The sequence below is a fragment of the Natronorubrum halalkaliphilum genome (assembly GCF_009834785.1).
Classification (GTDB): Archaea; Halobacteriota; Halobacteria; order Halobacteriales; family Natrialbaceae; genus Natronorubrum; species Natronorubrum halalkaliphilum.
In genome coordinates, this window is the sequence record NZ_WUYX01000071.1 from 168,876 (window position 1) to 215,979 (window position 47,104).

At 61.8% G+C, this 47,104-nt stretch carries 45 protein-coding genes and 1 pseudogene (1 of these 46 running past the window's edge); 17 read left to right on the forward strand and 29 right to left on the reverse strand.

Translation table 11 applies throughout. The features are described from left to right. On the reverse strand, window positions 1–760 hold the 5' portion of the coding sequence (locus GS429_RS21425) for a long-chain-fatty-acid--CoA ligase (protein ID WP_160068023.1). The gene continues 854 nt to the left of window position 1, outside the view; the window shows 760 of its 1,614 coding nt (coding positions 1–760); its start codon is at window positions 758–760; its stop codon lies beyond the left edge, outside the window. Between the two features lie 354 nt (window positions 761–1,114). Here GS429_RS21425 and GS429_RS21430 point away from each other — a divergent pair, with 354 nt between their 5' ends. Further along, window positions 1,115–2,266, forward strand: a complete 1,152-nt coding sequence (locus GS429_RS21430) for a hypothetical protein (protein ID WP_160068025.1) — start codon at window positions 1,115–1,117, stop codon at window positions 2,264–2,266. Between the two features lie 32 nt (window positions 2,267–2,298). Here GS429_RS21430 and GS429_RS21435 read toward each other — a convergent pair whose 3' ends face one another. The 9 genes from GS429_RS21435 to ahaH form a co-directional block, all read right to left on the reverse strand. Continuing rightward, the gene (locus GS429_RS21435) at window positions 2,299–2,532 is read right to left on the reverse strand and encodes a hypothetical protein (RefSeq protein WP_160068027.1); all 234 of its coding nucleotides are present in this window, start codon (window positions 2,530–2,532) and stop codon (window positions 2,299–2,301) included. Between the two features lie 477 nt (window positions 2,533–3,009). Then, complete coding sequence (locus GS429_RS21440) at window positions 3,010–4,419, reverse strand: ATP synthase subunit B (protein WP_160068029.1); 1,410 nt, start codon at window positions 4,417–4,419, stop codon at window positions 3,010–3,012. A gap of 2 nt (window positions 4,420–4,421) precedes the next feature. After that, entirely contained in the window at window positions 4,422–6,185 is a 1,764-nt protein-coding gene (locus GS429_RS21445) for an ATP synthase subunit A (RefSeq protein ID WP_160068031.1), read from the reverse strand. Between the two features lie 3 nt (window positions 6,186–6,188). Next, complete coding sequence (locus GS429_RS21450) at window positions 6,189–6,530, reverse strand: V-type ATP synthase subunit F (protein WP_160068033.1); 342 nt, start codon at window positions 6,528–6,530, stop codon at window positions 6,189–6,191. Continuing rightward, window positions 6,527–7,594 (reverse strand): V-type ATP synthase subunit C, encoded by a 1,068-nt coding sequence (locus GS429_RS21455; protein ID WP_160068035.1) that lies wholly within the window; start codon window positions 7,592–7,594, stop codon window positions 6,527–6,529. The genes GS429_RS21450 and GS429_RS21455 overlap by 4 nt, the downstream gene beginning before the upstream one ends. Further along, window positions 7,591–8,172, reverse strand: coding sequence for a V-type ATP synthase subunit E (locus GS429_RS21460; RefSeq protein WP_160068037.1), 582 nt, complete (start codon window positions 8,170–8,172; stop codon window positions 7,591–7,593). Before GS429_RS21460 ends, GS429_RS21455 begins: the two co-directional genes overlap by 4 nt. 22 nt (window positions 8,173–8,194) lie before the next feature. Next, a complete protein-coding gene (locus tag GS429_RS21465; protein WP_160068039.1) occupies window positions 8,195–8,458 on the reverse strand; it encodes a hypothetical protein in 264 nt (87 codons plus the stop codon). 6 nt (window positions 8,459–8,464) lie between these two features. Further along, complete coding sequence (locus GS429_RS21470; protein ID WP_160068041.1) at window positions 8,465–10,684, reverse strand: V-type ATP synthase subunit I; 2,220 nt, start codon at window positions 10,682–10,684, stop codon at window positions 8,465–8,467. After that, a complete protein-coding gene (ahaH, locus tag GS429_RS21475) occupies window positions 10,671–11,003 on the reverse strand; it encodes an ATP synthase archaeal subunit H (protein WP_160068043.1) in 333 nt (110 codons plus the stop codon). The genes GS429_RS21470 and ahaH overlap by 14 nt, the downstream gene beginning before the upstream one ends. Window positions 11,004–11,264: 261 nt before the next feature. Between ahaH and GS429_RS21480 the strand changes: the two genes are divergently transcribed. Further along, window positions 11,265–11,888: a methyltransferase domain-containing protein gene (locus tag GS429_RS21480; RefSeq protein WP_160068045.1), complete on the forward strand. Its 624-nt coding sequence runs from the start codon at window positions 11,265–11,267 to the stop codon at window positions 11,886–11,888. A 107-nt stretch (window positions 11,889–11,995) separates the two neighbouring features. Beyond that, on the forward strand, window positions 11,996–13,294 hold the full coding sequence (gene hisS, locus GS429_RS21485; RefSeq protein WP_160068047.1) for a histidine--tRNA ligase: 1,299 nt from the start codon (window positions 11,996–11,998) through the stop codon (window positions 13,292–13,294). A gap of 18 nt (window positions 13,295–13,312) precedes the next feature. Here hisS and GS429_RS21490 read toward each other — a convergent pair whose 3' ends face one another. Beyond that, complete coding sequence (locus GS429_RS21490; RefSeq protein WP_160068049.1) at window positions 13,313–13,510, reverse strand: hypothetical protein; 198 nt, start codon at window positions 13,508–13,510, stop codon at window positions 13,313–13,315. Between the two features lie 149 nt (window positions 13,511–13,659). Here GS429_RS21490 and GS429_RS21495 point away from each other — a divergent pair, with 149 nt between their 5' ends. Continuing rightward, window positions 13,660–15,156 carry a sulfatase family protein gene (locus GS429_RS21495; RefSeq protein WP_160068051.1) on the forward strand — a complete coding sequence of 499 codons (1,497 nt, stop codon included), beginning with the start codon at window positions 13,660–13,662 and terminating at the stop codon, window positions 15,154–15,156. Between the two features lie 42 nt (window positions 15,157–15,198). On the opposite strand, the gene GS429_RS21500 is transcribed toward GS429_RS21495, so the two are convergent. From GS429_RS21500 to GS429_RS21520, 5 genes are all read right to left on the reverse strand, one after another. After that, a complete protein-coding gene (locus tag GS429_RS21500) occupies window positions 15,199–15,639 on the reverse strand; it encodes a desampylase (protein ID WP_328821529.1) in 441 nt (146 codons plus the stop codon). Beyond that, complete coding sequence (locus GS429_RS21505) at window positions 15,636–16,601, reverse strand: ABC transporter substrate-binding protein (RefSeq protein WP_160068053.1); 966 nt, start codon at window positions 16,599–16,601, stop codon at window positions 15,636–15,638. The genes GS429_RS21500 and GS429_RS21505 overlap by 4 nt, the downstream gene beginning before the upstream one ends. 473 nt (window positions 16,602–17,074) lie before the next feature. Beyond that, window positions 17,075–17,743, reverse strand: a complete 669-nt coding sequence (npdG, locus tag GS429_RS21510) for an NADPH-dependent F420 reductase (RefSeq protein WP_160068055.1) — start codon at window positions 17,741–17,743, stop codon at window positions 17,075–17,077. A 109-nt stretch (window positions 17,744–17,852) separates the two neighbouring features. Continuing rightward, window positions 17,853–18,149, reverse strand: coding sequence for a hypothetical protein (locus tag GS429_RS21515; protein ID WP_160068057.1), 297 nt, complete (start codon window positions 18,147–18,149; stop codon window positions 17,853–17,855). Window positions 18,150–18,494: 345 nt separating this feature from the next. Then, on the reverse strand, window positions 18,495–18,752 hold the full coding sequence (locus tag GS429_RS21520; RefSeq protein WP_160068059.1) for a hypothetical protein: 258 nt from the start codon (window positions 18,750–18,752) through the stop codon (window positions 18,495–18,497). Window positions 18,753–18,930: 178 nt separating this feature from the next. On the opposite strand from GS429_RS21520, the gene GS429_RS21525 reads away from it, so the two are divergent. The 3 genes from GS429_RS21525 to GS429_RS21535 all read left to right on the forward strand — a co-directional run bounded on the left by GS429_RS21525 (window position 18,931) and on the right by GS429_RS21535 (window position 21,925). Next, window positions 18,931–19,971: an LLM class flavin-dependent oxidoreductase gene (locus GS429_RS21525; RefSeq protein WP_160068061.1), complete on the forward strand. Its 1,041-nt coding sequence runs from the start codon at window positions 18,931–18,933 to the stop codon at window positions 19,969–19,971. Between the two features lie 134 nt (window positions 19,972–20,105). Then, the gene (locus tag GS429_RS21530; RefSeq protein WP_160068063.1) at window positions 20,106–20,996 is read left to right on the forward strand and encodes a hypothetical protein; all 891 of its coding nucleotides are present in this window, start codon (window positions 20,106–20,108) and stop codon (window positions 20,994–20,996) included. 95 nt (window positions 20,997–21,091) lie between these two features. Continuing rightward, entirely contained in the window at window positions 21,092–21,925 is an 834-nt protein-coding gene (locus tag GS429_RS21535; RefSeq protein ID WP_160068065.1) for a glycerophosphodiester phosphodiesterase, read from the forward strand. A 76-nt stretch (window positions 21,926–22,001) separates the two neighbouring features. Here GS429_RS21535 and GS429_RS21540 read toward each other — a convergent pair whose 3' ends face one another. From GS429_RS21540 to GS429_RS21560, 5 genes are all read right to left on the reverse strand, one after another. After that, the gene (locus GS429_RS21540; protein ID WP_160068067.1) at window positions 22,002–23,615 is read right to left on the reverse strand and encodes an FAD-dependent oxidoreductase; all 1,614 of its coding nucleotides are present in this window, start codon (window positions 23,613–23,615) and stop codon (window positions 22,002–22,004) included. Window positions 23,616–23,725: 110 nt separating this feature from the next. Next, the gene (locus tag GS429_RS21545; protein ID WP_160068069.1) at window positions 23,726–24,622 is read right to left on the reverse strand and encodes a TIGR01548 family HAD-type hydrolase; all 897 of its coding nucleotides are present in this window, start codon (window positions 24,620–24,622) and stop codon (window positions 23,726–23,728) included. A gap of 126 nt (window positions 24,623–24,748) precedes the next feature. After that, window positions 24,749–25,918: a zinc-dependent alcohol dehydrogenase gene (locus GS429_RS21550; protein ID WP_160068071.1), complete on the reverse strand. Its 1,170-nt coding sequence runs from the start codon at window positions 25,916–25,918 to the stop codon at window positions 24,749–24,751. A 174-nt stretch (window positions 25,919–26,092) separates the two neighbouring features. Further along, window positions 26,093–26,755 carry a metalloprotease family protein gene (locus GS429_RS21555; protein ID WP_160068073.1) on the reverse strand — a complete coding sequence of 221 codons (663 nt, stop codon included), beginning with the start codon at window positions 26,753–26,755 and terminating at the stop codon, window positions 26,093–26,095. A gap of 164 nt (window positions 26,756–26,919) precedes the next feature. Continuing rightward, window positions 26,920–27,324: a UPF0146 family protein gene (locus tag GS429_RS21560; protein ID WP_328821530.1), complete on the reverse strand. Its 405-nt coding sequence runs from the start codon at window positions 27,322–27,324 to the stop codon at window positions 26,920–26,922. Window positions 27,325–27,363: 39 nt separating this feature from the next. Here GS429_RS21560 and GS429_RS21565 point away from each other — a divergent pair, with 39 nt between their 5' ends. Both GS429_RS21565 and GS429_RS21570 read left to right on the forward strand, forming a co-directional pair. Beyond that, window positions 27,364–27,885, forward strand: a complete 522-nt coding sequence (locus GS429_RS21565) for an archaemetzincin family Zn-dependent metalloprotease (RefSeq protein ID WP_160068075.1) — start codon at window positions 27,364–27,366, stop codon at window positions 27,883–27,885. Window positions 27,886–27,942: 57 nt separating this feature from the next. After that, a complete protein-coding gene (locus GS429_RS21570; RefSeq protein WP_328821531.1) occupies window positions 27,943–28,617 on the forward strand; it encodes a class I SAM-dependent DNA methyltransferase in 675 nt (224 codons plus the stop codon). Between the two features lie 354 nt (window positions 28,618–28,971). On the opposite strand, the gene GS429_RS21575 is transcribed toward GS429_RS21570, so the two are convergent. The 6 genes from GS429_RS21575 to GS429_RS21600 all read right to left on the reverse strand — a co-directional run bounded on the left by GS429_RS21575 (window position 28,972) and on the right by GS429_RS21600 (window position 34,638). Continuing rightward, on the reverse strand, window positions 28,972–29,463 hold the full coding sequence (locus GS429_RS21575; RefSeq protein ID WP_160068077.1) for a response regulator transcription factor: 492 nt from the start codon (window positions 29,461–29,463) through the stop codon (window positions 28,972–28,974). A gap of 350 nt (window positions 29,464–29,813) precedes the next feature. Beyond that, window positions 29,814–31,628, reverse strand: a complete 1,815-nt coding sequence (locus tag GS429_RS21580; RefSeq protein WP_160068079.1) for a ribosome biogenesis/translation initiation ATPase RLI — start codon at window positions 31,626–31,628, stop codon at window positions 29,814–29,816. A 2-nt stretch (window positions 31,629–31,630) separates the two neighbouring features. Continuing rightward, window positions 31,631–31,957 (reverse strand): EMC6-like membrane protein, encoded by a 327-nt coding sequence (locus tag GS429_RS21585; RefSeq protein ID WP_160068081.1) that lies wholly within the window; start codon window positions 31,955–31,957, stop codon window positions 31,631–31,633. Window positions 31,958–32,092: 135 nt separating this feature from the next. Beyond that, on the reverse strand, window positions 32,093–32,878 hold the full coding sequence (locus GS429_RS21590) for a hypothetical protein (protein WP_160068083.1): 786 nt from the start codon (window positions 32,876–32,878) through the stop codon (window positions 32,093–32,095). 245 nt (window positions 32,879–33,123) lie between these two features. Then, window positions 33,124–33,666 (reverse strand): DUF7344 domain-containing protein, encoded by a 543-nt coding sequence (locus GS429_RS21595; protein WP_160068085.1) that lies wholly within the window; start codon window positions 33,664–33,666, stop codon window positions 33,124–33,126. A gap of 129 nt (window positions 33,667–33,795) precedes the next feature. Next, window positions 33,796–34,638 carry a bactofilin family protein gene (locus GS429_RS21600; RefSeq protein WP_160068087.1) on the reverse strand — a complete coding sequence of 281 codons (843 nt, stop codon included), beginning with the start codon at window positions 34,636–34,638 and terminating at the stop codon, window positions 33,796–33,798. A 747-nt stretch (window positions 34,639–35,385) separates the two neighbouring features. Between GS429_RS21600 and GS429_RS21605 the strand changes: the two genes are divergently transcribed. The 6 genes from GS429_RS21605 (at window position 35,386) to GS429_RS21630 (ending at window position 40,839) form a co-directional block, all read left to right on the forward strand. Further along, window positions 35,386–35,928 carry a hypothetical protein gene (locus tag GS429_RS21605; protein WP_160068089.1) on the forward strand — a complete coding sequence of 181 codons (543 nt, stop codon included), beginning with the start codon at window positions 35,386–35,388 and terminating at the stop codon, window positions 35,926–35,928. Between the two features lie 97 nt (window positions 35,929–36,025). Next, entirely contained in the window at window positions 36,026–37,174 is a 1,149-nt protein-coding gene (locus tag GS429_RS21610) for a CARDB domain-containing protein (protein ID WP_160068091.1), read from the forward strand. 126 nt (window positions 37,175–37,300) lie between these two features. Then, a complete protein-coding gene (locus tag GS429_RS21615; RefSeq protein WP_160068093.1) occupies window positions 37,301–38,464 on the forward strand; it encodes a signal peptidase I in 1,164 nt (387 codons plus the stop codon). A gap of 162 nt (window positions 38,465–38,626) precedes the next feature. Further along, window positions 38,627–39,817: a DUF5305 domain-containing protein gene (locus GS429_RS21620; RefSeq protein WP_328821532.1), complete on the forward strand. Its 1,191-nt coding sequence runs from the start codon at window positions 38,627–38,629 to the stop codon at window positions 39,815–39,817. Window positions 39,818–40,083: 266 nt separating this feature from the next. Next, the gene (locus tag GS429_RS21625; RefSeq protein WP_160068095.1) at window positions 40,084–40,377 is read left to right on the forward strand and encodes a winged helix-turn-helix domain-containing protein; all 294 of its coding nucleotides are present in this window, start codon (window positions 40,084–40,086) and stop codon (window positions 40,375–40,377) included. A 48-nt stretch (window positions 40,378–40,425) separates the two neighbouring features. Then, on the forward strand, window positions 40,426–40,839 hold the full coding sequence (locus GS429_RS21630; protein ID WP_160068097.1) for a hypothetical protein: 414 nt from the start codon (window positions 40,426–40,428) through the stop codon (window positions 40,837–40,839). A gap of 148 nt (window positions 40,840–40,987) precedes the next feature. Here the strand turns inward: GS429_RS21630 and GS429_RS21635 are convergent, their stop codons facing one another. After that, window positions 40,988–41,875 carry an NAD+ synthase gene (locus GS429_RS21635; RefSeq protein ID WP_160068099.1) on the reverse strand — a complete coding sequence of 296 codons (888 nt, stop codon included), beginning with the start codon at window positions 41,873–41,875 and terminating at the stop codon, window positions 40,988–40,990. Between the two features lie 233 nt (window positions 41,876–42,108). Here GS429_RS21635 and GS429_RS21640 point away from each other — a divergent pair. Then, a pseudogene (locus GS429_RS21640) lies at window positions 42,109–43,162 on the forward strand (M48 family metalloprotease). Window positions 43,163–43,530: 368 nt separating this feature from the next. Beyond that, window positions 43,531–44,799: an MFS transporter gene (locus GS429_RS21645; RefSeq protein ID WP_328821535.1), complete on the forward strand. Its 1,269-nt coding sequence runs from the start codon at window positions 43,531–43,533 to the stop codon at window positions 44,797–44,799. Window positions 44,800–44,978: 179 nt separating this feature from the next. Here the strand turns inward: GS429_RS21645 and GS429_RS21650 are convergent, their stop codons facing one another. Further along, a complete protein-coding gene (locus tag GS429_RS21650) occupies window positions 44,979–46,871 on the reverse strand; it encodes a PINc/VapC family ATPase (protein ID WP_160068101.1) in 1,893 nt (630 codons plus the stop codon). Window positions 46,872–47,104 lie beyond the last annotated feature (233 nt).

The window sequence follows — 47,104 nt, forward strand, 5'->3', positions numbered from 1 at the left end:
ACGAAATGTCCTCCGTCTGTACGGCCTCGAAGATATCGCCCGCATCGACGCCGCGCGTACAGACGTGTTTTGCGCCGATCCCCGTCACGGCGTAGATGTGTCCCCAGCCGTTGACGTGGAACATTGGCAACGTCCAGAGGTAGATATCGTCGTCCGTAAGCTCTTGATGGGCCGTGATCAGATACGCGTGGATCGTCTCGGCGCGGTGGGTCCGACAGACTCCCTTCGGATCGCCGGTCGTCCCCGACGTGTAGTTGATCGTGATAATCTCGTCTTCGCTCATCTCCGGTCGACTGTAGTCGGTGCCGGCGTCCTCGAGGACCGCCTCGAACGCTTCCCACTCCCCCTCCACGGCGTCGGCGTTGTTCGTGATGAACGTCTCCGTCGGCACCTCGTCGCGGATCGGTTCGATTCGGTCGGCGTACTCGTAGTCCGCGTAGATGGCGTCGACCTCGGCGTCCTCGAGCATGTAGGAGAAATCCTCGGGCGTCAGCCGATAGTTCAGCGGCATGTGAACGGCCCCGGTCTGCATGGTCCCGTAGGCCGCCTCGAGGTGGTAGTGGGTGTTCGGATCGAGCACCGCGACACGGTCTCCCTTTTCGAGCCCCCGTTTCTGTAGGGCAGCCGAAAACCGGTCGGCACGCTCGCCCAGTTCGTCGTACGTAAATCGATCGCCCGTCGTCGCGACGACCGCCTCCGCGTCCCCGTAATGGTTCCGGGCCCGGTCCAGAAACTCCGTTACGAGCAGTGGCTTGTGCATACGTGACATTCTACACCATCAGTCATTAGATTTGCTTTGGCTGCTCGCGGCAGATGATTCCATTCCGTCCGTTCTCACATCGGTCAATTAGCAGCAGGCATCGGTGCACGTTGATAGCGAGGGTATCGATCGATGAGGGCCCCATCGGCGACCCGCTGGCTCTCGACCTATTGAGGAATCTCGACAGATAAACTCACAGCGTATCTCAGACTGTTCTAACTTCAGCGGAATTCCTACACGAATCCGGATGGGAACCCTTCAGAGACATCATTCAATCTGTACTTCTCTAATCCACTTGATGATTTATGAGAGCATTAGATTTAAGTATAAATACTAACTTTAGATTGATTAGAAATGGGAGAGATAAAACGGCGGTCGATACTAAAATCAAGTGGAGTTGCTTTGACCGGAGGGGCACTAGTATCATCTGTTTCAGCAAGGGGAAATGCCCAAAAAACCCGCAGCCAATCCTACGATATCGAGAGTGGCATTTTTGTTGCAGCAACCGATGTTGAAGAGCTTTCCTCTGATGACATTGAACAAGCGCGGCAAAGAGCAGTTGACGAGTACGTTTCTCGTGATGACCCAGGTGTAATGAGTACGGCGGGATCCGAGTATCTAGTACTTAGCACAGCAGAGCAGTCGTTAGCTTCTGACTCATCTATTGGGAGTCCACTTGTAGGATACGCCCTCCAATTTGAGGATGGTTATCCAAGAGAGCGAAAGTACAGAGTGCCAGCTGACGCATCGGCAGAAATCCGTCAAAATCGAATTCGAGAGGCGGTAAAAGAACTCGAACGGAATATTGTGACTGCTGACAGCAGCGATGTCGTTGATCCAGATCCTGGCTGGGGAGACCCACTTTTCTTCTCAGTAGATGAGGAAGAAGTTATGTCTGGTGACGAAGATGAAGGCATTGTGTTCCCCTTTGATTACTATGGGAAGTTTAATTCCGAAGTAGCTCTGTATGAAGGTCGAGAAACAGAAGAAAACCAAGAATACGGCTGTACGATCGGTTGTACCCAAGTGCCAGGGAACGATATGGACAATACCAACTACAACGGTGATAACTATGAAACACTATGTAGAATATCGCCTTACGGTCCATCTGACCTCCCTATTTTGACAGATTGGGGGCCTGACGAAGATAACACAGGTGGTATCCTAGGTAATGTCGACCTGGAATCGATCAGTTTCGGAGCGGATTCCAGTGGCCCTTATGGAGAAGTTACCATCTCTCCCAGTTCCACGGATGTATATGCACAGTACGACGAAACTAACTTTGCAGATGACGGCCCAGTCGAAACAGTCTACGAAATCGCTGGTGCCGACGACAAAGTAATGCAACAGTTTGGAAACTCTGCTGTATTTGTTACAGATACAGATAGTAACGCTATCTGTGACACCACTCTTGACTGTGCGTTTTCCGCACCCAACAGTGATAGCCACCCTAATTCCGAACACCTCTCAGAAAACATCCGTCGGTGGGACCTAGACGGAGAGTAGCTCGCCTCAATAACCTACCGACGTGTTATTTGCTAGTTGTCCTGGTCTATCTGTTCGTGTCCAGCAGCAACTGCCAACTCAATTCCTACGAATAGTCCATGGATAATAACAAAAATGCCAATCGAAGTCAACAGTATAACAACTAGTCGTCCTACCATATTTAATGTACCGCTGGTAAGTGAATATTCGGGAAATGCAATTGCAACTCCTAAGTACACAAGTGAAAATCCAGCAACTACCTTCACGGTGGATTTCAGATAGTGCATACTAAAACCTTCATTATATATCTAGATAAAATCTTTGGTACTAGTTATGTTCTTAGCACAATATATGAAGGGGTTGAGAGTGGAATGAAAATATCGGCATAGTGATATTAGAGATAATCTCGAAAAGGTCAACAGATATTGTAGGACGGCCTAGTGACAGAGATTGTTGATGAATCAGAGCGTAGTTTTGAGGATGATTTCAGTGGTTCTCTTCCCGATTTTCGATAGACGCGGCAGCGAAGTTGGAACGTTCTGAGACGACCGTCATGATTGGAATTATCGTTTGTCGAGTGGCGAAAATGCACTATCCGTACCGGCTATGACTTCTATAACAACTGACTGTTCACACACTGATTGCACAGCTATCGTACGATCTGGTGTGCACTGACGTCCAGTGGCATATAGTACTGCAAAGAACTGACCAACAACCCTTTACTTAAGAGCAAAAACGAAAAACGACTCCGCCAACGAGGCCGGTCAGTCGGCTTGGACGGCTTCGGCTTCGTCTTCGCGGTAGTGTTCTTCGATGAGCTCCTCGTCGATACGGTTGAGCGCCTCTTTGGGCAGTTCCGAAAGCAGGTCCCAGCCGAGTTCGATCGTGTCGTCGATCGAGCGGTTGGTGTCGTACCCCTGCTCGACGAACTCCGTTTCGAAGCGGTCCGCGAAGTCGAGATATTTGTTGTCCAGTTCGGACAGCGCCTCGCGACCGACGATGTTCACGAGGTCGCGCAGGTCCTCACCCTCCGCGTAGGCGGCGTACATCTGGTCGGAGACGTCGCCGTGATCTTCGCGGGTCAGTCCCTCGCCGATCCCGTCGTCCATCAGCCGCGACAGCGATGGCAGGACGTTGATCGGCGGCTCGATACCCTGGCTGTTGAGGTCCCGATCCATCACGATCTGTCCTTCCGTAATGTAACCGGTCAGGTCGGGGATCGGGTGCGTGTCGTCGTCGCCGGGCATCGTGAGGATCGGAATCTGCGTCACCGATCCGTCCTTGCCCTCGATTCGACCGGCACGCTCGTAGAGCTGTGCCAGGTCGGTGTACATGTATCCAGGGTAGCCACGTCGTCCCGGAACCTCCTCACGTGCGGCACCGATCTCACGAAGCGCTTCACAGTAGTTCGTGATGTCGGTAAGGATAACCAGCACGTGGTAGTCCTTCTCGAAGGCGAGATACTCGGCCGTCGTCAGGGCGAGTCGCGGCGTGACCGTCCGCTCGACTGCCGGGTCGTCCGCGAGGTTCATGAAGACGACGGAGCGCTCGAGTGCGCCCGTGCGCTCGAAGTCGTCCATGAACTCGTTTGCCTCTTCCTGGGTAATCCCCATCGCACCGAAGATAACTGCGAACTCGGAGCCTCCCTCGTCGCCTTCCTCCTCTTCAGGCACCGTTGCCTGTCGAGCGATCTGGAGTGCGAGGTCGTTGTGGGGCAGCCCGGAACCGGAGAAGATCGGCAGCTTCTGGCCCCGAACCAGGGTGTTCATCCCGTCGATACCGGAGACGCCGGTCTGGATGAACTCCTCCGGATACTCCCGAGAGTAGGGGTTGATCGCTTCGCCGACGATGTCTTCGCGGGACTCGGGAACGATTTCTGGCCCGCCGTCGATCGGTTCGCCGGAACCGTCGAGGACGCGACCGAGCAGATCCTCCGTGACGGGCATCTTCATCGTTTCGCCCAGGAATCGAACGGAGGCGTTGCGGTCGATACCGCCCGTTCCTTCGAACACCTGGATCGAGACGAGTCCGTCGCTCGATTCTAGTACCTGGCCGCGCAGCGTTCGTCCGTCGTCGGTTTCGATCTCGACGATTTCGTCGTAGCCGACGGGTTCGTCGACCTCGGCGAACACCAGTGGGCCGCTGATTTCGGTGATTGTCTGGTACTCTTTCATGATTAGTACAGGCTCCGAATCTGTTCTTCGAGATCCGATTCGAGTTCGTCGATGAACTCGTTCCACTCATCGGACGTGTTCATCCGGTTCAGGCGCGGGGTCGCATCGACGTCCGTGATCTCTTCGACCGGGACGCCCGCCTCGAGTGCGTCGAATGCCTCGTCGTTGAACGTCTTGATCGCGAGCAGCATTCGGTAGGTCTTTTTCGGTTCGCAGTAGGTGTCGACGTCGTGGAACGCGTTCTGCTGTAGCCACGCCTCGCGCAGATAGCGTGCGACTTCCAGCGTCAGCTGCTGGTCTTCTGGCAGCGCGTCCTTGCCGACGAGCTGGACGATCTCCTGGAGTTCGTCCTCTTCGTCTAGCACGTCGACGGCCCACTGGCGGATCTCCGGCCAGTCGTCCGCGACGTTGTCGCGGAACCACGGGTCGAGCTGCTGGCGGTACAGCGAGTACGACTCGTTCCAGTTAATCGATGGGAAGTGCCGACGCTCCGCGAGGTCGGCGTCCAGCGCCCAGAACGTCTTGACGATACGCAGGGTGTTCTGCGTGACGGGTTCGGAGAAGTCCCCGCCGGGCGGCGAGACGGCGCCGATCGCCGTCACCGATCCCTCGGTGTCGTTGATGTTCTGGAACTTGCCGGCGCGCTCGTAGAACTCCGAGAGCGACGCCGCCAGATACGCGGGATACCCCTCTTCGCCGGGCATCTCCTCGAGTCGGCTCGAAATCTCACGCATGGCTTCGGCCCACCGGGAGGTGGAGTCGGCCATCAGCGCGACGTCATAGCCCATGTCGCGGAAGTACTCCGCGATCGTAATCCCGGTGTAAATACAGGATTCACGGGCTGCGACAGGCATGTTGGACGTATTTGCAATGAGACACGTCCGAGACATGAGCGGCTTGCCGGTCTTCGGGTCTTCCAGTTCCGGGAAGTCCTCGATGACCTCGGTCATCTCGTTGCCGCGCTCACCACAGCCGACGTAGACGACGATGTCCGCGTCGGCCCACTTGGCGAGTTGGTGCTGAGTGACCGTTTTGCCCGATCCGAACGGACCGGGAATCGCCGCGGTCCCGCCCTTGGCGATCGGGAAGAGGCCGTCGAGAATCCGCTGGCCGCTGACCAGTGGAACCGTCGGCGTTTCCTTCGTGTCAGCAGGACGGGCCTGTCGAACGGGCCACTCCTGGTGCATCGTGATCTCCTCGCCGGAGGAGAGCTCCGCGATGACTTCGTCGACCGTGAACGCGCCGCTCTCGATCGATTCTATCTCGCCACCCTCGTAGTCCGGCGGGACCATCACCTTGTGGGTGATGCTCTCCGTTTCGGGGACTTCGCCGACGATATCGCCGGCTTCGACGGTGTCGCCGACGTCAACGGTCGGCGTGAACTCCCACTCCGTCTCGAAGTCGATCCCGGGGGCGTCGACGCCGCGGTCCAAAAACGCCGTCCCCATCTTCTCCTCGAGGACGTCGAGTGGACGCTGGACGCCGTCGTAGATGGCGTCCAGTACACCCGGTCCGAGGTCGACGCTCAGGGGTTCGCCCGTGTTCTCGACGGGTTCGCCCGGGCCGACGCCGGAGGTTTCTTCGTAAACCTGAATTGTGGTCAGGTTCCCTTCGATTTCGATGACCTCGCCCATCAGCCCTTCGTCGCCGACGTAGACGACGTCGTTCATCCGGGCGTCGAGGTCCGCAGCGGTCACGACTGGACCGCTCACGCTTTCGATTACACCGTCTTCGTCGACGGTCTCGATGTCTTCTGCCTGGCTCATAGTTTAGGTACTCTCGCTTTGTTCGTCTTCGTCCATCAGGTCGATACCGATCGCGCGTTTGATCTGGTCGCGCAGTCCACCGCCACCGGTACCACTGCCAATGGTGACGACGACCGGTTCGACGCTCGTCTCGACGGTTTGTCGAACCGACCGCGAGAGGTAGTCGAGGTCGTCGTCGTGCATCACGACGATACCGACGCCCTCGTCCTCGAGGGCAGTCGTGACTGCGTCGTCTAGTTGGGCGTCCTTTTCGTCATCCGGGACGTTTTCGAAGCGCCGCACTCCCGCGAGGCGGAAGCCGGTCGTAAACTCCGGACTGCCGACGACTGCGATTTCCTGGCTCATAGGATCACCAGCTCTTCTTCGATCTCGCTCTCTTCGAGGCCGACCTCGCGGCCGCGCGCGATCGCACGAATGTTTTCGACCTCGCGCTCTTTCGCGAGGATGTACGATAGCACGGCAGACACCGAAGCCGGATAGATGCTCGAGAGCGTGTCGGCGTACTCGAGCAACGCAGCGTCTAGTGCGTGCTCGAACTGGATAAGACTGTCAGCATCGCGAAGTCGTCCCATCGCTCCCGAAAGCCGGTCGCCGTAGCGTTTGTTGTCGGCGATGTGGTCGACCAGCGCGTCGTAATCGCCGACGAGGCGACTCAGCTCCGTCTGGTCGAACAGTAAGCCGCCCTCGATGTAGTAGCTGGCCGGATCGAGGTCGGCACCGCTGCGAGCGAGTCGCAGGGCGTTCCGTGCGTTCCGGAAGTCGATCTCGGCCTGCAGGAACTCGATGTACTTCGCCTCAGGGCCTTCCTGGGGCTCGTTTAGCGGTCCGCTGGAGACGTCTTCGAGCAGGTGCTCGTAGAACTCGCGGTCGAGTGCGTTCTCGAGGGCGACGAGTGCGCCGGTCTCCTCGAACTCCTCGTAGGCCTCCCTGAGGGGATCGTAGTAGATCGTGCGGTTGAGCATCTCGATCGCGTCCTCGATCTCCTCGACCTCGAGCAGTCGGTCGATCGTCGCCTCGTCGAGTTCGCCGGCCATGATCAGGTCGGTCCGGATCTCCTCGGAATCGGTTTCGGTATATATTCCGCGGATGATCGTCTTGACGTTCCAGACGTCGAACTTCCGGAGATACCGGGCGATAAGGTCGTAGAGTCGCCCCTCCGACCAGTCGAGCAGGTCCTGGAAGTGTTTGGCGAGGTTGCGGTTCAGCGCGTACTCGATCAGGTCGACACCCGAGAAGCGCGCGCCGAGTTCGTTGATCTCGCGTTCGTACTCCGACTCTTCCATGAACCGTGCGATCGCGCTCGGCCCCATCCGGATCAGCTTCCGATAGTCTTCGTCCGCGAACAGCGAGGCTCGGCGCGACCGAACGCGAGCGTTCACGTACTCCGGATTCGAGGCACCTACACTCATTGGTCGAAGAGTTGGTTGCTGATTTCCCGGAGGTTGTCTTCCCAGACGTCTTCGAACACTGAGTCGAACGTGTTGTTGACGCGGACTCGAGACTGGTCGCTCTCGACGACGACGCCGCCGAGGCAGTCGTACTCGCCGGCGAACTCGTAGCTCTCGTAGTCGTCAAGGATCGACTCGATCAGCTCTTGATCGCTTTCGCGACCGTAGACGCTGACGTCGTCACCCTCGTCGAACTCCCCGCTCGCTGCGTCGAGCAAGGTCCGGGTCAGTTCCTCGCGGGTGTCCCCCTCGAGGGCGGCGAGTTCGTCTTCGACCTGCTCGCGAACGTCGCCGAGCACGTCACGACGGGCCTCCAGGCGCTTCTGTTTCGCCTCCAGTTTTGCACTGGAGAGTCGCTGTTCGCGCAACTGCTCGACCTCGCGCTCTGCGGCCTGCTCTGCGTCGCTGACGATCTCGTCGGCGTCCTCCTCGGCGGCCGATTCGATCTCTTCGGCGCGCGCTTCGCCCTCAGCACGGATGTCCTCCGCACGCGCGTGGGCCTCTTCTCGAATGTCTTCTACGACTGTGTCCAAACTCATTGGTAAGAGAAGGCGGCGGTGTTTAGACGATGAAGACGACGACCAGTGCCAGGATCACGAGCGTCTCCGGAAGGACGGTCATGATCAGGCCTGGAACGAACATATCGTCGTCCTCGGCCATTGCGCCGACTGCAGCTGCGCCGATACCGCGCTCTGCATATCCGGCTGCGAGTGCCGCGAGACCGACTGCTAGTGCCGCTGCACCCTCGTTCTCGAGGGTTGGGCCGCTCGCTTCTTCTGCTTGCAGTGCAACATCCGCCAGTTCAGGTCCAAGTTCAAGTACCATTGTTAGTTAATCCTCACTGTGGTTTCGATCGTGTCCGAACGGTTCGTAGTTCTTTCCACCGCCTTCATAAAACATCCCAAAGAACTCGACGTACTCGAGCCTGATACCCTGTAATCCGGCACTTGTGATACCAAGTAACAAGACCAGAATGTGTCCGAGTACCAGCACGAGAATGCCGAGTGCGAAGGCGGCGATCGCGACTGCTCCGTCGCCGATGTAGAACAGGCCATCGAACATGACCTGTCCGTCCTCGGGTCCGTAGCCAGTCCACGGTGCCATGAAGGGACGTGCCCCCTCAGGCGTCTGGACGGCTCCGAAGGTCAGCAGGTTGACGACGAACGCCATCCCACCCTTTGCGAGCAAGACGGCGGTCATTCGTGCGTAGGAGACAACGTGTGCGAACGGCATGGCGAACTCGGCCAGTTCGACCGGGTCGCCGACTGCCAGGAGCACGACGCCGAGGATGACTGCCAGGAGCGGCAGCGTAATCTCGACGCCGCCGATCGAGAACAGATCCATCATCGGGAAGCCGCTGAATCCGAACGCGAACGGCTCGCCGTCGAACGCGGTGTAGATGAAGTCGGGCTTGACGTGCGCTGCCTGCTCCGTGAACACCCACACCCAGAGTCCGTTGAGCATCAGGAGCCACGAGCCGCTGTGGGTGATCGCACCCCAGAGACCGTGGCCGTGCTGGATATTCTCGACGAAGTCGAGGATCCAGCCGATGTTCAAGTGAAGCACTCCGAGTGCGACGGCGACGATCAGCCAGGCGTTGACGAACTCTGCCGTCGCTGGCGAGAGTCCCTTGTCTCCCATCGGCGCACCGCCGTCACCGAAGATCATGTAGCCGAGTTCGTGGAGTCCGAAGAACTCCCCGAACAGGATCCCGAAGAAGATCGTGAACGCGCCACACCACATGGCGACGCCCCCGAGACTCGTGATCCCCGGGCTATCGAAGCTCTGGTACATGTAGAATCCGGTCAGCACGTACAAGAGTCCGTACCCGACGTCGCTGATCATGAACCCGAAGAACAGCGGGAACGTCAGGAACAGGAAGATCGTTGGATCGAGTTCGTTGTACTTCGGTCGGTTGACCGCCTGTACCAGCGTTTCGAACGGCTTGGCTGCCGACGGATTCTTCTGAATCGTCGGCGGCTCGTCGCTCATCGTCACGGCCGAGCCACCGTCCGTCATGGCCTTCTGCTGCTGGCCATCTTCTTCCGCAGCCGCATCTTCGTCGTCTTTCGCCGCCTGGGTACCCTGCTGGATATCCTCCGTGTGGGTCTTCCCGTGACGGTCGTAGCTCGCTCGCTCGAGCTCTTCGATCTCGACGCTCTCGCCGACGGCGTCGTTCAGCGACGCGACGAGATCGTCGTACTCGTCGCTCGGAATCCATCCCTCGGCGATGAACGCGCGGTCGGTCGTCGCGAACTGCAGCGGCGCTTCCGCACGTTGGACTTCGATCGTCAACTCCTCCTCGACGCGCAAGAGGAATTCGGCTTCGTTCGCCTTGATCTGTTCGAGGTCCGCGTCGATATCTTCGATCTCGTACTCGAGTTCGCTCTTCCGCTCCTCGAGTTCGGTGACGTACGCACTCGGGGTCTGTTCGGTCTCCGGCACCGGGTGCCGGGTGAACTCGATGCCGACGAGCGCGTCGTCGATCGCGCTCGGGCCGGCGTCCTCGGCGGGTGCGGCCACGATAGCCACGATGTCGCCACCGGTGAACGTCTCGAAAGCCCGAATGTCGTCGGAGTCGGCGACAGCCGCCCCGATCTGCTCGAGCGGTCCCTCGCCGACGACGACGTCGACCGTCTCGTACCCCGACAGGAGATCCAGATCGATCCCCAGTTCTGCGAAGGGAGCGACGCGGCCGATCTTCTCGTCGACCTGTCGAAGCTCCTCGCGAACCTCGCTGCGTTTGTCGTCGAGGTCGTTGACTCGCGTTCGAATCGTTTCGAGCCGGTCTTCCCAGTCGTCCCCGATCGCCCCCGGCTCGGCCTCGTCGGCCGACAGGTCGAGGGTACTTTCGAGGGCGCGGACCGTCACCAGCTTCTCGGAGGCGTCGTCGGCACCCTCGATCGGGTTGCCGTTATCGAACCCCTCCCAGGAGCCGTCGTAGTCCGAGAGATGGACCAGGTTCAGTCCGTGAATCGTCTCGATGACCGTGGGCATGACGCCCTTGGAGCCGGTCACCGAGACCTTGCTCATCCGTTCAGGTCTGAGCATGCACGTCCTCCTGGAACAGTTCGACGACGTATTCGGTAACCTCGTCGACCCGATCTTGGGCGCGGTTGGCTAACGCCTCGCGCTCCTGTTCACCTTCTTCGAGGACGCGCTCGCACTCCTCGTCGATCTCGTCGCGCGCCGCCTCGAGGCGGCGCTCTTTGAGATCCCGCGCTTCTTGTTCCGCGTCCGTGCGAATCTCCTCGGCACGTTCCCGGGCCTCGGCTATTCGCTCGTCGCGGTCGTTCTGTGCCAATGCGACGATCTCGTCGGCTTCCTCCTCCGCCGACTGTATTCGTTCGAGAACCTCTGGCCTCGGCATACTCTAAGCAACAGGATGTTTGCCAGAGCGCGTATATGGTAGTTGCGAAAGAGAGCTATCGATCAGCCGGGCGAGCCACCCCGTCTCGCGTCGGGAGAACGGGGCTCCGATCGACGGAACCGATACCTCGGTCGGCAACAGCGGTGCGTCGAACCGGTTCGAGGGCCGTCCAGTCGCGGTTCAGCGGCGAATTCGTGGATCGACGCTCGGCCACCGACGGGAACAGCAGACATATCCCGGTCGGTGCGAAATCCACCGCTAATGGGAGTTCTCGAGAACAAGGCCCGGGCCCGACTGTTCTACAAGTACCTCTCGAAGGTGTACGACCAGGTCAACCCCTTCATCTGGAACGAGGAGATGCGTTCCGACGCCCTCGAGTTGCTCGACCTCGAGGACGATTCGACCGTCCTCGACGTCGGCTGTGGCACCGGCTTCGCGACCGCGGGATTGCTCGAGCACGTCGACGAGGTCTACGCTCTCGACCAGAGCGAACACCAGCTCGAGCAGGCCTACGCGAAGTTCGGCAAACGGGCACCGCCGGTGCAGTTCCACCGCGGCGACGCCGAACGACTGCCCTTCGCCACCGATACCTTCGACGTCGTCTGGTCGTCGGGCTCGATCGAGTACTGGCCGAACCCGATCCTCGCGCTCCGGGAGTTCCGCCGCGTGCTGAAACCCGGCGGGCAGGTGCTCGTCGTCGGACCGAACTATCCCGACACGTTCCTCGCCCAGAAGCTCGCGGACTCGATCATGCTCTTTTACGACGAGTACGAGGCCGACCGAATGTTCAAGCGGGCCGGTTTCGAGGACGTCAAACACATGTTTCAGGGGCCGTCGTACGATCCCTACGTGGCGATCACGACGATCGGGCGCGCGCCGGAGTAGCGCAAGCAGACGACAGGAACGGATGGTCGACGGTGGGAAGCGAGAGGCGAGGAACGCGACGTCTCCAAACGAAAGGATAGAAGTTCGCCCTCGGCGAATCACCGGTCATGTACGACCGGATCAAGGGCTTTCGTGACTTCTATCCCGGCGAGATGGCCGCGAGGCGGGCGACCATCGACGTCCTGGAGGAGACCGCTCGCGGGTACGGCTTTCGCGAGATCGGGACGCCGGCCCTGGAGCGCGCCGAGATGTGGACCGACAAGAGCGGCGACGATATCGTCGACGAACTGTACGCGTTCGAGGATCAGGGCGGCCGTCACGTCACGCTGACGCCCGAACTCACACCGACCGTGGCGCGGATGGTCGTCGCCAAACAGCAGGAGCTCTCGAAACCCATCAAGTGGTTCTCGACACGACCGTTCTGGCGCTACGAGCAGGTCCAGCAGGGTCGCCAGCGCGAGTTCTACCAGACCAACGTCGACATCTTCGGCTCCGAAGAGCCCGAGGCCGACGCCGAAATTCTCGCGTGGGCGGCCGACGCGCTAACCGGTCTCGGACTCACCGGCGACCACTTCGAGTTCCGCATCTCCCACCGCGACATCCTTGGCGGCGTCCTCGAGAGCTACGACGCCGACGTCGATACCGAGGCCGCGATTCGGGCGGTCGACAAGAGCGACAAGATCTCGCAGGTCGAGTACCACGACCTGCTGATCGACGCCGGACTGACGGCCGATCAGGCCGCCGAATTCGACGACCTCGTCGCGGGCGGGGACCTCGAGGCCGTCGAGGCCTTCGCCGACACCGAACGGGTGACCGAGGCGGTCGAGAACCTGCAAAACGTCCTCGACGCCGCCGAAGACTTCGGCGCCCGCGAGTACTGTACGATCTCGCTCGAGACGGCGCGCGGACTCGACTACTACACCGGCGTCGTCTTCGAGTGTTTCGATTCCACGGGAGAGGTCTCCCGGTCGATCTTCGGCGGCGGTCGCTACGACGATCTGATCGAGAGCTTCGGCGGACAGCCGACGCCCGCAGTCGGCGTCGCGCCGGGACACGCGACCCTGCCGCTGTTGTGCCAGCGAGCGGGCGTCTGGCCCGAGGAAGAAGTGACGACGGACTACTACGTCCTCCAGATCGGCGACACGCGATCGGAAGCGGCCCGCATCTCGCGGGAGCTACGCGAGCGTGGTCATGTCGTCGAAACCGACGTCGCCGGCCGATCCTTCGGCGCACAGCTGAACTACGCCGATTCGGTAAACGCCGAGACGGTCGTTATCGTCGGCGAACAGGATCTCGAAAACGACGAAGTCACGATCAAAGACATGGCGTCGGGCGACCAGACGCAGGTTCCGGTCGACTCGTTCCCCGGCGAGGCGGAGCGACCGACGTTCGACGACGTCGTGTGATCGGGCGCGCTACCCGCGCTACTTTTCGATAAAATCCGCCGCGAAGCGGCAATCCGTCGGGTCGCCGCCGTTGGATTCGGCTTCGGGGTCGCCCCGCTCGACCGGGCTGTGGCCGGTCTCGACGAAGTGGTCGATCATCGCTTGATCGAGTTCCGTCGTCGACTCGTCGTCCGTTCGCCGCACCCAGTCACACATCCCACAGTACGCGGTCGGCATTCCTGAGCACTCGGTCCCAAACCGACTCAACGAATCGGGTCGATATCTCCAGACTTTATACTCCGTGTTTTTTCTACGTTCGCCGGCGAAGGGAGCGATCGACCTGTAGCAGGGACACCATTAACTACGGCGCTGGTGTACGACGCCCGATGGCCGACGCCGATACTCGTCCGAACGTCCTCTTCGTTCTCACCGACCAGGAACGGTACGACTGCAGCGCGCCCGACGGGCCGCCGGTCGAGACCGAGACGATGGATCGACTCTCGAGCGAAGGCATGCGCTTTTCCCAGGCGTGCACCCCGATCAGCATCTGTACGAGCGCGCGCGCGTCGCTCATGACCGGCCGGTACCCCCACGGCCACGGCATGCTCAACAACAGCCACGAGGCCGACGCGATACGCCCGAACCTGCCGCCCGAACTGCCGACGTTTTCCGAACTGCTGGCCGAGAGCGGCTACGACTGCAGTTACACCGGCAAGTGGCACGTCGGCCGCGACCAGACGCCCGAGGAGTTCGGCTTCTCCTATCTCGGCGGCAGCGACACGCACCACGACGACATCGACGACGCGTTCCGCGAGCACCGCGAGGAGCAAGGCGTTCCGCCGGACGAGGTCGAGTTGGAGGGGGAACTCTACACCGGCGACGATCCTCGCGATACCAGTTCGGGAACGTTCGTCGCCGCGAAGACGCCGGTCGACGTCGAGGAGACCCGCGCGTGGTTTCTCGCCGAGCGGACGATCGAAGCGATCGAGGATCATGCGGACGGTGACGGCGGTGGACCCGATGGCGGCGAGCCGTTCTTCCACCGCGCCGACTTCTACGGCCCTCACCACCCCTACGTCGTTCCCGAGCCCTACGCCTCGATGTACGATCCCGCGGGGATCGAGCCGCCAGAAAGCTACGCCGAAACCTACGAGGGAAAGCCACAGGTCCACGAGAACTACCTCCACTATCGCGGTGCCGACGGCTTCGACTGGAACCACTGGGCCGAAGCCGTCGCGAAGTACTGGGGCTTCGTCACGATGATCGACGACCAACTCGAGCGGATCCTCAAGGCGCTCGAGGCCCGCGGTCTCGCCGACGAGACGGTCGTCGTCCACGCCGCCGATCACGGCGACTTCGTCGGCGGCCACCGGCAGTTCAACAAGGGGCCGCTGATGTACGACGACACCTACCGGATCCCGCTGCAGGTGCGCTGGCCCGGCGTGACCGAACCGGGATCGGTCTGTGACGCCCCCGTACACTTGCACGATCTGGCCCCGACCTTCCTCGAGATGGGCGGCGTTTCGGTGCCCGACGCGTTCGACTCGCGGAGTCTCGTGCCGTTGCTCGAGTCCGGCGGCGACCCGAGCGCCGTCCCCGCGGACTGGCCGGGATCCACCTTCGCCCAGTACCACGGCGATGAGTTCGGCCTCTACAGCCAGCGGATGGTTCGCACCGACCGCTACAAGTACGTCTACAACGGGCCGGACGTAGACGAAGTGTACGACCTCAAGAGAGATCCCGCCGAACTCCAGAACCTGATCGATCACCCCGAGTACGCCGATGTGCGCCGGGAGATGCGAGAGCGCCTGATCGAGTGGATGGAGCGGACTGACGACCCGAATCAGGGCTGGGTGCCGGACGTGCTGCGAAACGCCTCTTGAGGACCGTCGTCTGACCGTTCCGAACGCAGCTGAGATGACCGCTCACTCGAGAATCAGCCGCTCCCGCTCGAACCGACCGCCTGCCTCGTCCTCTCGCCAGCGCCACGATCCGACCTCGAGCGGCTCGAGCGAGACGATCAGGTACGACCGATCGGGCCACGTCGCCTGCGCCGCGTCGGTCTCGCTGGGAGCGGACGGCCCCTCCGGGTGGGAGTGATAGAAGCCGACGATGTCCTCGCCGTCGCCCTCGAGTTCCTCGAAGATTGCGAGTTGTTCCTCGGGTGCGATCCGATACCGTGTCCGCGGCGCCTCGGCGACGTTTTCGGCGGGGTATTGCGAGCGAACGCGGCTCCGGCCGTCGGGGGCAGGATCGCACTCGCCGCCGAAGACCCCGCAAATCTCCTCGGGAGCCCCCTCGCGGGCGCGCTCGAGTAGTGCGTTCCGGATCTCGACCGGAACGACGAGTGTGGATGAACTGGTCACGGTTCCGGCCGCGGGTCGGCCGCGGATCGGTCGGAGAGCGCCTCGAACGGGACGACGATTTCCTCGAGCGGGACCGGCGGCGTCTCCTCATCGAACAACTCGGGTTGGACGATCGGTGCCAGCGCCTCGAGCGTGTCCACCAGCCGCGGGCCGGGCCGGTTGAGGTAGTGGTGGCCGTCCATGGCCCAGACGCGGCCTTCCCGAACCGCGGAGAGGTCGTCCCAGCCCTCGCGTGCGGTGAGATCCGACGTATTCTCGGCGGTCTGTGCGAGCCCGAAGCCACAGGGGGCGACGACGATCAGTTCGGGATCGTACTCGCGGATGTCGGTCCATTCGCGGGGCCTCGAACGCTCGCCGGAGTCGGCCAGCCCGTACTCGCCGCCGGCCCACTCGACCAGGTCGGCGGTCCAGTGGCCCGCGATCATGACGGGATCGGTCCAGTCGAAGATGGCGACGCGCGGGCGTTCAGCGGGCTCGAGGTCGGCGGTTCGGTTTTGGATTGCGTCGATTCGAGACTCGAGGTCGGCGCGCACTTCGCGAGCGCGTTCCTCGCGGTCCGTGGCACGGCCGATTCGCTCGAGGTCGTCCAGTACGTCCGCGACGCTGTGGGGGTCGGTGGTGAGGATTTCGGGGTCGGCTTCGATTGTGTCGACGGCGTCCGCGATGACCACCTCGTCGACCGCACAGACGTCGCACATCCCCTGCGTGACGATCAGGTCCGGGTCGAGGTCCTCGAGCAGGTCCGTGTCGACGTCGTAGACGCCTTCGTCGTTTTCCGCGGTCTCGAGCACCTGCTCGTCGATCTCGCCGCTCGAGGCCTCGGCGTCGATCCTCGAGGTGGTGACCGACGGCAACTCTTCGACGCCGGGCGGGTAGTCGCACTCGTGGGAGACGCCGACCGGCTCTATGCCCAGGGCGGCCACGGTTTCGGTCGCCGAGGGGAGCGTCGTGACGATGTTCATGGTCGTCGTAGGCGTTGTGGGGTCAAAAGCGGCTGGCTCGAGGTCGTTCTTTTTGAACGTATTCGACGGGAGTATTCGATGAGACGATGACTCGAGCACTCGCCTCATACTGGCGGCTAGGATTTTCACACCCTCCCCAGCCGATTCGCTCGCTTCGTTCGCTCATCCCTCGCACGATTTCGACTCGCGGTTCGCTATCGGCTCACCGCGACCCAGCGCGCGCCACCGCACGTGGAGGGAGATACTCACCACGAGTGACCAACGGGAGCGAGCGGGCCGACGACCGACCCGGAGAGCGCGGCGCGTTGCGCCGCGGATAGGCGAACGGCCGAAGGCCGTGAGCCGAGGGGAGAGGAGTGCTTTTCATCGAAGCTAAGCGGGATCTTTGATCCCACGAGCTCCGAGAGAACGAAGCTCTCTCGAGATTTTACCGAGTGCGGTCTCGAAGCGACCGCACGCAGGGTGAAAGTTCGTTAGTGGAACTTCACGCCGACGTCGTGGAGGTCCTTGTTGTACTTCGCGATGTTGATCACGAGAGGAGTGACGCTCTCGACCTCGGCCGCGTTGGCGAGCGGGCCGACGTCGAGCGCGCGCAGACCCTCGATTTCGTTCGCGAGGTTTCGAACGCGCTCCTTCGCGTCGTCGTCGTCCGCGACGAGCAGCGTGTCGAGATCGAGTTCGTTGTCGAGGTTCGAGAGCGCGTCGGCCGCGAGGTTGTGGAACGCGCCGACGACCGGCACGTCGTCGGGGGCGCGCTCAGCGACCAGTTCGGTCACGCTCCCGGTCCCCGGCGGGTGGTAGTGGAGCCCGTCCTCGTCGCCCTGCATGCCGACCGCGGGAGTGACCAGAATCGAGTCGGAATCGAGACTGTCGGCGACCGCTTCGACGGTGTCGCCCGCGTAGTACGGCGGGACGCTGAGCACGACGACGTCGGCTCGATCGGCCGCCATCTCGTTCGCGAAGCCCTTGACGTTCGATTCGGCTCCGCGAGACTCGAGTTCCCCTTCGTAGGTCTCGACCGCGTCGCGGGCCTTTTCGGGATCCCGGGAACCGATGAGCACTTCGTGGTCCGTATCGCGCGCAAAACGCAGGGCCAGTCCCTGTCCGATATCGCCGGTTCCGCCGAGTAGTGCGATTCGCATGCGTAACGCTCGGGACGGCACCGGAATAAAAGGGTGGGAGGTCGGCCGATCTCGCCGGGTTTTCGACGGCTGCGCGAACAACCGACCAGTTCGACGCCGCCAGGGTCCGTTACTCGCGAAACGGCGGGAGCAACTCGAGGGCCGCTGCAGCTATCGCGAACCCGAGGCCGATACCGGCGACGCCGGCGGCGCCGCCCGCAGTGGAGGGCGTCGCAAACAGCAGCCGCGCTCCCGCGTACACGAAGAGAACGGCGAATCCGAGGAGGGCGACGGTTCCGAGGACGGCGAGCATCGCATCCGTGACGGCGGTTCGAACGGTCGTATAGAGTTCGTCCTGATCGATGTCGACGGAGGCGCTACCGTCCGTCTCCGTTTCCCGCGTGGTCTCGGGACCGGAATCCGTCATTACGAAATCGATCGGTTCCTGACGCTAATAAACGTACAGTAATCACTGGACGTCAGTGCACACCCGATCGCACGAGGGTGGCGTGGTTCGAGGACGCGAGAACCGCGGAGACGCGAATAGCGCGGGATCACCGATCCCGCACCGTGCGAACGGCGGCACGCCGCCGTGAGCAGACGGGGAGGGACCGAACCGTGGTACGGTTTACTGTAGTCAATTACCGCCGATCGCCGACCCCGTTCTGGCGATCGGCAGTAAATAGTTACAGCAATCCGTATGAGCGGGTGCGAACGGCGTGTAAACAGTTCCAGTTGTTACTATAGCAAAAACCGCTCCGGAGAAAACGGACTACGGCGCTTCGTCATCGTCCGGATTCATCGCCGCACCGAGTCCGCTGTCGTAGGCGTCGCGGTTTTTTACCTCGCGAATCCGCTGGTCGAGTCGCTCCTCGAGTTGCCGTCGTCGCTGCTCGTCGACATCGGGATCGCTCCCCAGATCTTCGATATCCTGTCGAGCCGTCCGCAACACGGCTACCGCCTCCTCGGTCTCGAGGTCGGTCGCGCGATCGAGGCTTCGCTCGACGTCCTCGAGGGTGGTGTTGGTCATGGGACTCACTTTGACGGGGAGCGTCGTCAAGGCTGGGCCGTCAGGTGTCGGTGTCAGTATCGGTATCGGTGTCGATCGAGTTACGGATACGGAGATGAATACGAATACGAATACGAATACGAATACGAATTCGAACGCGAATGCGTACACACTTCCCGCCCTATACCCAATTTCCAGTATGGAGCTTTCGCTCGTCGATCTCGCACCGATTCCGGAGGGTGGGTCCGCAACGGAGGCGTTCGAACACGCGGTCGAGCGCGCCCAGCAGGCCGAGCGGCTCGGCTACTCGAGATTCTGGGTGGCCGAACACCACGACTTTCCGGATTCCCTCGCGAGCACGACGCCCGAAGCCCTGATACCCCACGTCGCGGCGAAGACGTCCGACATTCGCGTCGGCTCCGGAACGGTCCTGCTCAACCACTACAGTCCCTACAAGGTGGCGGAGACGTTCAGCGTCCTCGAGGCGCTCGCCCCGGATCGCATCGACCTCGGACTCGGTCGGGCGACGGGCAACCCGACCAGGGACTACGCCCTCCAAGCCGACCGCAGCGAGCAGCGCCGCGGCGGGAGCGACCACGAGGAGAAGATCGACGAAGTCGCACGGCACATCCACGACGGCTTCGAGCCCGACCACCCGTTCAGCGGGCTCGAGCTCCCGCGGGGCGACACCGTGCCGGAACTCTGGGTGCTCGGCTCGAGTCCCTCGAGCGCGAAGATCGCCGGCGAACTGGGATTACCCTACTGCTTTGCGGCGTTTATCAGGCCGGGACCCGCAGTTCGCGCCTTCGAGGTGTATCGAGAGCACTTCGAACCCTCGCCGTACGGCGCCGGGCCGGACGAGCCGGCGGGGATGCTATCGGTGAACGTCACCTGCGCGGAAACCGACGAGGAGGCCGCACGACTGCGAGCCACGACCGACGCCTCGTCGAAACTGCTACGTAGCGGGCGCGCCGACCAATTGCCGATCCGATCGGTTGACGAAGCGATCGACGTCCTCGGCGGCGTCCCCGAACCGACGCAACTGCCGATCGAGCCCGGGGAGTGGCCTCGAGCGATCTCGGGCAGTCCGGAGACGGTTCGGGAGTTGCTCTCCGAGCTCACCGGCCAACTCCCCGTCGAAGTCGACGAAGTGATCGTCCAGAACCAGCTCGCCGATTCGGACGATACGCTGCGGTCTCAGGCGTTGCTCGCCGAGGGCGTCGGACTCTCATCGCGGTGACGGCGGGAGCGTGTGGCTCGGTCGGACGATGAGCGCCGACGAATAGTTACGACGGTATCGACACCACGGACGGTTGCATATATATGATGCCCAACTCGAGAAGACTTATATGAGCATTTGATTTGATTTAGAATATGAACAGACGCCAGTACGTTGCGATCCTCGGAACCGCTTCGACGACCGCCCTTGCGGGCTGTGTTAGCGAGTTGGGGCTCGGCGGCGACGATGACGACGACAACGGCGGTGACGACGAGGCCGACACAACCGACGAATCGGCGGAAGACGCCGATCACGAGGCCGTTCTGGTCACCGAGGCGTACATGGAGGCCGCGGCCGAGGAAGACCTGGAGGGGGTAAGCGAGGCGATGCACACCTACCACCCGTTCGATCCCGCCGAGATGGCGGCCGACGCCGAGGAAGACGACGACGCCGAGTTCACGTTCGGAGGCGGGGACGTCGTCGACTACGAGGTCGAACTCGCCGACGAGGGGTACGAGACCGACGATATTCACGAGATCCCCTACATCGAGTTCTGGTTCGAGGACGTCGACCTCGAGAACGTTCTCGAGGGCGAAGAAGCCGCGCTGGTCGATGTTTACAGCGAAACGCGCGAGGACGGCCGGACGACCACGACCGAAGAAACGCTCGTCGCGCTCACCGAGGACGGCGAATGGCGCGTGTTCGTCACCTACGAGTCCGAGGAGTCCCACGAACTGCCCGAAGGCGACCCCGTGGACGACGAGACCTACCGCGTCGTCGACGACCTCGAGTTCGATGCCGACGACGAGATGGTGCGGGTGAACTTCGTCGACTCGATCGACAGCAGCATCGAGGAGATAATCGCCTACTCGGAGAGCCACGGGCGGGGAAGTTCCGTCTACGAACCCGAAGACAGCAACGACGATTACGCGATTCCGGCCACCTGGATCAATTCGCCGTTCGATCCCGACGGCGACGAGATCGTCGTAACGGTGGTCGTCGACGGCGAGGAGATGGTCGTCCACCGCGAGACGTACGAGCCCTGATCGGCCGACGAGAACGGTCGAGTCGCTCGAGCGTAGTGAGCGAACGCGCCACGCGCACCCACAGCGCCCATTAGCCCCGGCGACGTTGCCCGACTATGGCCAGTCCGTCCGTCATCGCCCACCGCGGCTACGCGGGCATCGCTCCCGAAAACACCGTCGGTGCCGCGGTCGCCGCAGCGAACCGCGACGAAACGGCGATGCTCGAGATCGACGTCCAGCCGGCGGCCTGTGGAACACCCGTCGTGATCCACGACGAACGGTTGGACGGGTCCCGGGACGGCCGCCCGCTCACCGACGCGTCGGGGCTCGTCTGGGAGACCGACCTCGAGGTGCTCCAGTCAGCCCGCGTTCTCGGCACCGACGAGACAGTGCCGACGCTCGCCGAACTGCTCGACGCAGTTCCCGAAACGATCGGGGTGAATGTTGAACTGAAAAATCCGGGGACGACCGAATTGCGGTTCGCCGAGTCCCTACCGTCCGCCGACCGCGACGAGCGTCGCGGCGTCTGGACCCCGTTCGTCGACCGCGTCGTCGAGGTCTGCGACGCTTTCGACGGCGAGATTCTCTTCTCGTCGTTTTGTGAGGGGGCGCTCGCAGCCGTGCGGCAGCGTGCGCCCGAGTACGCCGCCGCGACGCTCGTCTGGGACGACCTCGAGGCGGGCCTTGAAATCGCTCGTCGGTACGACTGCGAGGCGATCCATCCGCCCAGAAACGCGATCCGCGGGACGGGGCTGGCGACGACGTCGTACGACGACCTCCCGGACGACGAGCCGGCGATCGATATCGTCGCGGAAGCCCACGCCGACGGGCGGACGGTCAACGTCTGGACGGTGACGAACTGGCACCAGTTCGCGGACGTAGCCGAGGCTGGCGTCGACGGGATCATTGCGGAGTATCCGGGGTTGGAAGGCGTCTCGAGTCGTCGGTGACTCCGACATCACAGACACCGCTGAACCTCCGACAATTACGTTACTCCGGTATCCGACACCGCCACCGCCAGCGTCGTCAGTCCGAGTCCCGATTCGACCGCACGTCCGCCGGCGATCCTCGAGTCGGTAACCCCTCCGTCGCCGGCCCCTCGAGCACCTCGCCGTCGGGTGCAAACCGCGAACCGTGGCAGGGACAGTCCCAGCTCCGTTCGGCGTCGTTCCACTCGACGAGACAGTACATGTGGGTACAGACCGCCGAGGCGGTGTGCAGCTGTCCGTCCTCGTCGCGCGAACAGGCGAGTGGTTTCCCGCCGCGGCGGACGATCCGTCCCTCGCCGGGCTCGAGCGGGTCGCGGTCGGGCGTCAGGAGCGCTTGCGCCCAGTCGGTCGCGAACTGACTCATCGCGTCGGCGTTTTCGGTGAGCGTCTTGCTCGCCGACGTCTTCGGCGTAAACCGCAGGGGAGAGAAGAGGTCGCGTTCCGGCGGCTCCTCGCCCGCGACGATCTCGGCGAGCAGGCGTCCCGACGCGACGCCGTTGGTCATTCCCCAGCCGCGAAAGCCGGTCGCGACGAGGACGTTCTCGGCGGCCCCGACGCGACCGACGAAGGGCACCTTGTCGACCGGCTTGTAATCCTGAGTCGACCACCGGTAGGCGACCTCGTCGACGGGGAACCGCTCGCGCGCCCAGCGCTCGAGTCGCCGGTACCGATCCGCGGTCGAGCCGCCCTGACCGGTCTTGTGGTTCTCCCCGCCGACCAGCAGGAGTTCGCCGTCGGAATCGCGGTGTGAACGCACCGAGCGGTAGTTGTCGCCCGACCGGTAGTACATGCCTTCGGGCGCGTTCCCGTCGAGACGGATTCCGAGCACGTAGGAGCGTTTCGGGTGCATCCGCGCGAAGTACCCCGTTCGGTCGAGGATCGGAAACCCGGTCGCGAGGACGACGCGGCGTGCCGTCACGGTCGCCTCCGGGGTCCGAACGCGACACGGCGTCCCGGGGTCGACGTCCGTTACGCGGGTGTGTTCGTAGACTGTGGCCCCGTCGTCGTCCCGGAGCGCGTTCGTAATCCCGAGGAGGTACTTTCGCGGGTGAAACCACGCCTGCTCGTTGAACTTGACGGCTGCCTGGGCTCGCTCGAACGGCGGGACAGAGGTCACGTAGGTCGCGTCGAGGCCCGCGGCCCGTGCGGCCTCGGTTTCGCGCTGAATCTCGTCCGGCTCGTTGCTGTAGAGGTAGGACGGCTGGCGTTCGAACCCGCAGTCGAGGTCCAGTTCGGCGATTCGATCTTCGACCTCGTCGATCGCGTCCTCCTGTACTCGCGCGTACTGGCTCGCCTGTCGGCGGCCGAACTCCCGACGCAGGTGGTCGTAGATTTTTCCGTGCTGGCTGGTCAGTTTCGCCGTCGACTTACCCGTGACGCCCGTCGCGACGCGGTCGCGCTCGAGGACGGCGACCGTTTTCCCCCGCTCGCGAAGGTTGATCGCCGTCGAGAGCCCGGCGATACCGGCCCCGATGACGGCGACGTCGACGGAGCGGTTCTCGGTGAGCCCGTTCGCCGCCGTCGCGTCGGTCACATCGTCGGTCGTGTCGGTGGCACCCTCGCCGCTATCGGCCGCTCCTGCGAGGGTGTCCGCGAGCCAGAACGAGGTCGGTTCGCCGGGAAGATCGTCACTGCGGGTAAACTCCGCCATTGGAACTGCAGCGGTCTACACCGAGGGGCGGCAAAAAACGGCCGGGCGGACATGCAGGCTCGTCGGGGGAGACCGCTATCGATCCGCAAGCAACTCGTCAGGGGAGACCACTACCGGCCCTCGAGCAACTCGGGAAGGTCGTTGATCGACTCGAGAACGGCTGCGGCACCTTCGTCGTCGTATTTCCGTCGACCCTCCTCGCCGGTGAGCCCGCCGGTCAGCACGCCGACGCCGTGATAGTCGCGCTCGGGATCCGCGTCGCTGGCGTTGACCGCCGTTCGGACATCGTCCAGCGTGTCGCCGACGAAGACAACGCGATCGGCGTCGAACCGCTCGGCGAGCGTCGTCAACGCTCGCGGGTGGGGCTTGCCCGCTTCCCAGTCGTCCATCGTAAACCGGTGGGCTGTCGGAATCGTCTCCTCGAGTCCAACCCGATTTAGGGCGATCTCGGCCTCGGCTTCCGGACGACCGGTCAGGACGCCGACGTCGTAGTTCTCGACGAGGGCGTCGCGGGTCGACTCCTCGAGTATCACCGGTTCGTCGTGGATGAACCCGGGGCTCTCGATGTCTGGTTCGCCGCCCTCGAGGCCGCGGTAGAGGTCGGTACCGAGATACAGCTGCTGGAAGACGTCGCGGAGTCGCTCGCGGTCCCATCGGTCGGTGATACGCTGGGTCGCTCGAGCGCCGCACTCGTCGCGGATCGCGGCTTCGGCGGCGTCGAGACCGCCACCGTTCGCGGCGATTTCGTCGGTGAACTCCTCGATCGAGTCACCGTACCCTTCGCTCGTCGCCAACACGTACAACGCGGCGGCGTAGGTCAGTTCCCAGTCGTTGTTGAACCCGCCGGCGTCCTTGAACTGCTGAATGTCGGCCTTGTGGATCGTCCGATCGTAGACGGTCTCGACGGACTCGAGGATCGCGCGCCGATAGGAGTCGGCGACGTCGACGAGCACGCCGTCGATATCGAGTACGACAGCATCGGCATCAGAAGCGGCATCTGCGTTCATACCCGTTCAGACGGGGTGCCGAGAATAAAGGCGGTCGGGTTCGTCGGCGGTGGCGGCGTCCGTTTGCCTTCCCCGCTCCCGCACTCGTCCTCGCCCTTCCCTCCGATCCGCCGTCGGGACCCGCTCTCAGGGCGTCATCACGACCTTGATACAGTCGTCTTCTTTGTTGTTGAACGTCTCGTACATCTCCGGGCCGTCCTCGAGACCCACCTGATGGGAGATGACGAACGACGGGTCGATTTCCCCGTCTTCGATCTTCTCCAGCAGCGGGTTGAGATAGCGCTGGACGTGGGTCTGTCCGGTCTTCACCGTCAGCGCTTTGTTCATCAGCGGACCGAACGGAACGTTGTCCGACTGTCTGATGTAGACGCCGGGGACCGAGAGCGTGCCGCCTTTCCGGCAGCACTTGATCGCCTCGCGCAGGACGTGGGGCCGGTCGTCCTCCAACATGGCTTCCTGTTTCAGCTGATCGGTGACGCCCTTGAGCCCCGTCCCGTGGGCTTCCGTCCCGACCGCATCGATACACCGGTCGGGTCCGCGTCCGCCGGTCATCTCCATCAGCCGGTCGTAGACGTCTTCATGTTCGAAATTGATGGTCTCGGCGTCGCCGTGGTGGCTCGCCATCTCGAGCCGTTCGGGAACGCGGTCGATCGCGACCACCTGATTCGCTCCGAACATCCAGGCGCTCTGGATGGCGAACTGGCCGACGGGGCCACAGCCCCAGACCGCGACCGTATCCTCGGCTTCGATGTCGGCGTTCTCGACGGCCATGTATCCCGTGGGGAAGATATCCGAGAGGAAGAGCACCTGCTCGTCCGGGATATCAGAGTCGACTTTGACCGGGCCGACGTCGGCGTAGGGCACCCGAAGGTACTCCGCCTGTCCGCCGGCGTATCCGCCCAGCATGTGAGAAAAGCCGAACAGGCCCGCCGGCGAGTGCCCCATCGCCTTGCGGGCCAGTTCGGCGTTCGGATTCGAGTTATCACAGAGTGAGAACATCTCGTTCCCACAGAACCAGCACGAACCGCAGCTAATGGTAAACGGCACGACGACGCGGTCGCCCACCTGCAGTCGCTCGACCTCGCTTCCGACCTCGACCACCTCGCCCATGGGCTCGTGGCCTAACACGTCGCCCTCCCGCATTCCGGGCATGTAGTCGTTGTAGAGGTGGAGATCGGAGCCACAGATCGCAGTGGCCGTGATCTCGATTATCGCGTCCGTCGGATTGACGATCTCGGGCCTGGGAACCTCGTTGACGCGAACGTCTTTCTCGCCGTGCCAGGTGAGTGCCTTCATTGGTTGGTCTCCCGCTCGATTCGCTCCGGTTCGGTCACTTCGCCCGTGCTACGTCGACCCATAGTGTACGCCTCGTAGCAAGGCACACGCAAGATTCAACTAAAGATGGTCCCTGCCTGTGCAAAAGCGTTCGAACGGAGCGATTCGGAACAGTGCGCGCGAACGTCGGTCTCCCTACAGCCCGAGCGCGCCGACTGCGTAGAACGCGGCAACTCCCAGCGCAAGCGCGTAGAGCACGTCGGCCCACAGCCACGAGAGCAGGTTCGCGACGTAGATCACGAAGACGACGGGAATCCCGAGCAGGACCACCGGCGACCGTCGCCACTCCGCCCGCGAACGGCGCCACAGCGTGTTCGCATCGCCGGTGCTCGGAAACGCCTGCATCCCCACCGACAGCCCCAGCCAGCCGAGGCCGAGCGCGAGCGCAATCTCTTCCCTCGAGGGGGCTTCCATCGCTCCCGGCAGTTCGCTCACCGAGAGGACGTCAGCGCCGCCGGTCGCCGCGAGCGCAGCGAGGCCGAGAAACGCGGCCAGCGAGACGACGGTGTTGACGAGAAACGGCGCGACGCTGATGACGAACGACTCGCGGTACCGGTCGGGCTGGGCGTGACGGACGTAGCCGGCGGGGGTTCCAAAACGGAAGTAGACCACCTCGAGGACGGGGACGCCGACGAGGTCGCAGGCCCGTTTGTGGGCGTACTCGTGGACAGCGACGCCCGGGAGCGCCAGGAGCTGCACCCCCATCCAGAGCAGCGTTCCGACGCCGACGAGCGCCGTCGCGAGAACCGCGATGACGAGGACGACCGCAGCGACGAGGAGGACGGTGTCGACGGGCATTGCTCACTGCACTCTCGTAATCACTGGTAACTCCTTCGAACGTGGCGGGGCCCGGGAGTTCCGACCGGGCGACCGGGTGACTCATACGGTTTGCTGTACCGATGTACCGGTGCAACCGCAAGTCGTCCTGCGGTTGCGCCGGAAATGACGTACAGCAGACCGTATCAACGCCCCATCGCGCGAGCCACGTACAACGTCTCCGCCTCGAGGGTCTTCCGTTCGACCGGCACCGCGGGCTGGTCGCCGCCCAGCGTCGTAAACAGGAAGGTCGCGTCGACCTCGCGGGCGACCTCGAGGGCCGGTCGGTGGAGTTCGGGCGGCAGGTTCAGCGCGTACAACGCGTCCGCGTCCGCGTAGACCGACGGATCGGGAGCGACGATATCGTCGCGGACGAAGTCCACGTTGGCGGGGACCTCGCGGTCGTGAACGTCGGTCGCAGTCACGGAGACGCCCCGTTCAGCGAGCGCCGCTGCGATATCAGTTCGACGACCGATGCCGACCTCCACGACGCGGTCGTAGCGCTCGAGGTGATCGAGTAGGGTCTTCGCGGTTCCGGGAGAGTCGGCCACGGCGGGACGTTTATGCCATCCGCGGCCATAGCCCTTGCCATGCTCGTCGATATCGTGCCGGTCGGCAACGTCCCCGCAGAAGTCAAGCGGGCGGCTTCTTCCGCGTTGCGATCGGTTTACGACTGCGACGTCACGATCAATGACGCCCAGTCGATCCCAAACGGCGCGTACGACTCCGATCGGAACCAGTACTCCGCCGAAACGTTCATTCAGCTCGCCGAGCGGATCGGCCGCGGAGAAAAAAACATTGCAATTACACCACACGACCTCTTCTACCGGCGTCGCAACTACGTCTTCGGACTGGCCTACCTCGACGGTAGCGGCAGCGTCGTCTCGACCTACCGGCTCCAGACCTCGAGCGACGGCGGCTTCTCGAATCAGAGCGCGGCGGACATCTTCGAGGACCGCGTCCGCAAGGAAATCGTCCACGAAATCGGCCACACCTACGGGCTAGAACACTGCGACAACAACCGCTGTGTGATGAACTTCTCGCCGACCGTTCGCGAGGTCGACATCAAAGAAGAAAACCTCTGTGGAAGCTGTCAACGATTGATTAGTTAACCGACGGTCTCCCGTCCCACACCGCACTTTTTATTCCTGGCGCGACGATCGTAATCTGTGACCGTTGTCAGTCCGTTTGAATCAGCCGCCGAGTACGACGATTGGTTCGAGACCCACGAGGGCGCCTACCGCGCCGAGCGGGCCGCCCTCGAGCGAGCCGTTCCGGATCGTTTCGACCGCGCCCTCGAGATCGGCGTCGGAACCGGGCGGTTCGCCGCCCCGCTCGGGATTTCTGTCGGCATCGATCCCGCCGAGAATCCCCTCGAACGAGCCCGGAACAGGGGCATCGAATCCATCCGTGGTATCGCCGAATCGCTTCCCGTCGGCGACGAAACGATCGATCTCGCCGCGTTCGTCACCGTGTTCTCGTTCGTCGACGATCTGGCGGCGACGCTCGCCGAAGCGGGGCGAGTGCTTACCGACGACGGGACGCTCGTCGTCGCGGTCCTCGATCGTTCGAGTCCGGTGGGGCAGCTCTATCAGGAACACAAAGACGAGAGTCCCTTCTACGCCGACGCCACGTTTCTGACCGGCGACGAAGCGTGTGCCGAACTCGAGGCTGCCGGCTTCGCCGTGGAACAACGACTCCAGACGGTGTTCGACGATCCGGCCGAAATTTCAGTTGCCGACTCGAATTCGGCTTCGAACGACGCGGGACCGGACGTTCGAGAGGGCCACGGCGACGGACTGTTCGCCGTGATCCGTGCCACACCGTCGGACACGAACAGGTGACAGTGTCGATCATCGAGCGCCGATGGCCGATCGGCGCTCGGCGCCCGGCGACCGGCGACGGCCGTACGGTCGTTCCCCGGAAACAGATAGACGGCCCTCGCTCACGGACAGCCACCCCATCTCCTGCGTTCGTGCTCGATCTCGGAACGCGACTCGAGCCATCGCCCAGCCTCGCATCCACACGGGTATCCGACTCCCAACAACGGAACGGGACGGGCCCGGGCAGGAGACCCGCCAGTCCATACTGTCGAATAGAACGACGTGACGATCGGTCGCGCTACTGCGGCCGTCCCCGACGTCGACGCCCGCGAGTTCGCGACCGACGTCGTATTGACTGCTGTCCGACAGTGTCAGTCACGAGAGCATCCTCCGGACTCGAGCGACGAGCGACGTCGGACTGAACGGCTTCGTCACGTAGTCATCGGCACCGAGGTCGAATCCTTTCGCGACGTCCTCTTCCCGACTACGGGAGGTCAGAACGATGACGGGGACGTCCGCCAGACGCTCGTCGTTGCGCATTCTCCCGAGAAGTCGGAACCCGTCCAGTCCCGGTACCATAACGTCTAACAGCACCAGATCCGGTGGCGCCTCGTTCGTCAGGAACGTCCAACACTTCCGGCCGTCGGCCAACGCCGTCGTTTCGTACCCGCTGGACTCGAGTTTGTGCGTGAGCAGTCGGCGAAGTGAGTCGTCGTCTTCCAGGAGGAGCACGTGCTGGACGGCGGTCGCGTCCTCGCTGGGCGAGCTATCGCTCGACTGGTCGCGGTCTGAGATTTCCGCTCCGGGAGCCGAATCGGACCTCGCGTTGCCGGTTTCCGTCTCCGGCAGTTCGTCGTTCGACGTCATGAGCGACTGCTGTCCGGGCACACGGTCGGTGCTCTCCCGTTGATCGAACCCAACTCGAGCGAGGGATCACTGATATCGATTTCGGCACCCGTTCCTGTTTCCGTTCCCGTCCCCGTCCCCGTTCGACGCGTCGTCGATAAATCGGCTGTCCGCTCGTCTCCGTGTTGTCCGTGTCGATACCTGACGCTATTTCGGTGTCTATCTCTCTGTCTCTGTCGATTCCCAGTTCCGTCTCGACCGTCCGGCACCGCCAAACGGACGCCGCTCGTCGTCCCCCGATCCATTCGGGATAAAATTCCAGACCGATCCCTATAGAAGTTCCCAAAGGGAGGGCTGTGACAACTGCCTGCTCAGGGCGCGTAGTAGTACTCGCCCTCGCGCTTTTGCTCGCGGTCGAGTTGTGAATCGGGCTTGTTGATCCGCGGACGCGAGGTGCGCTCGTCCCGGCGGAACGTGACCTCGAGGTTCGCGAGGAACTCGTTCATCCCGTCGCGCATCGACTGCGGCCGACCGGCGCGGCCGTGGGCGGCGGGTTCGCCGTCGAAGACCATCAGGCGGTCGGCCAACAGGTCGATCGAGTAGATGTCGTGGTCGATGACCATCACGGTCGCATCCTGCTGCTCGGCGTAGCGTCGGATGGCGCTCGTGGCCTGAACTCGCTGTTCGACGTCGAGGTGGGCCGAGGGTTCGTCGAGCAGGTAGAGATCCGCCGAATCGGAGAGACAAGCCGCGATGGCGACCCGCTGGCGCTCACCGCCCGAGAGATCCGAGAGGTTCTGCTCCATGATCCGCTCTAACTGGAGTGGCTGGGCGATTTCGGTGTTCCAGTACGAGGAGCCGAACTGATCCGTAATCGACGAGAGGAACGCGTCGACCCGCATGTGCTGGTCAATCGTTACGTACTGCGGTTTGTACGAAATATCCAGATTCAGATCGGTGTCTCCCTCGTCGGACTGGAGGTTCCCCGTGAGCAACTTCGCAAACGTCGACTTCCCGATCCCGTTCGGTCCGACGATTCCGAGCACTTCGTTCTCGCGAATCTCGCCGCCTTCGACCTCGAGCGTGAACTCGCCCTCGCCGTAGCTCTTGGTGAGGTCGGGGTACTCGACGAGCGTGTCGCCGTGGCTTCCGGTCCGTGGCGCGTGTTCCTCGAACTCGATCGGATTCGGGCGGATCCGCATGTTCTCGTTGTCGAGATACCCCGAGAGGTACTCGTTGATCCCGTTCCGGACCGATTTGGGCGAGGTGATGACACCGTAGGCACCGGGCTCACCGTACGCGACGTGGAGCGTATCCGCCAGCAGATCGAGGATCGCCAGGTCGTGCTCGACGACGAGCACCGACTTGTCCTCGTCTTCGGCGAGTTCGCGGATCAGCCGTGCCGCGGTGACGCGCTGGCTCATGTCGAGATACGGCGTGATCTCGTCGAGGAAGTAGAAGTCCGTATCCCGAGCCAGCGTCGCCGCGATGGCGACCCGCTGGAGTTCGCCGCCCGAGAGGTCGTCGATCGACTGCTCCATGACGGGGCCGATCGAGAGCCGTTCGATCAGATAGTCGAGGGCGCCGCGTTCGTCCGTCTGTGCCAACAGTTCGCGGGTGTTCCCGTCGAAACTGTTCGGAATCTGATCGACGTACTGTGGTTTCCGGGAGATGGTGACCTCCCCGCCCTGGACGTCCGCGATGTAGTCTTGCAGTTCCGTGCCGCGGTAGGCCTCGAGCACCTCGTCCCAGCCGGGTGACTCGTCGTGTCGGCCGAGATTCGGCTCGAGTTCGCCCGCGAGAATGCGAACGGCGGTCGTTTTCCCGATGCCGTTCGGCCCGAGAATACCGGTGACCTGACCTTCCTGCGGTGCGGGAAGGCCGTACAGTGAGAAGGCGTTCTCGCCGTAGCGGTGGACGGGGTCGTCCTGGAGTTCCTTCGGGAGGTTGATGATCTCGATCGCGTCGAACGGACACTTCTCGACGCAGATCCCGCAGGTTTCGCCCAGACAGATCTCTTCGGAGATGTGGATCTGTTCGGGTTGGCCTTCGTCGGCTTCCTCGCCACGGAGCGTGATGCACTCCTTGCCGGTCCGGTTCGGCGGGCAGTAGTTCTTACACTCGTAGCTACACCGGTCGGGTTGGCACCGATCTAAGTCTACGACGGCAATGCTGTCGTCCGCCATGGTTACAGTGTGTACCCCGCGGTCAGCAGGATTCCCCACGTCACGAACCACAGCGAGAACGTCATGAACGTGATGAACAGGTAATGTTTCATTCCGAACTCGTCCTCCCCGTAGATGCCCGTAAAGTCATAGAGGACGAACTGGACGAGAATCGCACCTACGACGAGCATGAGCGTCCGCGTATCTGAGGCCGCGGCATCGGCTGACGCGACGTCGCCCGTGATCGCCACGGATGCCAGCGCTGCAGCGACGCCCAGCAGTGCGGACAGCGCCGTCACGCTGATCGAGCGGATGTGCTCGCGTCGGTCGCTAATCGATTCAGTCGACATAGGACGAACTCTGTTTTCGGTCGTGAAAAGGTGTTCGGGTTTGGAGAGACCATCCTGCTCTCGGGAACGAGCGATCACCGACGGTACGGCCAGTTCGTGTCAGCCGCGTTCGAACGGGTGAACCGGTGGGGCCGATTAGTCCGCTCCGACGTACCGGATGTCATCGGTCTCCGCAAACCGATCGAGCAATTCCTGACGAGTGTCGAACTCGTCGGATTCGTCAACTGCTCGCTCGAGTTCCGAATCCGTCACCGTCGTCGGGCCGTCATCGTCGCTCGTTTGGGTCTCGAATGTCCCGGCTGATCCGCCCCGGTCGATATCGAACCAGGAAAGTTCCTGCTGGCCGGTTTCCGATTCGGTAAACACCGCGAATCCGAACCCGTCCCACCCGATTTCGACGCCATCGATAGTGATCTGTACGTCGTCGCCCGCCTTGAGCTGATTGTGTGGCTCAAACTCGATCGTAGCACTCGTTCCGTCACGTTCGGTGAATCTAGCACTGTCGTGCTGATGGGATCCATCGATGTCCGTTATTTCGGCATCGTCGTAACTCACAATAATTCCCGAGAGATCGATCGTCACCGTTTCGCCCTTGCTGAGTCGCCCGTCCATCGTAAACGAGAGGTCCTGCGTAGTCGGGTTCGGCCCCACGATATCGTCTGCATTGACGGATCTGAATCCGCCGCTTTGCTGTGGCGAGCAACGGACGTCGATCGGTCCTGACTTGCGCTCGAGAGCCACAGTGGGGATACCGCTGGCCTCGATACCGAGGGTCACCGTAGCATCGTCTTGACGTACGGTCGAATCACACCGAACCTCGACTCGATACTCGTGTTCGCCGTCGTATTCGCGCACGGTCGCTTCGACGTCGTCTGGGTCACCGCCCTCGAATTCGACGACTTCCGCGTCGATATCGTCCATACCGAACGCGTTAGCGTTATCGTCCAGGTAGAACAGCGTCCCGACGTAATCGTTCCGCGGGACGATATCCGCTTCACGACTGTCTGAGTTGTTTGTAACTCCGAGTACGCCGTGTGGGTCCTCTGCAGTCTGAACGTTCGCTATCCGGTCGGCTGAAATGGTGCTAAATCCGAACGCAGGACCGATAACAAAGAGGGTTCCGAGTAAAAGGAGAAGCATCCCGATCGCCGTAACCGGTTTCATCGTTACGGTGGTCGCTCCATCTCGCCGAGTCGCATCCGTCGGTTCTGTACCACGTGAACGACTGCAGAAACCGCAAATAGCGCGAATACGAACGTCGCCCACCCGAGTTCAGGAATGGTCTCGGTCGGTACGACCTCGAGCCACAACCCGGCCATTACGATCGAGCCGACTACTGTCAGTCCCAGATAGTAGATCCCCCACGGGATCGAATCGGCGGGCACGACGTCCAGATAGACGTCTAACTCCGATGCTTCGTCGGTGAGTTCGATCGTTCTGTCGTCGAACTCGATCATCTCCGCGCGCTCGAGCGTCGGCAAGTGGGTCTGTTGAAGCGACGTGTAGACGCGCTTTCGCTCAGCCGAAGTCAGTTCGTCGACCTCCTTCTCGAGCTCCCAGGCGGCGACGTGTTCGGCCAGATCGCCGAGTTCGACGGGTTCTCCCTCACCTTTGCAGTAGTGGATCGCGTAACGACGACGGTGATTACTCAGCAGGTCGAAAATTTCCCCGCGGCCGGAACCCGACCGAGTATCAGCCTGTGTCGCCATTGGCGCTCTTATCTATCCTTACTATACTCGCTATCAATAAGTATTCTGTACTGTTAGAACTCGAAGAGGATTACAATCTTCGCCCGCCACCGAATTCCGTGTTCCGTCATCCCGCCGTCGGTATCGTCTTCAACACTGCACTTCCGGGATATCGGTCTGATACTCCGAAATGGTACCGGTGACGTCCGCGTTGTTACGGACGGTAACCGATCCGCAGGCCGTGATATTGCCGTTGATTTCGGCATTGTTTCGGATCTCGACGTTACCGCCGGCGATAATATCGCCGCCGATAGCGTTGTTCGAGATCGTAACATCACCCTGTGCGATGATGGTTCCTTCGACGTTCGCGTTGTTTGCAACGCTCACGGACCCGCCGCTGGTGATGTTGCCTCCGACATTGACGTTGTTATCCACCGAGACACTTCCGCCGGTGGTAACATCGCCGTCTTCGTCTTCTGTAATATCTCGAGGCTCGTCGGAGACTTCGGTGCAATCGATGGAAATCTGGGTGGACGTCTCTCGTGTCACGTCGACGCTCGAGGAGGCGCTCGACGCGACGATGTGCAGTTGCACGCTGTAGGTGCCATCGAGCGTCTCGCCGGCGCCACACGCGAGGCGAACATCGAACGTTCCGGGTTCACTTCCGGACTCGACAGTCGCTGCGAGCGACGACGTCGCGACTGCCTGGTTACTGTCGTCGGTGATCTGGACGACCGAGACGTCGATGTCGGACCGGTCTACGCCGCCGAGGTTATCGGTTACCGTGTAGGCGACCGTGGTGTCGTCCGGAGTGCCGATCGACGCCGAAGACGACCGATCCTCGAGGCCGAGATAGGCGCTCGAGTCCGGGGCCGTCCCGACGCTCACGCCGCGGTCGGCACCGATCGTCGCGAAACCGAACGTCGGTCCGGCCATGACGGTCGCTCCGAGGAGGATTAGCCCGAGCGCGGCGACCGTGAGTGTTCGGGTCATGAGTTATGGCGTGGTTCGTCGTTCGGAAGCCAGTCATCGGCTGGCGTCGGGGAGTGAATGCCGGTAGCGGTATAATTCAACCTGAGTTATGAGTGTTCACAAAACAACTCGCTACTGGCTTGTGGCACCGTTTGCTCCCCCGAATGGAAATGACGGCTTCAATATAAATAAGTATTCTGGGCACTACGGGAAAGAGGCATATAATTCAACGATAGTCTTGTTCGGTGTCAATCAGTGGCCTCGTTCGAGATGGGGGTCGCTCGAGCGATTGTGACGAGTATCGAGCCATACTGTCCCTGAGACAGTCGACAGCGCCGATTCAGTATTAGAAACCTCAGTTGCGTTGGTCGTTGGTCAACTTCTTGCCGACAGTCAGCTGTGTGGTCACAGGGCCATCTGATTTGGAGTGACCGATTGAGTTGTGAGTAACACTCTCGCGGTTGCCCGTCCTGACGACGCTTCTTCGATAAGCGACTGCGAGTCCCCATCATGGTACTCAAAGCCATGAGGGTTGCTATCGCCCAAAGCAGTGAGGCTGTCGATTTCGGCGTTTCAGGCCGGGCTTGAAGCTGGTATCGATGATCGTTCAGCGAGTATTACCGATCCTGAACACCTTCTCGATACTCAATACAAAGTGGGTAGCTTTCGTTGGGGTGAGTAAGAACCGCGTTCCGGAATCGTTCGCTGTCGTTGCGATTCCGGCGCGGTTGTACGGAGACCATAACCATGAGAATGAATCGACGCAATGTGTTAGTTGGACTGGGTACGATTGTTGCTGGCGGCGGCGCTGCGCTTGGGACGGGCGCGTTTAGTAGTGTGGCGGCTGATCGCGATGTTGATATCGAGGTTGCTGATGATGCAGATGCGTTCCTCTCAATTGATATCCACTCTGATTCATCAGATAGTGACTTTGTCGAAAAAGAGACTGGCGACCGCGAAATAGTCTCATTTGATTTTTCTGGGGATAATGATGATGATGGCCTCAATGATGAGGCACGAACCGACTTCCATAACCTAATTACGATAACTAACAATGGATCAAACCAGGTTACTTTGAATATAACTGCAAAAAACGATAGTGGTAATGACGTTACTGATGGGTTCGTGGCATATGAGGGAGATACGCCAGACACTGAGATCGATGACACGAAACTTGGTGAATCCGGATCTGATGACCCTGATGACGAAATTGCTGTCGGATTTCGATTTGACACGACTAATATTGGCGCCGCCGACCTCGAAGCTGTGGATACAATCGAAATTACCGCTGAGGAAGATGAGTCAACATAGTACTATTTTCTAAGTCCCACACTAGCGAAGGAGAGTTATATCCACCTATGCCAGTGTAACATTATCGCTTACTCGGGGCTTTTCAAGAGTTATACTAATGCCATCCACCAAAATCCTCCTCACCGCTGCAGCAGCCTGCTTTCTCTTCGCGCTTGCAGTCCCAACAGTCGCATTTCCGATGGGTGAGGACGAGCCAACGGAGGATGTCAGCCTCGAGCCAACGTCCCAATACGCGACGATCACCGACGACGAGCTCCGACTCGATCTCGAGAAACTCAACAATCGAGCGGCCACCACCTTCCACGACGTCTTCTCGATCACCGTCAACGACGACGCCGTCGAACGGATCTGGATCAGTAACGATGTCGACGGGCTCACGTTCTACGAAGGCACGGACCAAGCGAGCGAACTCGACGAATCCAACCCGCTCGAGCCGTCTGCAGGTCAGACGACAGCCATCGGCGTCGCCGTCGATACCCATCTCGCCCAGAGTGGCACGGAGACGTTCACGGTGCACGTCGAGTACGAGGACGAGACAGCCGAAGCCGAGTCAGACGACCGTCCCAAAGCAGTTACGCTCGAGTCGCTCAACGTGACCCCGAAGACACTCGAGACGGGCGGCTCGGTAGCGGTCAACGCCACATACCGGAACGACGGAACCGCGACGAAAGACGTCACGTCCGAACTGACCGTCGACGGCACCGTCGTCGATAGGAAGACGGTCGAAATCGACCCCGGTGAAACGAAGTCGGTCACCTTCGAGAGACAGATGCAGTGGCCGGGACGCTACGCCGTCGGGGTTGACGGCACAGCGAGCGAACGGGTAACCGTCGAGGGGCCGCCGATCGATGTGCTCAACGCCTCGGTCACCACCGCCGAACTCACCGCGGGTGAGACGGGGACAGTCGAAGCGGTCGTATCGAACCCGACGGACACGCGGGTCGACCGCACGCTCGAGTTCGCGGTCGACGGGATCGTCGTCGACACTAGATCGGTCACGCTCGAGCCGAATTCGGAACGAACGGTCACGTTCGAACGGCAGTTCGGCGAGGCGAAAACGTACGATATCGCGGTCAGTGGCGTCGAAGCGGGCTCGGTCACGGTTTCGGAACGCGAGCCGTACCTGATCCGAGATCGAGAACTCTCAGCGGCGACGACGGCGGCGCTCGCACCGCCGATGACGATGGGATTCCTGTTCTTAGCCATTGCCGCGAACCGTCGCTGGGCGCTCGTCTCGACGCGGTAGCGAACGAAGCGCTACTCGAGCTCCGACGACCGCTGTCATACCTCTCGGGATCTTTAAGATGGCCGCGTTCGAAACGTTCCGACGATCGAATAGTTTGCTACCAATGACACGCTTCGTTGCGGGACGATGACGGGAAACTCGCTCCTCAAGCAAACGCTCGGAGCAGTCATTGCACTCGCCCTTATCCTCTTGCTGGTCGGGCAACTCCTCGGGCAGCCGATCCTGTTGGGCTACGTCGCGACCGGGAGCATGGAGCCGACGATGAACGCCGGCGACGGCTTCGTTGCGATTCCGAGCGTTCTCACCGGCTCCGTCGATGAGGGCGATGTCGTCGTTTTCCAGGCTCGAGAGCTCCACGGCGGGGGACTAACGACCCACCGCGTGGTCGGCGAGACCGACGAGGGATACGTCACGAAGGGGGATGCAAACCCGTTCACGGATCAGGACGGCGCCGAACCGCACGTCACGGACGGACAGATCGTCGCCGAGGCCTGGCAGGTAAACGGCGAGGTGGTGACGATTCCCCATCTCGGATCTGCAATCATGGGCGTCCAGAGCACTGCGGAGTCCGCTTCCGGAACGATCGCCCCTGTCCTCGGGCTGACGACATCGGCCGACTCGGAGGGGCTGGGTGCGTTGCTGGTCGCCGCCGGAGTCGCGTTGCTCGGCTTCGGAACGCTGCTGGATCGGCTCGGTCCGGGACGACGCGAGACGACGCGGACGCGCTCTCGTCAGAATGTGATTGCGTTCTGGACGGCGCTGGGACTCGTCTTGCTCATGTTCGTGACGTTCGCGACTGCGGCGATGGTCGTTCCGTCGGGGACCACCGAGTACGGCCTCGTGAGTACGGAGACGCCGGAGGACGATCCGCAGATACTCGCGCCGGGCGAGACGGGCGAACTCACCAGGACGATCGAAAACGCGGGGTATCTCCCCATCGTGGTCGTCCACGAAGCCGAGAGCAGAAACGTCGCCACCGATCCGAGTACCCAGACGATCGGGATCCGCTCGAGCGGGGAGACGACGGTCCAGCTTACGGCTCCGGAAACGACGGGCGAGTACACCCGCCACGTCGGCGAGTATCGGTATCTCACGGTGCTTCCGCCGTCAGTACTGGTCTGGCTCCACGGATTGCACCCGCTCGCCGCGATCGCCGCAGTAAACGGCGTTATCGTCGGTGTCGCCGTCGCGGTCGTGCTCGTGCTCTTCGGTCACAACGATCTGCGCATGCGTTCCGGTGGCAGTCACGTTTCGTTATCGACCCGTCTCGAGCGAAAGTTCCGGAAATAAGAATGCTAATTGCGACGACAGCGCTCGGCCGGTATCGTTATAGTGATTGCATTAACAGAATGTACGCACGTACGCCCTGCGACCGGTCCACCGACCGGACCGGTCCGGGCAAAATGGGGGACGAAACTCGATTCGACTGCCCCGGTCGAGGGAGTTTGAACTGTGATTGATAATCCCCGTCTCGATCTGTTGCTCGCCGAATACGGCCGTCCGATAACGATCGCACTGGTCGTAATCGGGGCACTCGCACTCCTCGCAACGGGGTGGGCCGTCGCGAGCCCGTCGACGTCGACGACACCCCAGTACGGCGAGGAGCGGGTCTCGACCGAGGTTCAGACGAGCGCCGTCGTCGTTCAGAACGGAAGTCTCTGGAACGAGGGAGATCGACTCGAGAACAGTCAGGTCTACATGTTGAACGCCTCGCCGGAGTTGACGGTGGAACCGGAGACGAGACTGGTAGACGAAACGGACGGGACGCCGGTCGACGGCGAGGTGAGCCACGAACTACTGCTTCGGTTCGATGCGACCCGAGACGGACAGTCGTTCTGGAACGAAACGCACACCATAATAGCTGACTCGCCGTCCGTCGACGACGGCGTCGCGACGTCGGCGGGGACGATCGACGTCGAATCCTATCGCGAGCGGCAGCGTCATCTCGAGCGCGAACTGTCGGGCGTCGGTTCGATCGACCTCGAGTTGGCGCTTCGCGTCGAGTACGAAACCGAACGGAGTACGGGAACACAGCGGGAGTCGACGACGTTTCAGGTGACCAACGACGCGTACTGGCTGGAAGAATCGCTGTCCGCATCGGATCCGAACAGCTATCGGACGGGAACGGTAGAGACGACCGAGTCGCGAAATCCGGCGACCATCGCCGGACTCTCGCTGCTGGGAACGCTCTCGCTTGCCGGTGCTGCGTTCGTTTCCCGTCGCGCGCCGGTCGACGAAGAGGCCGCCCGGCGTGCGGTTCACGAGCAGCGGTACGCCGAGTGGATCTCGCGCGGTTCGATTCCGATGTGGATCGGCGACTATCACGTCTCGCTCGACACCTTAGAGGACGTCGTCGACGTCGCAATCGATACGAACGAGCGCGTCGTCAACGACAAACAACGCGGCCTGTTCGCCGTCGTTAACGACGGTGTCGTCTACTACTACAGTGAACGCGGCCTCTGGGAGGAGACCGCCTGGCCGGAGATGAACCTCGGCGACCAGCCGGAGCAGGCGGAGCAGTCGGAGATCGTGGATGCCCAGCCCATGCTTTCGCCGGATGACATGGAACTCGAGGGAAGCGACGAATTCGAGGCTCCCGATGAGGGATTCGATAACGACGAAGACGTCTGGCGGCAACTGTAGCAGTCGACGTTACTGCATCCCAGTCACGAAGCAGCGACCGAGGCAATCTGTGCGCGTGTACTGACGTCCAGTAGCCACCAGTAGCTACCACATCCGTCTCGGTTGCTGCGTCTTTCACCAAAACCTGACTACCGAGTCAATTCTCGATATATCGACGCAGACGCTGTCTGGACGTACTTTACTGAGACATATCTCTTGCAATCTTTCATGACAGTGTCGGGCGTAAGGCTCAACTTTTATACTGCTGGGGGCTTTCGATTCGTAATATGGCAGAGACTGACGGGGAGGACATCGAAGATTTGCCACCGAGCGCCAAACTCGTCTTCAAGGTTCTCGAGTATGATGGGCCACTGACCCAAAAGCAGATCGTCGAGGAATCGATGCTATCGGCCCGGACCGTCCGGTATGCACTCGAGCGGTTGGAGGAAATCGGGATCGTCAACGAGGATATCTACTTTGCAGACGCTCGACAGAGCCTCTACCGACTCGAGGAACCGGTGGCAGCGGACGGAAACGGCGTCGAAGAGGCCCCGAAAAAGGACGCCTGCTGCGCTGAATAACCGATAACAAACGGCAGCATTATTTTGTCGCAGTAACCGATCCCTTGCATGGACAAGGAGCGTCTCCCCCGGTGGGGATGGCTGTTGATCGGGCTGTTCGCGATGGCGATCACCGCAAATTTACTCAACTTTTTCGTGTTCGAACCTGCGGGACTCCCCAGTGACTACCAGGTAATTACCGTAATCACCTCGATGGCGCCGGTGTTGATCTACATCGGCGTCTGGTACGACGAGGATCGACAGCAGTACTGGGACCACTCTCGGGAACATATCGTCGGTGACGTGCTGTTCGTCGTCGTCGGTGCCGCGATCGGTTCGGCGATCGCGCTCGTCGCCATCGTCGACTTCGACTTCCCGCAGATTCTACAGGATGTTGTCGGAATGGCCGCCGGCTTCATGCTGTCGTGGGGGCTGTTCTGGTGGCGGAACCCGGACCTGTACCGCGGCGAATCCGGACGCTGACCGACGGCTGATACTGTTGGACAGAACGACGTGAAGCCGATCGGTCTGCTGGAGCCGTCACCGTCGGCGACGACCCCGAATTCACGGTCGACTTCGTATTGACTGCTGTCCGACAGTATGAGCACAGCACGTGGCTGTGTCGTCTGCACTACTCACCGCGGTCGGCAATCCCCGGTGTCGGTGGCATGGCTCGTTTGTGCCGGGTTTCGGCACAGAGCCACGCGAGCGACCGGGCCGTTTCGGGATCCATGTCGAGCGCCTCAGCGGCCTCGCTGACCGGTTGCTCCTCGTCGACGAGTCGCTGTAGCAGAGGATCGATGACGTCGTAGGAGGCCCCGAGTTCGTCGGCGTCGGTCTGGTCCGCCCAGAACCCCGCCGTCGGCTCCTTGCTAACGATTCGCCGGGGGATCCCGATCCGTTTTGCGAGCGCTCGAACCTCGGTTTTGTAGAGGTCGCCGATCGGATACGCGTCGGCCGCACCGTCACCGTATTTCGTGAAGTAGCCCAACAGGAACTCCGAGCGGTTCGACGTCCCGAGGACGAGCCGTTGTTGCCGGTTGGCCGCGTAGTACGTACAGGTCATCCGCAACCGCGCGGTCACGTTCCCGATCGCGTGGTTTCGCTCGTTCGGCCGATCGGATTCGTCCCGGTCGGAACGAGACTCGAGCGGACTCGCGACCGTTTGCTCGAACGCCTCGAGAACCGGTCGCAACTGGATCGCTTCGAACTCGATTCCGAGCCCCTCCGCGATAGTTTGGGCCTCGCTGACACCGGCGTGTTCGGTCTTGTGGCAGGGAAGGCCGAGTCCGAGTACCTGATCGCTTCCCAGCGCTTCGGCCGCGAGCGCCGCCGTTACCGTTGAATCGATGCCGCCGCTCATCGCCACGACGACGCCGTCTGCACCCGCATCCGCGACAGTCGTTCGAACGTCGGCGACGATCTGCGACCGGACCGCCTCGAGGCCCGGCCGATCCGTGATGAACGAGCCGTTCGCGGATCCCTCATAGTAGACGATCGTCTTCCTATCTGCGCCCATGCTGTCCAAACACCTTTTGATCCATACGACAATCGATCATTCGTCTCGTATAAATGCCTACTCCTTAAACAGCTAGTAGTTTCTCTGTGCGTATCCGTCACACGGTCGGTCCGAAGCGGGTGGCCCGTCGTCGGCTATCGGGGCCGCTGAAACGCACTGCACGCCCGACGTTCTCCGAGAGATACAATTATATTGGACAGTTTCGATGCCAACTCACGACGTCGAATCGCTCCATGTCGCCCACTACTCCAGCCCGCGACCTCCGTCTCCGAATGCTCGTCGCGCTCGGCCTGCTCGTTTGTCTGCCGTTCGCGTTCGCTTACACCGGTCTCTTTCTCGCTAACACCGTAGGAATCGCGTTGCTCGAGTGGGCTACCGAACGGCCCTCCAGCGTCGAATTCTCCATCGACCGATCCTCCTGACGGTCGTCATCCTCGGCGGTCTCGTCGTGCAGTACTGGCTCGGCCCGCGGACCGTCCTCGGGTCGGTGGGGACTCGACGGGTCGATGCGACCGAGCACCCCGACCTGCACGCCACCGTGACGCGACTGTCGTCCCAGATCGACATCGCGAAGCCGAAGTCGCGGTGATCTCGAGCGACGTTCCCAACGCCTTCGCCGTCGCCGGCGGCGGTCAGGAGAGCATCGTCGTCACCGAGGGGCTCCTCGAGGCGCTCGAAGCCGACGAACTCGAGGCCGTCGTCGCACACGAACTCGCCCACCTGAAAAACCGAGACGCGAACCTGATGACCGTCGCCTGGCTGTTACCGACGATACCCTACTACCTCGCAGTCGTCGCGTTCTACGTCCTCTACGGGCTCTTTCGACTGTTCGGACACGGGTTCGGTAGCCGCTCGAGAAGTGGCAACGGCGACGGTCGCGGCCTCGCTGTCGCGATCGTCGTCATCGTCGTCTGTGCCGTCGTCACCCTGACGGTCTCGGCGATGTTCTGGGCCGCGAGTGTCCTCTTCTACCGGATCCTCTCGCGACAGCGGGAGTACGCCGCCGATCGAGCGGCGGCGACGATCACGGGGTCGCCAGCCGCACTGGCCAACGCGCTCGAGACCATCGACGGCGCGATGCCCGACCTGCCGGACCGGGATCTCCGGAAACTCGACGGCGGTGCTGAGGCACTGTATCTCGCACCGCTCGAGTCCCGGGCGTTCGGATCGAAGGAACTCGTCAGCACGGAGATCTTCCCGGACACGCATCCGTCGACCGACGAGCGAATCGAACAGTTGCGTCAACTGAGTGCCGACTCCGGGACCAGACACGGGCCGGAGCCCTGACCGACGGGCCGCGTGATCGAGATTCGCTCGGCTCCAACGCTTCAGACGGTTTACTGTAAGTCATTTCCGGCGCAACCGCGACCCGGGGGGGCGGTCGCGCCGGTAAATCGGTACAGCAATCCGTATCAGTTGCCCGACGGGATCCGTTGTGGCGATAGTAGTCACTGAACGTCAGTGTACACCTGATCGCACGACGGCTGTGCGTTCGGTGTGTGAACAGTTTCAGTTGGTACTACATCGCCCGGTAGCGGCCCCAGTGAAACAAGTACGATAGCGACCCTCACCTCGAAGTAATGGATAGTTTCCAGAGCGCCTGTATTTTCGAATATATAGAAATATTTAACCAATTGTTGTTTAAATGACCGATAGTGCCAGAAGATAATATCTTCGCCGATGCTGGCAGCGGCATTCGATCGTTGCGGAACTCGATCTACCCGATTATCAGTCTGTTAGCAGCGACGTGGCTCGTACTCAGTGCGTATCGACTCCTGTTCTCGATGGCACTACCGGGGTTCATCGAGGAGACGACGGTATCGTACACCGGTATCAGTTTCCTCTTCGGCGCGTTGTTCGTCGGATACGGAGTCAGTCAGTACCCGGCCGGAAGCCTCGCTGACGTACTCGGGACACGGATCGTTCTCGTCGGGGGCATTCTGACGGCGACCCTGTCGCTTGTCTCTCTTTACGTGGCGAGTTACTATGGCCACGTCTTTGGAGCCGTCTTTCTCGTCGGCGTCGGTATCGGCAGTTACCGGTCGGCGAGTCAGATCGCCGCATCGGCTATCGCATCGGAACGGACCGAGGGAACGGTGCTCGGAATACTCACAGCCGCAAATCCGTTCGGCTACGTCGTCGGCCCCGTCGTAATCGGGGCACTGATCGAAACGTACGGGCTGTACACGACACCACTGATGCTCGCGTTCGTTCCGCTCCCCCTCGCAGTACTGCTCTGGTACTCGAGTGAACGTTCGTCTCGAACGGACGAACGAGATCACGAGACGCCGTCCCTTCGGCGGGGGTTGGTCGCGTTCAAGCGAAACTCGTTGCAAAAACGGACGCTTCTCGTCGTCGCGTTCGGAGTGGCCTTCACGACGACATCGAACTCACTGATCGCTATCCTTCCGCTGTACCTCCTCGAAACGACGTCGCTCACGCTAACGACTGGCGGTCTCTATGCGGGCGGAATCTTCGGAATCGGTACGGTCGCCGCACTACTCGGGGGAATATACAGGGACCGAATCGGAGCGATTCCGGTACTGCTCGCCGGATTCACGACCGCTGCGGTCTCGCTTTCGCTTCTCGTGTTCGTCTCGTCCGTGCGTTACGTACTGGTTTTGCTCTGTCTGTTTAGTCTTGGCCTCAACGCCATCCTCCCGGTCCGCGATTTCGTCATCAACACGCACGCGAAACACTGCTCGCCGGCATACGTCGGCGGGATGATCGGCGGAATGCGATCGCTGTGCTATCTCGGCGGCGGAATCGGCGCCTCGGTGGTCGGTGTCGTCTTCGGCCGGTTTGGGTTCGTGATGGGGTTCGGTCTCCTCGTCGCGCTCCTGATCGCGGGCGCGCTCTGTACCGTGTTACTGTGGTATACCGACCGCCAGAACGCCGAAGCCGGCCATCCCGTCACCGGTTGACCAGTGGGAGATGATCGAGCCACGATGAAACCTCTCCCTGATCCGATGGGTGAAGCGTCTGCCGCTCGAGCAATCCGAAAAAGCCGTCCGTTCACCACTCCTCGAAAAATCTCCCCTGCGAGAACGTGCTCTCGCTGGCCCTTCCCTCATTTCATTCGGGAAGACACCAAAAAGCTGCTCTAGGAGGGGACGACCGTAACCGGATCCTTCCGGTCGATCGCTTGCTCTAGCTCGTCCGCGATCGCGCTCCCTCGAGACACCTGAATCTCGCCTCCGCGACTGACCGTCGCGGTGAAGAGGTAGTCGCCGGCGGCCTGGACCTCGACGGTCTCGCCGTGGTTGCCGTCGACGGGGATGACGATGTGTCGAGAGGTGATCTCGGGGGTGACTCGCTGGCCGGCCGCCTGCTGGCCGCCGCTGCCGCCGTCCGCACTTGTACCAGCACCGGCACCGACGCCGCCACCGCCGCCCGCACCGTAGTTGGGGTTCTCGTCGTGGGTTCGGACGTCGATGTCGATTCCGAGGCGGTTCTCGACGTCGGTGATCCGTCCGCCGCCCTTGCCGATGACGCTCGAGATGTCGTCTTCGCCGACGTAGACGACGGCTCTGTCCTGGCTCTTGAGCTGGACGTCGACGTGGCCGTGGGCGATCGATTTGATCTCCCGTTCGATCTCCTGTTTGGCGATGCGGTCGACGCCGGACTCGTTTGCCGGGCCGCCGTCCTCGTCTTTGAGCGGGACGGTGACGACCTGGCGGTTGAAGGTGTAGATCTCGTATTCGGGTTCGTTGGTCTGGAAGTTCGTCACCTGAATGACCGGCCGAGCCAGATCCTCCTCGGTGAGTCCGGCGGGAACCTTGACCTCCGTCCGGACGTCGTAGACGGTGTTGACCTCACCGGCCTCGATGTAGACGACGGTGTCGACGACCTGCGGGATCATCCCGAGTTCGACCCGACCGACGAGTCGCTGGAGCGCGTCGATCGGCCGCGTCGCGTGGACGACGCCGATCATGCCGACGCCCGCCAGCCGCATGTCCGCAAAGACCTCGAAGTCGTCGGTCTTGCGGACTTCGTCGTAGATGGTGTAGTCCGGTCGAACCATCAGCAGTGCGTCCGCGGTCTTGGCCATCTCGCCGCCCAGTTCCGTGTACTGGGTGATGTCGGGACCGACCTGCAGGTCCCGTGGCTTCTCCATCGTCTTCACCGAGTAGTCGTGGTCCGAGATGAAGCGGGCGACCGCCTGCGCGAACGTCGACTTCCCGGCACCCGGCGCGCCAGAGATCAGGACGCCGCGCTGGCGCTCGAGCAGCCGCTCTTTCAGTTCGTCGGCGTGCTCGTAGTCTTCCATGTCGGTCTGGGCGATCGGTCGGACGGCGGTGATCTCGATGCCGTCGGCAAACGGCGGCCGACCGATGGCGATCCGGTAGTCCCGGAACTGGACGATCTGCATGCCCGGTTCGGAGAGTTCGATGAAGCCGCCGGAGGCCTCCTTGGCACCGTCGACGACCTCGCGGGCGTACTCGTCCATCGTCGCCTCGTCCAACGGCTCGTCGGCGATCTGCTCGTAGCGCATCTCGCCGAGTTCGCCCCGCTTGGCCATCGGCACGGCGTCGGTCTTCAGGTGGACGCTCATCGTCTGGTCGTCGAAGTAGTTCTCGACGGCGAGGGTGCCGATCTCTCGAACCTCGGGTGAGACGTGCTCGACCGTGAGCCCCTTCGCCTCGGCGACTTCGGCCTGGACGATATCGCTCGTGAGGAAGGTCGCCTCGAGATCCTCCGCGAGATCGCGGATCAGCGCGTCGATCTCGCCCTCGGAAGCGTGGCCCCGCTCGATGGCGTTCGGCCGCTCGCCGATGTACTCGAGGTCGATCGCACCCTCGTCGGCGAGATCGGCGAGTCGCTGGAGCTCTTCTAAGCCGTCCCAGCCGCTGTCGATCCCGTCGTTTGCCTGCGCTTCGAGCTCTGCGACGACGGCTTCCGGCACCGAAATCGTCGCTCCCTCGAACTGCCCATCGTCAATCGTCGCCGAAACGCGGCCGTCGATGACCACGCTCGTATCCGGCACGACGTTCATACGCTAACTGGACGACGGACGCGTATAAGGATGTTCCACCGGCGAAGGCAGACGTGAGTGGGGTAGACTGGCCGTCGAACCGCGCCCGCGGCCCCATCGAACGACAGCTGTGCGATCGGGTGTGCACTGACTTCCAGTGGCCACTAGATGGCTCCATTGAATCGCCATACGGCGTCGGATTTCACTGTTGAACGGCACGCTTGATATTGTAAACGAGACACATCAGCACGATC

What these genes read in the sequence shown, in the direction of transcription:
- GS429_RS21430 (WP_160068025.1), top strand. Translation starts at nt 1,115, where the DNA reads ATGGGAGAGATAAAACGGCGGTCGATACTAAAATCAAGTGGAGTTGCT.
- GS429_RS21435 (WP_160068027.1), bottom strand. Translation starts at nt 2,532, where the DNA reads ATGCACTATCTGAAATCCACCGTGAAGGTAGTTGCTGGATTTTCACTT.
- GS429_RS21440 (WP_160068029.1), bottom strand. Translation starts at nt 4,419, where the DNA reads ATGAAAGAGTACCAGACAATCACCGAAATCAGCGGCCCACTGGTGTTC.
- GS429_RS21445 (WP_160068031.1), bottom strand. Translation starts at nt 6,185, where the DNA reads ATGAGCCAGGCAGAAGACATCGAGACCGTCGACGAAGACGGTGTAATC.
- GS429_RS21450 (WP_160068033.1), bottom strand. Translation starts at nt 6,530, where the DNA reads ATGAGCCAGGAAATCGCAGTCGTCGGCAGTCCGGAGTTTACGACCGGC.
- GS429_RS21455 (WP_160068035.1), bottom strand. Translation starts at nt 7,594, where the DNA reads ATGAGTGTAGGTGCCTCGAATCCGGAGTACGTGAACGCTCGCGTTCGG.
- GS429_RS21460 (WP_160068037.1), bottom strand. Translation starts at nt 8,172, where the DNA reads ATGAGTTTGGACACAGTCGTAGAAGACATTCGAGAAGAGGCCCACGCG.
- GS429_RS21465 (WP_160068039.1), bottom strand. Translation starts at nt 8,458, where the DNA reads ATGGTACTTGAACTTGGACCTGAACTGGCGGATGTTGCACTGCAAGCA.
- GS429_RS21470 (WP_160068041.1), bottom strand. Translation starts at nt 10,684, where the DNA reads ATGCTCAGACCTGAACGGATGAGCAAGGTCTCGGTGACCGGCTCCAAG.
- ahaH (WP_160068043.1), bottom strand. Translation starts at nt 11,003, where the DNA reads ATGCCGAGGCCAGAGGTTCTCGAACGAATACAGTCGGCGGAGGAGGAA.
- GS429_RS21480 (WP_160068045.1), top strand. Translation starts at nt 11,265, where the DNA reads ATGGGAGTTCTCGAGAACAAGGCCCGGGCCCGACTGTTCTACAAGTAC.
- hisS (WP_160068047.1), top strand. Translation starts at nt 11,996, where the DNA reads ATGTACGACCGGATCAAGGGCTTTCGTGACTTCTATCCCGGCGAGATG.
- GS429_RS21490 (WP_160068049.1), bottom strand. Translation starts at nt 13,510, where the DNA reads ATGCCGACCGCGTACTGTGGGATGTGTGACTGGGTGCGGCGAACGGAC.
- GS429_RS21495 (WP_160068051.1), top strand. Translation starts at nt 13,660, where the DNA reads ATGGCCGACGCCGATACTCGTCCGAACGTCCTCTTCGTTCTCACCGAC.
- GS429_RS21505 (WP_160068053.1), bottom strand. Translation starts at nt 16,601, where the DNA reads ATGAACATCGTCACGACGCTCCCCTCGGCGACCGAAACCGTGGCCGCC.
- npdG (WP_160068055.1), bottom strand. Translation starts at nt 17,743, where the DNA reads ATGCGAATCGCACTACTCGGCGGAACCGGCGATATCGGACAGGGACTG.
- GS429_RS21515 (WP_160068057.1), bottom strand. Translation starts at nt 18,149, where the DNA reads ATGACGGATTCCGGTCCCGAGACCACGCGGGAAACGGAGACGGACGGT.
- GS429_RS21520 (WP_160068059.1), bottom strand. Translation starts at nt 18,752, where the DNA reads ATGACCAACACCACCCTCGAGGACGTCGAGCGAAGCCTCGATCGCGCG.
- GS429_RS21525 (WP_160068061.1), top strand. Translation starts at nt 18,931, where the DNA reads ATGGAGCTTTCGCTCGTCGATCTCGCACCGATTCCGGAGGGTGGGTCC.
- GS429_RS21530 (WP_160068063.1), top strand. Translation starts at nt 20,106, where the DNA reads ATGAACAGACGCCAGTACGTTGCGATCCTCGGAACCGCTTCGACGACC.
- GS429_RS21535 (WP_160068065.1), top strand. Translation starts at nt 21,092, where the DNA reads ATGGCCAGTCCGTCCGTCATCGCCCACCGCGGCTACGCGGGCATCGCT.
- GS429_RS21540 (WP_160068067.1), bottom strand. Translation starts at nt 23,615, where the DNA reads ATGGCGGAGTTTACCCGCAGTGACGATCTTCCCGGCGAACCGACCTCG.
- GS429_RS21545 (WP_160068069.1), bottom strand. Translation starts at nt 24,622, where the DNA reads ATGAACGCAGATGCCGCTTCTGATGCCGATGCTGTCGTACTCGATATC.
- GS429_RS21550 (WP_160068071.1), bottom strand. Translation starts at nt 25,918, where the DNA reads ATGAAGGCACTCACCTGGCACGGCGAGAAAGACGTTCGCGTCAACGAG.
- GS429_RS21555 (WP_160068073.1), bottom strand. Translation starts at nt 26,755, where the DNA reads ATGCCCGTCGACACCGTCCTCCTCGTCGCTGCGGTCGTCCTCGTCATC.
- GS429_RS21565 (WP_160068075.1), top strand. Translation starts at nt 27,364, where the DNA reads ATGCTCGTCGATATCGTGCCGGTCGGCAACGTCCCCGCAGAAGTCAAG.
- GS429_RS21575 (WP_160068077.1), bottom strand. Translation starts at nt 29,463, where the DNA reads ATGACGTCGAACGACGAACTGCCGGAGACGGAAACCGGCAACGCGAGG.
- GS429_RS21580 (WP_160068079.1), bottom strand. Translation starts at nt 31,628, where the DNA reads ATGGCGGACGACAGCATTGCCGTCGTAGACTTAGATCGGTGCCAACCC.
- GS429_RS21585 (WP_160068081.1), bottom strand. Translation starts at nt 31,957, where the DNA reads ATGTCGACTGAATCGATTAGCGACCGACGCGAGCACATCCGCTCGATC.
- GS429_RS21590 (WP_160068083.1), bottom strand. Translation starts at nt 32,878, where the DNA reads ATGGACGATATCGACGCGGAAGTCGTCGAATTCGAGGGCGGTGACCCA.
- GS429_RS21595 (WP_160068085.1), bottom strand. Translation starts at nt 33,666, where the DNA reads ATGGCGACACAGGCTGATACTCGGTCGGGTTCCGGCCGCGGGGAAATT.
- GS429_RS21600 (WP_160068087.1), bottom strand. Translation starts at nt 34,638, where the DNA reads ATGACCCGAACACTCACGGTCGCCGCGCTCGGGCTAATCCTCCTCGGA.
- GS429_RS21610 (WP_160068091.1), top strand. Translation starts at nt 36,026, where the DNA reads ATGCCATCCACCAAAATCCTCCTCACCGCTGCAGCAGCCTGCTTTCTC.
- GS429_RS21615 (WP_160068093.1), top strand. Translation starts at nt 37,301, where the DNA reads ATGACGGGAAACTCGCTCCTCAAGCAAACGCTCGGAGCAGTCATTGCA.
- GS429_RS21625 (WP_160068095.1), top strand. Translation starts at nt 40,084, where the DNA reads ATGGCAGAGACTGACGGGGAGGACATCGAAGATTTGCCACCGAGCGCC.
- GS429_RS21630 (WP_160068097.1), top strand. Translation starts at nt 40,426, where the DNA reads ATGGACAAGGAGCGTCTCCCCCGGTGGGGATGGCTGTTGATCGGGCTG.
- GS429_RS21635 (WP_160068099.1), bottom strand. Translation starts at nt 41,875, where the DNA reads ATGGGCGCAGATAGGAAGACGATCGTCTACTATGAGGGATCCGCGAAC.
- GS429_RS21650 (WP_160068101.1), bottom strand. Translation starts at nt 46,871, where the DNA reads ATGAACGTCGTGCCGGATACGAGCGTGGTCATCGACGGCCGCGTTTCG.